This window comes from Actinotalea sp. JY-7876 (genome assembly GCF_014042015.1).
In the GTDB taxonomy this organism is placed as follows: domain Bacteria; phylum Actinomycetota; class Actinomycetes; order Actinomycetales; family Cellulomonadaceae; genus Actinotalea.
Genome location: NZ_CP059493.1, coordinates 3,431,409 through 3,487,533, shown reverse-complemented (window position 1 = coordinate 3,487,533; position 56,125 = coordinate 3,431,409). Strand labels below are relative to the sequence as shown.

The window sequence follows — 56,125 nt, the reverse complement described above, 5'->3', positions numbered from 1 at the left end:
GACGCCGAGCCCGAGCCACAGGAAGTTCCACGACCAGCCGACCGTCTTGCGCCGCCCGCGGGCGCCCGCGACCGTGAGCAGCGCGGCCACGCCGGACAGCGTCCCGGGGATGACCACCGAGCGCTCGCCGCCGGACCACACGCTGAAGCTGGACCGCAGCTCGGGCAGCCCGAAGGTGGTGATGAGCCAGGCGGCGCCCAGCGCCGCGAGCGCCGCGAGCACGGCGGCGACGATTGCCTCGATCGAGTAGCGGACCAGGCGCCGCCAGATGAGCTCGGCCAGCACGGCGAGGGGCACGAGCGTGGTGACGAGACCCTCGAGGACGGCGACGGGGACGACGAGGATCCGCTGCACGAGCGACTCGAAGTCCTGCACGTCCTCGGTCACGCCGCTGGTGGTGCCGCGGGCGTAGACCGCGATGACGACGACGAGCGCGATGCCGAGCGCGCACAGCACGACGCCGACCAGGTCGGCGGGGTGGTGGACGCGTGCGGCGGGCGCGTCGAGGATCTCGACGCCCGCTCCGGCGCCCGCGTCCGGGGCGCGCCCGAGGCGGCCACCGACCCGCTGGGGCCGGGTGGCGCGCGGCGTCCCCCCTCCACCGGGGGCCGTCAGGCCCTCGGGTGGCGCACTCGACATGGTGGTGAGTCTAGGTCCGGGTGTCGCCGGGGCAGCGGCGCCACGTCGCGGGCGGTCGACGTCGTGAACGGCGTGTCATCCAGGGTTGACACTCCACCCAGTGTCAACGACGATTGACACGAGGCCGAGGGGAAGGACCTGGACCGTGACGGAGGAGCAGACCATGCGGACCCTCGTGGGACAGGCGGAGGGGGACGACCCCGTCTCCGCGCTCGCGGCGTTGCGCGCGCTGCGCGCCGAGATCGAGCGCCAGGAGGCGGTCCAGGTGCGCCGGGCGCGCCTGCGCGGCGTCTCCTGGGCCGGCATCGCCACGCTGCTGGGGGTGAGCCGCCAGGCGGTCCACAAGAAGCACGGCGGGAGCCGCCTCGGTCGCTCCTGACCGCGTCCCGGCGGACGAGGGAGCACGGACGGGATCGAGGCGCTCGTCGCGCGGGTGCCGGCGGTCAGCTGACGCCGAGGGCCTCGAGCCACTCGTCGGGCAGCACGGCGAAGCCGACGAACGAGACGACGTCGAGCGCGGTGTGTGCGACGACCAGCGGCATCACGCGGCGGGTCCGCAGGTAGTAGGCGGCGAAGAGGACGCCCATGACGACGTTGCCCGCGGCCATGCCCGGCCCCTGGTACAGGTGGTAGCTGCCGCGCAGCAGCGAGCTCGCGACGATCATCGCCGGCACGCTCCAGCGCAGCGCCCGCAGGCGCTCGATCAGGTACGCGACCGCGACGACCTCCTCGAGCAGGGCGTTCTGGAGCGCCGAGAGCACCAGCACCGGCACGGCCCACCAGTGCGGTTCGAGGCCCGAGGCGTTGATCTGGACCGTCAGCCCCAGCGCGCGGCTCACCAGGTACAGCCCCAGCCCGGGCAGGCCGACGACGGCCGCCAGGCCGAGGCCCACGCCCAGGTCCCGCCACGGCCGGGAGCGGTCCAGGCCGATCCGGTGCAGCACCCCGCGACCGGAGGCGGAGAGGAGGTACAGCGCGAGCGCGACCGGCACGAGGGCGAACGCGATGTTCGCGAGCTGGTACGCGAGGTCCAGCCAGGGTCGGTCGGACTGCGTCGCGTTCAGCGTCGTCGACTGCTGCGCGAGGGGCACCTCGCGCGTGTACCGGTCCCACAGCCGCAGCAGCGCGTAGACGCCGGACTGGCCGAGCGAGAGGCCGAGGACGATCCAGATCTCGGCGGTGAGCCGCCGGCGCGACGGCTCGGCGTCCGGGCCCTGGGTGCGCGCGCCGCTGCCGTCTCCGGACGCGGCGGGCGTGGGCATCTCGTCAACCTACGACAGCGGGGCCGGCAGAGCCTCCCTCCGGCGCGCTGCTCCGCCGCCGGTGGACGGGCTGTTGACGTCGGCACCCCGATGGGAGATGCTCGGCAAACGAGTTTGCACCGCAAAGTACTCGGCACCCCCGACGGTGCCGACCGGCGAGGGAGTGGCGATGACCCAGGCAGGTCCCGGCATGGCGGACGACGACGATGCGGCGCCGCTCGACCCGGCCGCCGTCGCCCGCATCGTGGCCGAGCAGCGCGAGCGGGTGCGCTCGGCCACGGACGTCGACGCCCGCGTCCTGTTCGGCGCGTGGGGCGCGGCGTGGCTGCTCGGCTTCGGGCTGCTGTGGCTCGCCGAGTCCGGCATCGCCTCGATCGGTGTGGGAGTCGCGCTCGCGGGCTTCGTCGGCCTGCTGGTCGCGGCCGGTGGCGTCACGACGTGGCACCTCGTGGCGCGCACCCGCGGCATCGAGGGCACCTCGGCGGTGCAGGGAGCGATGTACGGCATGACGTGGTTCGTCGCCTTCGCGGCCGTGTTCGCCCTCTCGGCGGCGCTCCAGCGGGCCGGGGCCGACGGCGTGATCGTCACGATCGTCATGACGCTCGTGCCCTGCCTCGTGGTGGCCGCCCTGTACATGGCGGGCGGCGCCCTGTGGGGCGACCGCACCCAGTTCGCGCTCGGCGCGGTGATCGGCGCGGTGACGGTGGTCGCGGCGTTCGTGGGCCACCCCCACATGCTCGGGGTCATGGCCGTCGCGGGCGGCGGCGGGATGCTCGTCGCCGCGGGGACCGATGCCGTGCGGCGGGCCCGTAGGACCCGGCTGCAGCCGGGGGTGCCGGAGGTCCGGGCATGACGCCGGACCTCGACCCCGTCATCCACAGCCAGGCCCGGCTGCGGATCATGACGACCCTGACGGCGCTGCCGCCGGGCGACCGCCTCACCTTCCCGCGCCTGCAGGGCCTGCTCGACATCACGGCCGGCAACCTCTCGACGCACCTGCGGCGGCTCGAGGACGCCGGTTACGTGACCGTCACCAAGGGCCACCAGGGGCGCGTCCCCTCGACCCAGGTCGAGGCGACCGCCGCGGGCCGGCGCGCGTTCGACGAGTACGTCGCCGGGCTCCAGGCCCTGCTCACCCCGCCGGCCGCGGCCGCCGGCACGCCCACGACCACGGAGGACCGATGACCACCGACCGCCGCGGCGCCCCCGGGCACGCCGCACCTGCACCCGCGCACGCCGCACCCGGCGAGCCCGTGCCCCCCGTCGAGGTCCGCGGCGTCACCCGGCGGTTCGCCAGCACCGTCGCGCTCGACGACGTGTCCGTCACCGTGCGCGCCGGCGAGCTCGTGGGCCTGCTCGGGCCCAACGGCGCCGGCAAGACCACGCTGCTCAGCCTCGTCACCGGTCTGCGCCGCCCGGACGCGGGGACCGTGCGGCTCTTCGGGGGCGACCCGCGCGACCCGGCGAACCGCGTCGGCCTCGGCACCACACCGCAGGAGACGGGCCTGCCGCCGACGCTCACGGTCGGCGAGGTCACCGACTTCGTCGCGGGCCACTACCCCGACCCGATGCCGCGCGGCGAGGTGCTCGAGCGCTTCGGCCTCACCGACCTCGTGCGCCGGCAGACCGGCGGCCTCTCCGGCGGCCAGAAGCGCCGCCTCGCCGTCGCCCTCGCGCTGGTCGGGCGCCCGCGCCTGGTGCTGCTCGACGAGCCCACCACCGGGCTCGACGTCGAGGCCCGACACCTGCTGTGGCAGGCCCTGCGCGACTACCACGCGGACGGCGCGACGGTCGTGGTGACGAGCCACTACCTCGAGGAGATCGAGGCCCTGGCCCAGCGCGTCGTCGTCATCGGGCAGGGCCGCGTGCTCGTCGACGACACGCTCGCGGCGGTGCTCGACCGCGTGTCCCTGCGCCGGGTCACCGTGAGCCTGCCGGGCGCCGACGAGGCGGCGGTGCGGGCGCTCCCCGGGGTGCACGACGTCGTGCGCGACGGCGACCGCTTCGAGGTGCTCGCCGCCGACGCGGACGCGCTCGTCCGCGCCCTCGCCCGCCTGCCGTTCCACGGGCTCGAGGTGCGCGGGGCCTCGCTCGAGGAGGCGTTCCTCGCGCTCACCGCCGCCGGCCCGGCTGCGCCCACCACCATCCCGGAGGTCCTCGCATGAGCACGCCGCTGGCCACGACCCTGCGCCTGGCGGGTCTGCACACGCGCTACCAGGTGCTCGAGACGCTGCGGATCCCGGTCGCCGTCATCGGCAACATGCTGTTCCCCGCGCTCGCGATGTTCTTCTTCGTCGTGCCGCAGGAGGCCATCGCGAGCAACCCCGTGGCCGCGACCGCGGCCGTCGGGCAGCTCGCGATGTTCGCCGTGATGTCGACGTGCCTGTTCACGTTCGGCGCGGGCGCCGCGGAGGACCGCGCGCAGCCCTTCGACCCGTACGTGCGGACCCTGCCGGCCGGCCCCGCGCCGCGCATGCTCGGCCGGATGCTCACCGGCGGGTTCTTCGCGCTCCTGGGCCTGGTGCCGCTCGTCCTCATCGCGTGGCTCTTCACCGAGGCCAGCGTCACACCGGGGCGCTTCGCCCTCGCGGTGCTCGTCATCGTCGGCGTGGCGCTGCCGTTCCTCGGCCTGGGCCTGGGCATCGGCTACTCGACGAGCGCGAAGGCCGCGCTCGCCGTCGTCCAGGTCGTGCTGTTCCCGATCGCCTTCGCCGGCGGGCTCTTCATGCCGCCAGAGATCTTCCCCGGCTGGCTGGACTCGATCTCCCAGGCCCTGCCGAGCCGCGCGGGCCGCGACCTGCTGGTGCAGACCCTCACGGGTGCCGAGGCGTACCCCGCCGCGCTGCCGGTGCTCGTGGGCTGGGGCGTGCTGTTCACGGCCTTCGCGCTGTGGGCGTACCGCCGCGACGAGGGCCGCCGCTTCCGCTGACGGGGCCCCGCCTCACGGCGCCCGGCGCAGGCGCAGCGAGTTGGTCACCACCAGCACGGAGCTGAAGGCCATCGTCGCGCCCGCGATCATCGGGTTGAGCAGGCCCAGCGCCGCCAGCGGGATGGCCGCGACGTTGTAGGCGAAGGCCCAGAACAGGTTCTGCTTGATGATCCGCAGGGTCCGCCGGGACAGGCGTACGGCGTCGCCGGCGGCGCGCAGGTCACCGCGCACGAGCGTGATGTCGGCGGCCTGGATCGCGACGTCGGTGCCCGTGCCCATCGCCAGGCCCAGGTCGGCCTGCGCGAGGGCCGCGGCGTCGTTGACGCCGTCGCCGACCATCGCGACGACGCGGCCCTCGGCCTGCAGCCGGCGGACGACCTCGACCTTGTCCGCCGGCAGGACCTCGGCGACGACCTCGTCGATGCCCACCTCGGCCGCGACGGTCCGCGCCGCGCCCGCGTTGTCGCCGGTGAGGAGCACGGGCCGCAGGCCCAGGTCGCGCAGCTCGGCGATCGCCCGGGCCGACGTCGGCTTCACCGGGTCGCGCAGCACCAGCACGCCGCGCGCGACGCCGTTCCACGCCGCCATGACGGCCGTGGCGCCGCCCGTCTCGGCGGCCGTGAAGCGCTCGTCGAGGCCGCTCGTGTCGACGCCGTTCTCGCGCAGCCACCCGGGTCGGCCGACGAGGACGCGCCGCGCCAGGTCGAGCCCGCTGTGGGCCGTGCGCACGACGCCGACGACACCGCGTCCGGGGACGTTGGCGAACTCGGTCACCTCGTCGGAGCCGATGACCACGCCGTCCGCGCCGCGGGCGTCGTCCGCCGCGGGCACCGCTGCGGCGGCCGCGATCGCGCGGGCGACCGGGTGCTCCGAGCGGGACTCGACGGCGCCGGCGACCCGCAGCACCTCGCCCGGGTCCTCGTCCGTGACCACGTCGACCAGCTCCATCCGGCCCGCCGTCACCGTGCCCGTCTTGTCGAGCACGACGGTGTCGACGCGACGGGTCTGCTCGAGGATCTCCGGGCCCTTGATGAGCACGCCGAGCTGGGCGCCGCGGCCGGTGCCGACGAGCAGCGCGGTCGGCGTCGCGAGGCCCAGGGCGCACGGGCACGCGATGATCAGGACCGCGACCGCGGCGGTGAAGGCGGCTTGCGCTCCGGCGCCCGACAGCAGCCAGGCGGCGAGCACGCCGATCGCGATGACGATCACGACGGGCACGAAGACCGCCGAGATGCGGTCGGCGAGGCGCTGCACGCGCGCCTTGCCGGTCTGCGCCTGCGTGACGAGCCGTCCGATCTGGGCGAGCACCGTCTCCTCGCCCACGCGCGTCGCTCGGACCTCGAGGTAGCCCTCGGCGTTGACGGTCGCGCCGGTCACCGGGTCCCCGGGGCCGACGTCGACGGGGACGGGCTCGCCCGTGAGGAGCGACGCGTCCACGGCGCTGGTCCCGCTCACCACGACGCCGTCGGTGGCGACCTTCTCGCCCGGGCGGACCGCGAAGACGTCCCCCACGCGCAGGTCGGCGACGGGGATGCGGCGGGAGGTCGCGTCGTCGCCACGGCGCACGAGCTCGACGTCCGCGACGCCCATGGAGAGCAGGGTGCGCAGCGCGTCACCGGCGCGGCGGCGCGAGCGGTGCTCGGCGTAGCGCCCGGCGAGCAGGAAGGTCGTCACCACCGCGGCGACCTCGAAGTACAGCTCGGGGGTGCCGGCGTGCCCGGCGGACGCGCGCGGCGGGAACGTCGGCTCCATGTGCATGCCGATCTCGCCCGCGCCGCCCAGCGTCACGGCCCACAGCGACCACCCGGTCGCGGCGATCACCCCGAGGGACACGAGCGTGTCCATCGTGGACGCGCCGTGGCGGGCGGCCCGCGCGGCGGCGCGGTGGAACGGCCAGGCCGCCCACGTCACCACCGGCAGGGCGAGGGCTGTGACGACCCACTGCCAGGCGGGGAACTGCAGGGAGGGCACCATCGACAGCAGCACGACCGGCGTCGTGAGCAGGGCGGCCACGACGAGCCGCCGTCGCAGGTCGGCGCCTCGGTCCGGCGTCGGCGCGGACATGTCGGCGTCCTCGCCCATCGCGTGGCCCTCGCCCATGGCGTGGCCCGACAGCGCGTGCTCGACCCCGTGCCCAGCCCCGTCGTGCGACGGAGGGTTGTGACCGTCATGTGGTCCCAACCCTCCGCCCGGGGCCTGGCGGGCGGGGGCGCTGCGGCGCAGTACGCGGGCCGTGTAGCCCGCGCTCTCGACGGCCTTGACCAGGGTCGCGCTGTCGACGTCGTCGGTGAGCTCGACGTGGGCGGTCTCCGTGGCGAGGTTGACGGTCGCCGTCGCGCCCTCGACCCGGTTGATCTTCTTCTCGACGCGGGCCACGCAGGACGCGCACGTCATCCCCTCGACCGCGAGGTCGACCGTGGCGATGGGTGTCGCCGTCTGCTCGAGCGGGGTGGTCATGCCATCACGTCCTGACGAGGGGTGGGTGGAGATCGGGTGCCGCGTGCTCAGAGCAGCGAGCGCGGCGGTGCGACGGCGTAGCCGGCCTCGGCCACGGCGGCCGCGACGGCGTCGTCCGACGGGGCGGCGTCGGAGGTGATCGTCACCTGCGACGTGCCACCGGAGACCAGCTCGACCGCGACGTCGGTCACGCCCGGGAGGGTCCGCAGCTCCTCGTCGACCGCGCTGACGCAGTGGCCGCAGGTCATGCCCTGGACGCCGATCGTGGTGGTGGTGCTCATGGGGTGCTCCTTCGTGGGTTCTTCCTGCCCGGCGGTGCCGCCGGTGCGGGGGTCGTCAGCTGCGGACGAGGCGGGCGATCGCGTCGGCCGCCTCGCGGACCTTGGCCTCGCCGGCCTCGTCCGACTCGCGCGCCGCGTGGACCACGCAGTGCCCGAGGTGGTCCTCGACCAGGCCCAGGCTCACGGCCTGGAGGGCCTTGGTGACGGCCGAGACCTGGGTGAGGATGTCGATGCAGTACTCGTCCTCGTCGACCATGCGCGCGATGCCGCGCACCTGGCCCTCGATGCGGCGCAGCCGCTTGAGGTACTCGTCCTTGCTGCCGCTGTAGCCGGCCATGGCGTCCTCCCGGGTCTCGTCCGCTCCAACACGGTACCCCCCTGGGGTATTCCGGCGGCGCTGCCGTCGCGACCGGGCACGGGTACGGTCGTCATGATGACCACGCGAACCGGCCCCGCATGGGTCGACCACGCCCTGTGGTGGCACGTCTACCCGCTGGGCTTCGTCGGCGCCGAGCCCACGGCGCTGCCCGACGACGCCCCGCCCGTCCCGCGCCTGGGCCGCATCGCCGCGTGGCTGGACCACGTCGTCGAGCTCGGCCTCTCGGGGATCGCCCTGGGACCGGTGTTCGCGTCGCAGACGCACGGCTACGACACCGTCGACCACTTCCGGGTCGACCCGCGGCTCGGCACGGAGGCCGACCTGGTGGCGCTCGTCGACGCCGCCCGGGCCCGCGGCCTGCGCGTGACGCTCGACGGCGTCTTCAACCACGTGGGCCGCGGCTTCCCGGCGTTCCAGGACGTGCTGCGCGACGGACCGGGCGGGCCGTCGGACGCCTGGTTCCGCCTGCACTGGCCCGACGGCGCCGGCCCGGGCACGGAGCCGCAGTACGTCGACTTCGAGGGCCACCACGCGCTGGTCGCGCTCGACCACGACGCCGACGTCGTCGTCGACCATGTGGTCGCGGTGATGGATCACTGGCTCTCACGGGGGGTCGACGGGTGGCGGCTCGACGCGGCCTACGCCGTGCCGGCGTCGTTCTGGGCCAGGGTGCTGCCGCGGGTGCGCGAGCGGCACCCGGACGCCTACGTCTTCGGGGAGGTGCTGCACGGCGACTACGTCGAGGCGGTCGAGCGCGCCGGGTTCGACGCCGTGACGCAGTACGAGCTGTGGAAGGCGATCTGGAGCTCGCTCAACGACACGAACTTCCACGAGCTCGCGTGGTCCCTGCAGCGGCACAACGGGTTCCTCGAGCACTTCGTCCCCCTGACCTTCGTCGGCAACCACGACGTCACGCGCATCGCCAGCCGGCTCACGGACGAGCGGCACCTGGCCCACGCCGTCGTGCTGCTGTTCACGCTCGGCGGCACGCCCACCGTCTACGCGGGCGACGAGCTGGGGATGCGCGGCGTCAAGGAGGACCGCGCGGGCGGCGACGACGCCGTGCGCCCGGAGTTCCCCGACCGCCCCGGGCCCGTGGAGGGGGAGGCGGCGCACGTCCTCGCGCTGCACCGCGAGCTCATCGCGCTGCGGCGCCGGCACCCGTGGCTGCACACCGCTCCCGCGACGCTCCTGACGACGACGAACGAGCACCTGGTCTACCGGGTGGCCGCCGGCGGGGAGGCGCTGGTGGTCGCGCTCAACCTCGCCGACGACGCCGCCACGCTCGACGTCCCCGGAGCCACGTCCGTCGAGGCCGGCAGCGGGAACCTGACCGGCGACGCGCGCGTCACGGTCCCGCCCCACGGCTGGTCGGTCCTCACGGAGCGCTGACGGCCCCCTCTCGCCCAGGCACCCCGGCCCCCGCGCCCGGCACCACCGGGCCCGCGCCCGGCGCCACCGGGCCCGCGCCCACCCCCTGGCACCACCACCCCACCACCCACCACCCCGGCGCCCCGGCGTGCGGATGCTCGAACGCGCGCATCCGTGCACCTGGCCGCGTAAGGAACCCCTCCATCCGCGCAGATGCACGGATCCGCGCGAGTGAGCCGCGGGGGTGGCGTGCCTGCCGGTACGGGCGAGGGCGCCGGCTGCCGGGCGGGGCAGAGGGGCGGCGCGGGCCCACCGGCGCGCCGATGATCACGTGGCTCGCCGGGGACGGGAGAATCGCGGCGGCCGCGTGCCGCGCGCGGCCGTCGAGAGGTGGAGTAGCCATGCGCCTGCGCGCCCGGGCAGTGATGCTGTGGAACCACCTGGTCCGGGCGGCGGCGCGCCGCGCGTGGGTCATCGTGGTCGTCTGCTTCGCGATCTACGTGGCCCTGGACGCCCGCGGCGACTGGCCCCAGCTGCAGGAGTTCGTCCTCATCGTCGCCGGTGTCGCCGCGGGCGCGATCTTCCTGCCCGAGCTCAGTGCCTCGCTGTGGGACCTCGACCCCGACCGCATCCGTGGCCTCGTCCCGCTGCCCAAGGTCCGCGGGCTGCACCGGGCCGTGCTCGACGCGTCACTGGACGGCGACGAGGGCTCACGCAAGTGGTCGCAGGTGGTCTGGTCGGAGGCGGTCGAACCGTTGCTGGCCGCCGGCCACGAGCGCCGCTCGGTCGTGTGGGACCTCGCGTACGACATCGGCGTCCATCCCGGGCGCGAGGTCACCGTGGGCGCCCTCGCGGTGCCCACGACCTTCGTGACCACGCGGCTGCGCTCCCGGCGGGTGCTGCCGGTCGGCGCCGACGGCGTGGTCTGGGTGAGCGCCGCCCGGACGTCGTCGGCCCTGCACAACGAGTTCCAGCTCGCCGGCTGCATCCTGCGCGAGCTCGTGCCGCTGCCCGGCGTGGACCGGGACACCTGGCGCGAGGCGGTGCTCGAGCACTGCCGCGTCACCCTCAACGTCGGCGGCCGGTCCGTGCCGCTCGTGGTGGCCCACGGGGAGCCGATCCCCGACCTGGTGCGCTGGGAGGCCACGCTCGCCCCCGAGGACCGGCGCGACGAGCACGTCATGGTCGAGATCTCGTTCGACTTCCCGCTCGACCCCGCGACGACGACGTTCCCCGTGCTCTTCCCGCGCTACTTCTGCGCCGGCGCGACGCGCGTGGCGTTCACCCTCTACACGCAGGACCCGTCGCTGCAGCTCGAGGCCCAGCCGTTCCTCGCGCACGCACCCGGACGAAGCCTCGGCGACACCGCGAAGGAGTCGACGAAGATCCTGCAGCGGTACGTCTTCCAGGCGCCGCCCGAGTCGCTGGTGTGGCCGGGTTCGGGGGTGCACTTCGAGTGGACCACGCGGGTGACGACGTGAGCTGGCTCGCCCCCGTCCCGCCCGACGCGGTGGTCCCCACCGGGCTGCCGGCCGTCGCCGCGCCCGTGCCGGTGCTGGGCGCCGACGACGTCGTGGTCGCCGACGACCGCACGCCGCTCGTGCCGGTGCGCCCCGCGCTCGCGACCTTCGGCGTGTACGCCCACCTCCACCTGCCGTCCGTGCCCGCCGAGCCGCGGCTGCGGGCCGACGTCGTCGCGCGGCTGCGGGCCGCCGACCGGTCGCTGCCTCCCGGCTGGTCCCTGTGCGTCCTGGACGCCTGGCGGCCCCAGGCGCTGCAGCGGGAGCTCGTCGCCTTCTACGAGCGGGCGCACGGGGGGCCCGTGACCGGCTTCGTGGCCGACCCGGACGGACCGGTTGCGCCGCCCCACACGACCGGCGGCACGGTGGACCTCACGCTCGCCTGGCGCGGGCTGCCGCTCGCGCTCGGCACCGACTTCGACGCCTTCACGCCCGACGCGGCCCCGACGGCGCTCGAGGTCCCCGGCGCGGACCCCGCCACCCGCGACGCGCGGCGCCTCCTCGCCCACGTCATGGTGACGGCGGGCTTCGTCGTCAACGAGCAGGAGTGGTGGCACTGGGAGCACGGCACCCACCAGTGGGGCCGGGTCACCGGCACCCGCACGGTCCCCTACGGCCTCACGACCGCCTGACCCGGGCCCGCCGCTGCGCCCCCGGGCCCCGCTCACCCGCCGCCCCCGCGCCAGGTGCGGCGGCGGTGCGGATGCGCGAACGCGCGCATCCGTGCGGGTGGCCGCGTAAGGAACCACTCCAGGGGTGCAGGTGCTCGCATCCGAACATCTGTGCGGCGGGTGGAGCGGCCGGGTGCGGCGGCGCTGGGCCTGCCGCCGTGGGTGGGCTGGTGGTGCGTGGGCGGGTTGGGGTGGGCGGCTGGGCCTAGGCCGGCTCGGGGGTGGCCGCCGCCGCGGCGCGGGCGGCGGCGGGGAGCGCGTCGAGGATGCGGTTGACCGCCGCGTCGTCGTGGGCGGCCGAGACGAACCACGCCTCGAACACGCTCGGCGGCGCGTGCACCCCCGCCTCCAGGAGCGCGTGGAACAGGGCCGGGTAGCGGAACGCCTCCTGCTGCTGCGCCCGCGCGTAGTCGGTCACGGGCCCGTCGGCGGGGTCCACGAACGCCGCGCTGAACAGCGTGCCGGCCCGCTGGATCGAGTGCGCCACCCCCTGCGCGGCGAGCGCCGCGGAGAGGCCGTGGGACACGGCGTCGGCCGCTCGGGCGATCCGGACGTACGTCTCGGCGTCGGCCGCGCGCAGCGTCGCGAGCCCCGCCGCGGTCGCGACGGGGTTCCCGGACAAGGTGCCCGCCTGGTAGACCGGGCCCAGCGGAGCCAGCTGCTCCATGACGTCGCGCCGCCCGCCGACGGCGGCGACGGGGAGCCCGCCGCCGATGACCTTGCCGAAGGTCAGCAGGTCGGGGGCCCAGCCCTCGACGGCGCCCTCGAGGCCCCACCAGCCGGACGGCCCGGCACGGAACCCGGTGAGCACCTCGTCGAGCACGAGCAGCGCCCCGTGCCGGGCGGTGATCTCCCGAAGCGCGCGGTTGAACCCCGGCAACGGCGGCACGACGCCCATGTTCGCGGGCGCCGCCTCGGTGATCACGACGGCGATCCGGTCGCCGTGGGCGGCGAACGCGGCCTCGACCGCGGCGACGTCGTTGTACGGCAGGACGAGCGTCTCGGCCGCCGTCGCCGGCGTGACGCCCGCCGAGCCGGGCATCGCGAGCGTCGCCACGCCGGACCCGGCGGCGGCCAGCAGCGAGTCCAGGTGCCCGTGGTAGCACCCCGAGAACTTCACGACGAGCGGCCGCCCGGTCACGCCGCGCGCGAGGCGCACGGCCGTCATGGTCGCCTCGGTGCCGGTCGAGACGAAGCGGAGCCGCTCGACGGCCGGGACGCGCCGCCGGATCTCCTCGGCCAGGTCCGTCTCGCGCGCGGTCGGCGCCCCGAAGGACAGGCCGAGCGCGGCGGCGTCCTGCACGGCCGAGACCACGCCGGGGTGGGCGTGACCCAGCAGCGCGGGGCCCCACGACCCGACGAGGTCCACGTACTCGTGGCCGTCGGCGTCGGTGAGGTACGCGCCGCTCGCCGAGACCATGAACCGCGGCGTCCCGCCGACCGACCGGAACGCGCGCACGGGCGAGCTCACGCCGCCGGGCAGCACGGCCTGGGCCTCGGCGAAGAGCGCCTCGGACACGGGCACCTCGGTCCGGTCCGGCACCGCGCCGCCGCCGAGGGCGCGCTCCGCCGGCGCGACCTCGCTCGGCCCGTGGTCACCGGACGTCGAGCCGGCCTCCGGCACGCCGCCGACGGCGTCCACCGACGCCGTGCCGGTCACGCCACGACCGCCGGGGTCGCTGCTGATCGCACCGTCCGCCGTACCGCTGCCCGCGGGCTCGCTCACTGCTCCTCCTTCAGCCAGGACGCCAGCTCCAGCGCCCAGTAGGTCAGCACGGCGTCGGCCCCCGCGCGCCGGATGCTCACGACGGACTCGGTCACGGCCCGCCGGCGGTCGATCCAGCCGCGCTCCGCGGCCGCCTCGACCATCGCGTACTCGCCCGAGACCTGGTACGCCCACACGGGCACCGGGCTCGCGGCGGCCACGTCCGCCAGCACGTCCAGGTAGGACATCGCGGGCTTGACCATGACGACGTCGGCGCCCTCGTCGACGTCGAGCAGCGCCTCGCGCACGCCCTCGCGGCGGTTCGCCGGGTCCAGCTGGTACGTGCGCCGGTCGCCCTCGAGGGTGGACTCGACGGCCTCGCGGAACGGCCCGTAGAACGCCGACGCGTACTTGGCCGCGTAGCCCAGCAGCGCGACGTCGGACCGGCCGGCGCCGTCGAGCGCGTCGCGCACCGCGGCCACCTGGCCGTCCATCATGCCGCTGAGCCCCAGCAGGTGGGCGCCGGCCTCGGCCTGCGCGAGCGCCATCGCCCGGTACTGCTCGAGCGTCGCGTCGTTGTCCACCCGCCCGTGCGCGTCCAGGACGCCGCAGTGGCCGTGGTCGGTGAACTCGTCGAGGCACAGGTCCGCCTGCACGACGACGGCGTCGCCCACCTCCGCGACGACGTCGGCGATCGCGCGGTTGAGCACGCCCGCGGGGTCGCAGGCGGCGCTGCCGGTGGCGTCGCGCGTGGTGGGGACGCCGAAGAGCATGACGCCGCCGAGGCCGGCGGTCGCCGCGCGCGCGGCCACGGCACGCAGGCTGTCCCGGCTGTGCTGCACGACGCCGGGCATGGAGCCGATCGGCACGGGCTCGCTCGCCCCCTCGCGCACGAACAGGGGCAGCACCAGCTGCGCCGGCGTGACGTGGGCCTGCGCGACCAGGCGGCGCATCGCGGGGGTGGTGCGCAGGCGGCGCGGACGGACCGCGGGGAACGGCATCAGGACTCCTCGGGGGGACGGGGTGACGGCGGGGCCGCGGTCGAGACCCCCGGCGGGGCCGACGGCGCCCGCCCCGCCGCGTAGGCGGCGAGCGCGTCGACGAGCTCCTCGCCCGACGCCTGGGCGGGGACGACGTGCACGGGCAGCCCGTGCTCCCGGGCCGCCTGCTCGGTGCGCGGGCCGATGCAGCACACGACCGTGGTGGGCGGCGGGGTGCCGACGAGCTCGAGCAGGTTGGCGACCGTGCTCGCGGAGCTGAGCAGGACGGCGTCGAACTCGCCGGTCCGCACCTGCGTGCGCAGGCCCTCGCCGGGCACCGGTCCGGACAGCGTCCGGTAGGCCACGACGACGTCGACCTCCCAGCCGAGCCCACGCAGCCCGTCGGCGAGCGTCGGCTCGGCGAGGTCGGACTGCGGGAGCAGGACCCGCCCGGGCCGGCCGGGCAGGCGGACGACGTCCTCGGGGCGCGGGAACTCCGCGAGCAGGCCGCGGGCGGACCGCTCGCCGGTGGGCACGAGGGACGGCGTCACCGCGGCGCGCTCGAGCGCCCGCGCGGTGCCGGGGCCGACGGCGGCCACGCTCGTGTCGCCCACGAACGTGGCCAGCGCCGTCGCGGGCGTCTCGCGGCCCCGGTTGACCAGCGTCACCACGCGACCCGAGAGCGACTGCACCGTGGTGGCGCTGGTGACGACCAGCCAGTCGTAGTCGCCGCGCGCGAGGCGGTTGAGGACGGAGTCGAACGGCGTGAGGTCCTGCGGCGGTGCGAACTCGATGAGGGGTACGACGACGCTCTCGGCACCGTGCTGGTGCAGCATCCCGGCCACCCGCTCGCCCCACTCGCCACCGCGGGGGACGAGCACACGCCAGCCGGCGAGATCGGGCGTCACGCGTCGTCCTCGCCCGGGCGTCCCGCGCGTGCCCCGACCGAGGGCGCCCCGCCGTCGACGGGGCCCAGCGTCCCGGGCAGGTCCGCGAGCTCGGCGGCGCCGGCGAGGAGCAGGTGCCGCGCGACCTCCTCCCCGAGGCGGCGTGCCGCCGCGACCTGCGCCTCGCGCTGGGCGGGCAGCGGCACCGACGCCGACGAGCGCACCTGGCCGGCGCCGTCGGGCGCGCACACCACGGCGTCGAGGCGCAGCCGCTGACCGGCGCCGTGCCGCGCGGCGCCGGTGGCCCTCTCCACGGACCCGAGCGCGCCGATGGGGGCCGCGCACCCGGCCTCGAGCACCGTCAGCAGCGTCCGCTCGGCGGTCACGGCCAGCCGTGTGGGCAGGTGGTCGAGCGCGCGCAGCGCCTCCGCGACGGGCCCGGCGCCCTCGAGCAGCTCCGGCCGGCACTCGACGGCGAGCGCGCCCTGACCGGGCGCGGGCGCCATGTGCTCGGGGTCCAGCAGGTCGGTGACGGCGGAAAGGCGGCCGAGGCGCGCCAGACCGGCGGCCGCGAGCACGACCGCGTCGAGGTCACCGCCGGCGCCCGGCCCGCCCGCGGCGCCTCCGGCCACGCGGCCCAGGCGCGTGTCGACGTTGCCGCGGATGTCCTCGACCACCAGGTCGGGGCGCAGCGCGCGCAGCTGGGCGGCGCGCCGCGGCGACCCGGTCCCGACGCGGGCACCCGGGGGCAGCGTCGCGAGCGTGAGGCCGTCGCGCGCGCACAGCGCGTCGCGCGGGTCGACGCGCTCGGGGACAGCGGCCACGACCAGACCGGGTGCGGGCGCCGTCGGCAGGTCCTTGAGGGAGTGGACGGCGAGGTCGCACCGGTCGTCGAGCACGGCCTCACGCAGCGCGGCGACGAAGACGCCGGTGCCGCCGAGGGACGCGAGGGACCCGGTGAGGCGGTCGCCGTCGGTCCGCACCCGCACCTGCACGAGGTCGTCCGCGGCCAGGCCGGCGAGGCGGCGCAGCGCGTCCGCGACCATCCCGGTCTGGGTCGTCGCCAGGGCGCTGCCGCGCGTACCGAGCCGCAGCGCCGACCGGTCCGCGGGCCGCCCCTCGGCCGTCACGGTGCCAGGCCCGCCACCGCCGGCCGTGGCTCCGGCTCGCGCGCCGCGGGGTTGAGGCAGCAGCCCGGCCGGCACACGTCGTACCAGGGCCCGAGCGGTGTGAGCGCGGGACGCGGGCGCGGTGCCGAGGTCATGGCCTCAGTCTGCCCGGCGAGGCGCTCCTGGACGAGGTCCACCAGGCCGGCGACGAACGCCGGGTGCACCCCGGGCGTCGGGGCGCGCTCGGCCAGCAGGCCCGCGTCGCGCGCGGTCTCGAGCGCCTCCTCGTCCAGGTCCCACAGGACCTCCATGTGGTCGGACACGAAGCCGATGGGCGCGATGACGACGGCCTTGACGCCCTGGCCGGCGAGCTCGGTGATCGCGTCGTTGATGTCCGGCTCGAGCCACGGCGTCGTGGGGGCGCCGCTGCGGGACTGGTAGACGAGCGACCACGGGACGCCCGCGAGCGAGGCGCCGCGCGCCCCGGCGGTCGAGCCCGCGACGGGACCGTCGCTGCTGCCCAGGCTCGCCATGACGACGTCGGCCACCGCGCGGTGCTGGGCGCCGTAGGCGCCGTCCTCGCCCAGCTCGGCGCCGCGCGGGCCGGACGCGACGGCGGTCGACGTCGGGATCGAGTGCGTCACGAACAGGACGTGCGCGTCGCGCGAGAGGTCGGCGTCGCCGTCCCGCTCCACGAGGGCCACGTGGGCGCGCGTGAGCGCGTCGCGGACGCCGTCCACGAACGGCGTGACGAAGCCGGGGTGGTCGAAGTACTGGCGCACCTTGTCGATGACCATCTCGCCCGCCAGGCCGGTCTCGGCGAGCGCCGCCGCGAGGTCCTCGCGGTACTGGCGGCACGAGGAGTACGAGCTGTACGCGCTGGTCACGACGGCGAGCAGGCGGCGGTGGCCGGCCGCGTGCGCCTCGCGCAGCGCGTCGGCGAGGTAGGGGTCCCAGTTGCGGTTGCCCCACAGCACGGGCAGGTCGAGCCCGCGCGCGTCGAGCTCGGCGCGCAGCGCGGCCTGGAGCTCACGGTTCTGGGCGTTGATCGGGCTCACGCCGCCGAAGTGGCGGTAGTGGTGCGCGACCTCCTCGAGGCGCTCGTCCGGGATGCCGCGGCCCGCGGTGACGTTGCGCAGGAAGGGCAGCACGTCGTCCTGGCCCTCGGGCCCACCGAACGAGACCAGGAGGACGGCGTCGTACGGCGCCGGCGGCTGCGGGTCGCGGTCGGGCAGGGTGGTGGGATCGCAGACGCTCATCGGATGACCTCCGTGATCTCGTCGAGCTCGATGCGGCGGCCCGTGAAGAACGGGACCTCCTCGCGCACGTGGCGGCGCGCCTCGGTCTCGCGCAGGTGGCGCATGAGGTCCACGAGCTCCGTCAGCTCGTCGGCCTCGAACGCCAGCAGCCACTCGTAGTCGCCCAGGGCGAACGACGCGACCGTGTTGGACAGGACCTGCGGGTAGTCGCGGCCCTTGACGCCGTGCTCGATGAGCATCGCGCGCCGCTCGTCCGCCGGCAGCAGGTACCACTCGTAGGACCGCACGAAGGGGTAGAGCGTGAACCACGGCTTCGGCTCGGTGTCGCGCATGTACGCGGGCTGGTGGTCGCGCGCGAACTCGGCCGGCCGGTGCACGCCCATGCCGGACCACACCGGCACGAGGGGGGCGAGCTCCTGCGAGCGCCGCAGGGTGCGCGCGGCCCGCTGGAGGTCCTCGGGGGCGTCGCCGTGCAGCCACACGAGGAGGTCGGCGCCGGCGCGCAGCCCGGACACGTCGTAGGCGCCGCGGAGCACGACGCCGTCGGGCAGGTTGCCCGCGGCCTCGGTGACGGGCGGCGCCGTCGGGCCCGGTCGGGGTTCGCCGGTCGGTCGGCCCAGCACGGTCCACAGGGTCCAGGCGCCGGGGGTCGACCCGTGCTGCTGCGGCTGCGGAGGTGTGGCGGGGGAGGTCATGCTCAAAGTCTGCGCGACGTCCCGGAAATGCGGAAATCGCTGCCGCGCCGGGCCCCGCGGAGAAATGACATGACAATGCGTCAGAACGTTCTGACGAGCGGTCAGAACATTGTCATGCGTGATCGACGACGCGCGCGGCGGTCCTTCTCGCGTCGGCGACCACGGCGGCCAGCCCCGTGCCGGCCAGCCACGCACCGCAGGCCTCGAGGCCCGGTCGGTCGGCCAGGGCGGAGCGCACCCGCGCGACGCGCTCCCGGTGCCCGGGGCGGGCGTGCGGCAGTCCGGCCGGCCACGCCGTGCGCGCGAAGCCGACGACGTCGTCGGGCCCGAGGTCGACACCCAGGAGGCGGGCCGCGTCACGCGTGGCGACGGCGCGCAGGGCCTCCTCGGTCATCGACCGGGGGTCCTGCGCCTCGGCGGGCGTGCCGGCCGGCTCGGTGCCGGCCGGCTCCGCGCCGGCCGCGATCCCGTAGGAGAGGCGCACCACCTCCAGCCCTTGCGCGCGGGCGGCGAGCCACGGCCACTTCGCCGTCGCGTGCGTGAGCGCCTTCGCGCGGATGCCGGTCGCGGCACGCGCGCCGGCCGCCACGAGGAGACCGGTGCCCCGGGGGGCGTCGGCCAGCGCGGGGGCCCGGAGGACGAGGGTCGCGAGCACGACGCCGGTCTCGGCGGCGGCTCCGAGCCCTGCCGTCGGCGCGAGGTCGCGCAGGAGCCCGAGCGCCGCGGGCCCGGGCGCGGCGACGACCACGTCCCGGGCGCGCACGGCCGTCCCGTCGGCGAGGCCGACCTCCCAGCGGGCGTCCGGGGCGGCGTCGGGCGCCAGCCCTCGCAGCGAGGTGACGCGGGCGGCGAGGCGCACCTCGCCGCCACGGGCGCGCAGGTCGCGCTCCAGCGCCGTGACCAACCGGTGCATCCCGCCGTCGAGGCCCGCGACCGCCGACCCGGCCGGTGCCGCCGCCCGCACCGCCGCGACGGCCGCGGCGAGCGAGCCGTGGCGCGCGAGGCGGTCGCGGATCCCCGGCAGGACCGCGTCGAGGTCGACGTCGTCGGGGTGCGCCGAGTGCACGCCGCCGACCACGGGGGCGACGAGCCGCTCGAGGACGCGCGACCCCATGCGGGTGCGGACGAGGTGACCGACGCTCGCGCCGCCCGCGTCACCCCCGCCGACGCGCGCCGGGAGCACCCGGTCCAGGGACGCGCGCAGCGCCCCGACCAGCCCGATCGCCCGCCGGACGTCCGCCGCCCACGGGTCCCCGGGGATGCCCATCACGCCCGTGCGCGGCAGGGGCAGCGCGCGCCGGGGCAGCTGGAGCCACGCGCTGCGGGCCGCGGGGACGACGACGTCGTCGGCCAGGCCGAGGTCGGCCAGCAGGTCCGGCACCGCGCTCGACCGGGTCGCGAACGACTCGGCGCCGGCGTCCAGCGTCAGCCCGGCCACCTCGACGCCCGCGACGCAGCCGCCGAGGCGGTCGCCGGCCTCGAGCAGCAGGACGCGGCGCCCGGCGCGCACGCACTCCCGCGCCACGACGAGCCCGGCGACCCCGCCCCCCACGACGACGACGTCAGCGTCCCCGGGCACGGCCGTCACTCCTCGCCGTGGGCGAGCCGCACGATGCGCGTGAGCACGTCGGGGTCGGTCTGGGGCGGGACGCCGTGGCCCAGGTTGAGCACGTGCCCGGGCGCGGTGGCGCCGCGGCGCAGCACGTCGCGCACGTGCGCCTCGAGCACCGGCCACGGTGCGCCGAGGTAGGCCGGGTCGATGTTGCCCTGCAGCGGTGTGGTGCCGCCGAGGCGGCGGTTCGCCTCGTCGAGCGGGATGCGGTGGTCCACGCCGACGACGTCGGCGCCCACGTCGCGCATCGCCCGCAGCAGCTCGCCCGTCCCGGTGCCGAAGTGCACGATCGGGACGCCGAGGTCGACCACGTGCGACAACGCGCGGCTCGACGCGGGCGCGACGTGCTCCTCGTAGTCCGCCAGCGACAGGGAGCCGGCCCACGAGTCGAAGAGCTGGGCCGCGCTCGCCCCGGCCAGCACCTGGGCCCGCAGGAACACGCCCGTGACGTCGGCCGCCCAGTCCATGAGCGCGCGCCAGGTCTGCGGCTCCGCGTGCATGAGCGTGCGGGCACGCAGCTGGTCCTTGGAGGGCCCGCCCTCGACGAGGTAGCTCGCGAGGGTGAACGGTGCGCCGCCGAAGCCGATCAGCGGCGTGCCGCCCAGCGCCGCGACGGTGCGGGCGACGGCCTCCGTGACCGGGGCGAGCGCGTCCGGGTCGAGCGGCGCGAGCCGCGCGACGTCCGCGGCCGTGCGGACCGGCTCGGCGAAGACGGGGCCCGTGCCGGGGACGATGTCGACGTCCACGCCCGCCAGCAGCAGGGGCACCACGATGTCGCTGAAGAAGATCGCGGCGTCGACGCCGTGGCGGCGGACGGGCTGCAGCGTGATCTCGCTCGCGAGCTCCGGCTCGAGGCACGACGCCAGCATCGTCACGCCCTGGCGCACCTCGCGGTACTCGGGCAGCGACCGCCCGGCCTGGCGCATGAACCACACCGGCGCAGGAATGTGTTCCGCGTCACTCGAAATGCGTCCGGCCTCGCCGCGAAAAGCGCGGACCAGCGCGGAATGCGTCGTGCGGCCGTCGATCATGGGGTGTTCCTGAGGCAGCGTCACCCCGCGATTGTGCCAACCATTCTCGCGAATGATTGAATCGCGACGTTGTGGTGCTCCTGACCCTCACGGCGAGTCACCGCGACCTCGACCTCGACGTGCTGGAGCAGCTGAGCTCCGGGGGGCACTCGGTGGGGGCGATGGTCGTCGCTGACAGCCCAGACGTCACCGGTTGCGTGGTGCTCGCCACCTGCAACCGGTTCGAGGTGTACCTGGACGTCGCCGCCGCGCCCGACGACGACGCGGCCCTCGCGGACGTGGCGCGGGACGCCGTCGATGCGGTCGCCGCCGCGAGCGGCCTGGCGCACGAGGACGTCGCCGCCTCGCTCCAGCTGCGCTCGGGGCCGGCCGTGCCGCGACACCTGTTCACCGTCGCCTCCGGGCTCGACTCGATGGTGGTGGGGGAGCGCGAGGTCGCCGGCCAGGTGCGCCGCGCGCTCGGCACGGCCCGCCGCGACGGCACGACGTCGCCCACCCTGGAGCGCCTCTTCCAGGTCGCCTCGCGCACGTCGCGGGCCGTGGGGTCGCAGACGGGCCTCGGCAGCGCGGGGCGCTCGGTCGTGGGCGTCGCGCTGGACCTCGCGGGCCAGGCGGTGGACCTCTCCCGCGCCCGCGTGCTCCTCATCGGCACGGGCTCGTACGCCGGCGCGAGCCTCACGGCGCTGCGCGCGCGCGGTGTGACCGACGTGGCCGTGTACTCGCCGTCGGGCCGGGCGCAGGCGTTCGCGGCGGACCGCGGGCTGCGCGCGGTCGAGGCCGGCGGGCTCGGCGAGACGCTCGCGGAGGTCGACGTCGTCGTCTCGTGCAGCGGCGCGCTCGGTCCGGTGGTCGACGCCGCCATGGTCGCCGCGGCGCGCGAGCGCTCGGCAACGGTGGGCGCGCCGCGTCCCACGGTCCTCGTCGACCTCGCGCTCCACCACGACATCGACCCGGATGTCGCGCACGTGCCCGGGGTCGTGCTGATCGACCTCGCCGCCGTGCAACGTCACTCACCGACGACCGTCACCCCCGAGGTCGAGGCCGGGCTCGCGATCGTCGAGGAGCGCGTCGCGGAGCTCGAGGCGACGCTCGCCGAGCAGAGCGCCGTCCCCGCGGTCGTCGCGCTGCGCAGCCACGTGGAGCAGGTGCTCGACACCGAGGTCCAGCGGGCGCGGGCCGCGGCGCGGGCGCGGGGCGACGAGGCGGGCGCGGACCTCGCCGAGCGCGCGCTGCGCCGCTTCGCGGCCGCGATGCTCCACACCCCCGCGGTCCGCGCCCGCGAGCACGCGCGGCGCGGTCGGCACGCGGAGTACCGTGACGCGGTCGAGGTGGTCTTCGGCGTCGACGTGCCGCGCGACGGCGCACCGGCCGTGCGGGCTGACCGGTCCGCCCCTCGGCACCGTGCTGACTGAGGCCTGACGGGTCTGCGGCTGCCGGACCACCCCCACCCGCCGGACGAGCCCTCGGAGCAGCCATGACCTCATCGGGTGTCGGACGCGTCTCGGCGTGGCGCTGGGCGGTGCCCGGTGCGGTGATCGTGACGGTGGGCGCAGCCGTCGGCCTGGCGGGCCTGATGGGGCTCGTCGGCGTGCTGGGAGCCACGGCAGGCGGCGCGGACGGCGCCGGGCGCGTCCTCGCGGGCGCGTTCGTGGGCCTCTTCGGGGTCGCGATGCTCCGCGGTGGCCTGCGTTCTGCCGACCGGTTCCACGCCGTCGGGGTCGAGCGTCCCCTGCACGACCTGGCTCAGGTCGCGCTCGGCGACGGGTACCACGACGGCCTCGAGGCGCTCGGCGTGGACCCTTTCTACGTCGCGACCGGCCTGCTGCCGCAGGCCACCCTCGCGGTCGACGGGTCCGGCCTCGAGCTGTGGTTCGGGGGCCGCCGTCCTCAGCTCCGCGCGAGCGTGCCGTGGCACCGCGTCGAGGCGGTGATGCCCGCCGCGTCGCACACCGCGGGCAGCGCGACGGCGCCGGCCGCGGCGCTCGAGGCGGGCGGCGAGCGGCTGCTGCTCGTGCCGCGCCGGGGGACGGTCGCGCACGGGTGGGCGACGCTCGACGAGGTGCTCGCCCTCATCGACCACCTCGAGCGGCTCCGCACCGGCGAGGAGCCGGAGGGCGAGCTGTTCGATCCCGAGGTGCCGGTGACCGACGCCCCCTATGACGACGAGCCGCGGCCCGCTGCGCCACCGACCCCGACCTCGACCCCGACCCCGACCGCAGCGACCAGCATCGAGGAGCGGATCCGGCGGCTCTCGCGGCGCGACGGGCCCGGGGCCGGCGCCCCGCAGGGGTGACTCCGGCCGGACGCCGTCAGGCGTCGAGGAACCGCACCAGGTCCGCGGCCGCGCCCGTGTAGGTGGCCGGCGTCATCGCGGCGAGGCGTGCGGCGACGTCGTCGGGCAGGCCGAGGCCCAGGACGAAGGTGCGCAGGTCGTCGCCCGTGATGCGGCGGCCCCGCGTGAGCTCCTTGAGGCGCTCGTACGGCTCGTCCATGCCCGGCACGCCCGCGACGCCGGCGGCGCGCATGGCCGACTGGACGGCCTCGCCGAGCACCTCCCAGTTGGCGTCGAGGTCGCGCGCCATCGCGGCGGCGTCGACGTCGAGACCGGCGAGGCCCCGGCGCACGTTGTCGATCGCGAGCAGGGAGTGGCCGAACGCGGGTCCGATGTTGCGCTGCGTCGTCGAGTCCGTCAGGTCCCGCTGGAGCCGGGACGTCACGAGTGTGGCCCCGAGGCTGTCGAGCAGGGCGCACGAGATCTCGAGGTTGGCCTCGGCGTTCTCGAAGCGGATCGGGTTGACCTTGTGCGGCATGGTCGACGAGCCGACGGTGCCCTGCCCGCGGACCTGCGCGAAGTAGCCGAGGGAGATGTACGTCCACACGTCCGTCGCGAGGTTGTGCAGCACGCGGTTGAAGCGCGCGACGTCGGCGTAGAGCTCGGCCTGCCAGTCGTGGGACTCGATCTGCGTCGTCAGCGGGTTCCAGGTGAGGCCCAGGTGCTCGACGAACGTGCGCGAGACCTCGACCCAGTCGGCGTCGGGGACCGCGGCGAGGTGGGCGCCGTAGGTGCCCGTCGCACCGTTGAGCTTGCCCAGGTACTCGGCGCCCTCGATGCGGCGCAGCTGGCGGCGCAGGCGGTGCGCGAGCACGGCGAGCTCCTTGCCGAGCGTCGTCGGCGTCGCCGGCTGACCGTGGGTGCGGGCCAGCATCGGCACCGCGGCGTGCTCCCGGGCCATGGCGGCGACCTCGTCGACGAGCGCGCGCGCCGCGGGCAGCCAGACGTCGCGCACCGCGCCCTGGACCATGAGGGCGTAGGACAGGTTGTTGACGTCCTCGCTCGTGCACCCGAAATGGACGAGCTCGGTGACCTGCGGCAGCACCGTGCCCTCGCCGAGGACCGCGGGCGCGGCGGCGATGCGCTCCTTGAGCAGGTACTCGACGGCCTTGACGTCGTGCACCGTGACCCGCTCGGTGGCCGCGAGCTCGGCGACGGTGCTCGCGTCGAAGTCCAGGACGACGTCGCGCAGGTACGCCACGTCCGCGTCCGCGAGGGCCGGGGCTCCCGGCAGCACGCGCTGCGCCGCGAGGTGGATGAGCCACTCGACCTCGACGTGCAGCCGCTCGCGGTTCAGCGCGGCCTCCGAGAGGTGGTCGACGAGCGGCGCCACGGTGCCGCGGTAGCGGCCGTCGAGCGGGCCGAGCGCGATCGCGGGCGTCTGCTCCGCGAGGCTGCGCCGTGCGCGGAGCGGGGCGGCGGCCCCAGCGGGCTGCGCGGCGTGGTCGGTCCGGTGGGGATCGGTCGCAGACATGACGCGATCCTCCCAGACGGACGTCGGCGCCCGCGGCCCGCGTCCACGACGCTCGATCGGGTGATCACGGCCCCGTCGTGCTGCGCTCCCTTCCCTTCGGGGCCATGCTCTGCTGTGATCCGTGCCACGCGCGACCGCGCGGAGGGCGAGGACAAGGGGGCAGACGGGTGGACCAGATCGAGGCGTTCGCGGACCGCCGCGACGAGATCGACCGCATGCAGCAGCGCTTCGAGCGCGCGAGCGGCGCGGCGGAGGGCACCTTCACGGGCACCGACGCGACGGGCACGGTGACGGTCGTCGTCACGCCGACGGGCCACTTCGTCGAGGTCCGTGTGCCCGTGACGTGGCGCGACGAGCTCGCGCCCGAGGGCCTGGCCCCAGCCGTCATGGACGCACGCACCGAAGCCGCCATGGCGCGCATGGCGCAGTGGGGCGAGGCGGTCGCCGACGAGCTCGACGCGCCGGCGCCCGCGACGCGCCCGCTGCCCCCGGCCTACGAGTCCCTGGCCGGCCGGATCGATGAGTACGTGACGCGTCACGCCTCCCCGGAGGAGGCGCAGGCCACGACCGACGCGTTCGCGGAGTTCCTGCGCGAGGTGCTCGCGAGCATCGACGAGGCGAAGGCGGAGGTTGCGCGTGCGCAGAGCGCCGAGATCGTCGGCACGAGCGAGGCCGGGCACGTGCGCGTCGTCGTCAACGGCACGGGCGACGTCGTCGGCGTGCGCTACGACGAGGGCTGGCTCGAGCGCGCGCACCCGGCCAACATCGGACGCGAGACGGTCCAGGCGCAGGCCGCCGCGCTGCGGGCGGCGGGCGGCCGCACGCCGGCCTCGGTGGTCGCGGGCACGCGGCTGGGCGAGCTCGAGCGGCTCGCGAACGACCCGGAGGCGCTCGCGCGCCGACTTCGCATGACCCGGTGACACGAGCCGCCGGCTCGGCCAAGGTGTAGTCCGACCGGGGCACGCGCCCCGGTCACCGTCGAGGAGGGGGAGCAGCATGTCGTTGGATGTCGCGCTCGAGGCGCTGAGCAAGGACGCGGGCATGTGGGGAGGGGTCTCCGACGTGCTCTCCACGGCGAGCTCCACCACGGTCGGGATGACCCTCGTCACGAGCGAGCTCTCGTGGGCCGCGGAGGTCGTTGGCCTGGTCCCCGTGTACGAGGCCGCCCGCGCGCGGCTGCAGACGCTGCTCAGCGAGGGCGCGACGGAGACCGAGACGATCTCCACGACGCTCAAGCAGGTCAAGGCGGCCTACGAGTCGAACGACGCGGCGCAGCGCGCCGCCTTCGCGGGCCTCTGGCAGCCGAAGTAGCGCCGGCTCGCCCGCCGTACCCCCGACACCCCGAACGACAGCGGAAGGCACCACGATGCAGCAGATCCTCGACCTGCTCGACGAGGTCGACCAGGCGGTCCACGACCTGGCCGACAACGTCAACCACTGGCTCGGCAAGATCCCCAGCTGGGCCTCCTGGGTGGGCGACAAGATCATGGACGCGTGGAACTGGCTGATGGAGAAGGCCCAGGAGTTCTGGGACAACGTCTCGTTCATCGCCCAGAACCTGGGAGAACCAGGCCTGATCTCGTCCACCGCGAGCTCGTGGAACACGAGCGTCGGCGGCACCGTGAGTGCCCAGGTCCAGGTCGCCGAGGCGGGCAACCTCGAGGTCGACGACACGTGGACGGGCTCCGCGGCGCAGACGTACGCGCAGCGCATCAGCCTCCACAAGACGGCGCTCGACAAGATCAAGTCGAGCATGACCGACGGCATCACCACCGCCCTCGACGCCGTGAAGACCGGCATCTACGTCTTCTGGGCGGCGATGGTTGGCGCGCTCCTCGCGCTGATCGCGGGCATCGTGGGGGCCCTCGCCTCCTCGGCGACGATCTTCGGCATCCCCGCGGGCATCTTCATCGCGGCCGGCGCGTACGGCATCGCCCTCGGGGCGATCTGGGGCGGCGGGACGAAGCTCAAGTCGGACTGCACGTCCGCCCGCAACACGCTCGAGCAGAAGGTCATCAACGAGAACACGGGGTTCCTCAACGGGCACTGGCCCGCGGGCGCCGTGTCGTGACGCACGCGGACGCCGCGCGGCGCCGGGTGCTGGCCGCGCGCGTCGCGTATGCCGTGCTGGCCGTGGTGCTCTCGGTGGCCATGGCGGTCCTGCTCTGGCGCGCCGTCCCGACCGAGGGCGACCGCGCTGCGGTGCTGGCCGGCGTCGCGGGCCTCGCGGTCGTGCTGGGCGCCGTCCTGCTCGCGGTCGCCGTCGCGGCGCGGCGCGCGGCACGCGCGGGAGCGGCGCCCAGCGCGGCAGCCCGTGCCGCCGCCGCGGCCACGTCGGTGGCCGCTCTCGTCCTGCTGGCGGTCGTCGTGGCGGTGGCCGTCGACGGGGCCGACGAGCCGGTGACGGCACCCCTGGCCTTCTTCGCCGGCGTGCCCCTGCTGCTGGAGCTCGTCCTCGGGTTCGCCTCCGCGTCCCTGCCCCGCTCGACGGCGGGCGTGGACCGCTGAGGCGCGGAGGCGACGCGCCGCGCGACCGCGGGTGAGAACGCCGGGTCGCGTTCCGCGGCGCCGCTTCGTCGTCGATGATGTGCCGATGGACCCGACGGCGAGGACCGGTGACGCGTCGCGCGCCCCGGGCGCCCGCCGCGCGTCCGGCGGCGCGGGCGAGCCGCCACCGGCGCTCGGGCGCGGGGCGCTCGTCGTCGTGCTCCTGGTCACCGCCGTCCTCGCCGCGTCGCTCGCCGGGCCGTGGGACCCGCCCCTGCGCGGGGCGGACCTGCCCCTGCCGGCCGTGACGCAGGCGCCCGCGGCGACCCCCGAGCCGGACCCGATCCGGGAGGCCCTCGAGCAGGTCGACAGCGAGCCGTGGGACCTGACGTGGCTGGGCGTCGTCCTCGCCGTCGCGGCGCTCGCCGGTCTGGCCTACCTGGCCTACCGGGTCGTCCGCGCCCTGCCGCCCCGCCGCGGCGAGGACGCGCCCGACGACGCCGGTGTCGAGGGCGCGGGCACGGTGTCCGTGCGCGCGGCCGAGCCCGACCTGCAGACCCTGCGCGATGCCGTCCGGGGCGCCGACACGCACCTCGCCGCGCGCGTCCCGCCCGCGGACGCCGTGATCGCCGCCTGGGTCGCGCTCGAGGAGGCCGCCCAGCGCTCGGGCGTCCCGCGCGACCCCGCCGCCACGCCCACGGAGTTCACGCTCGACGTCCTGGACCGCACGCCCGTCGACCCGGCCGCCGGCCGCGTGCTCCTGGCGCTCTACCTGCGCGCCCGCTTCAGCACGGAGCCGCTCGGTGCGGACGACGTCGCGGCGGCCACGACCGCGGTGCGCACCCTCGCCGCCGGCCTCGCCGAGCGAGGTGACGCCCCGTGAGGCTGCTGGCGCCGGCCCTGCCCCGGTGGGCCCTGCCCCGGTGGGCCTGGCCCTTCGTGGCCGCGGTCGTCGCGGGCCTGGTCGGGGCCGGGGTCGGCCTGCGCCCCGTCGACGCGCTCCTCGTCGGGCTCGTCACCCTGGTGCTGGCCACGGTGTGGCTCGCGCTCCCGGGCGGCCAGGAGGACCCGTGGCGACCGGGCCGTCCGGACGACGCGGCCGGCACCCGCAGCGAGCTGTCCGTCCTGACCTGGGCCTTCGTCGGCCGGGACGGGCGCGTGAGCGAGGCCGCCGTGCGACACCTTCGCGGGCTCGCGGGCCGGCGCCTCGCGCGCCTGGACCTCGCCGACGTCGACGACCTCACGCCGCTGCCCGCCGGAGCGCTTCCGGACGAGGCGCGTGACCGCGCCCGCGCCCGTGCGCGCGCCGCGCTGGGGGACCGCGCCTGGGCGGCCCTGACCGCGTCCGGCGGCTGGATGCCGTCGCTCGCCGACGTCGCGCACTGCGTCGACGTCATCGAACGCCTCGGCGCCCCCGCGCCCGCCGAACCGCCAGCACGTCCGACCGAAGGGCCCACCTCGTGACCGCACCCACCCCGCCGCCCACCCCGCCGGCCGCCCCGACGGGCGCCGACGCCGTCGGGCCGGCCGAGGCCGCGCCGCTGTCCCCGTCCGAGGTCGCCGTCCGGGCCGACGCCGTGCTGCGCGAGGTCGGCACCGCCGTCGTCGGCATGGCCGAGCCGCTGCGCATCGCGCTCGCCGCGGTCCTCGCGGGCGGGCACGTGCTCTTCGAGGACGTCCCCGGGCTCGGCAAGACGCTGGCGGCCCGCAGCCTCGCGACGGCGCTGGGGCTCGACTTCCGGCGGATCCAGTGCACGCCCGACCTGCTGCCGTCCGACATCACCGGCTCGGCGGTCTACGACCCGCAGAGCACGTCCTTCCGCTTCCGGCCGGGGCCCGTGTTCACGGGCCTGCTGCTCGCGGACGAGATCAACCGCACCGCGCCCAAGACGCAGTCCGCGCTGCTCGAGGCGATGGCCGAGCGCCAGGTCACCGTCGACGGCGAGACGTACCCGATGGCGCGGCCGTTCCACGTCATGGCCACCTCGAACCCGGTCGAGTACGAGGGCACCTACCCCCTGCCCGAGGCGCAGCTCGACCGCTTCATGGTGCGGCTGGCCGTCGGCTACCCCGGCCGCGAGGCGGAGGCGGACGTCCTGGGCCGGCGCCTGGGCCGGCGTCAGGAGGCCGCGCCCGTGCAGCGCGTGGTGGACCCCGCCACCCTGCTCGCGATGCAGGCGGGCGTCGAGGCGGTCGAGGTGGACGACGACGTCGTCCTGTACTGCGTCGACCTGGCCGCCGCGACCCGCGCGCACGACGCGGTCGACGTCGGCGCGTCGCCGCGCGGGTCCCAGGCGCTGCTGCTCGTCGCCCGCGCGCTCGCCGTGCTGTCGGGCCGCGCGTTCGTGGCGCCCGAGGACGTCAAGGCCGTCGCGGTGCCCGCCCTCGCGCACCGGCTCACCCTGACGCCCGCGACGTGGGCGGCCGGCGTTGCGGCGCAGGACGTCGTGGCCGAGGTCGTGGCGCGCGTGCCCGGGCCGGCGACGGTGCCGCAGCGGTGAGCGGGACGCCGTGAGGGCGGGCGGGCGGGACGCCGCGCAGCCCGGGCCGGGCGCGCCAGCGCCGTGGGCGCCGACGCCGGGCCTCGTGTGGGCGGTGGGCGTGGGCCTCGTGCTGCTCGTCCTGGGGGTCCTGGGGGGCCGTCCCGACGTGGCCCTCGTCGGGACGCCCGCGGTGCTCGGCGCCCTCGGCGCGGTGATCGCCCGACCGCGCGGCGCGGTGTGGGCCGACGTCGTGCCCACCGCCGGGGAGGCGGCCGCGATCACGGGCGACCTCCACCTCGCCGCGCCGCCCGGCACGGAGGCGGTCCGTCTGCGGCTGACCCGCAGCGGGCACGGCGCGACCGAGGCGCTCGTCCGGGTCCCGGGCCGTCGCACCGTCGGGCTGCGGGCGCGGTCCGTGCGCACGGGGCCGCAGGAGGTCGTGCGCGTCGAGCACCAGGGCGTCGGGCCGGGCGGGTTCCTCGTCGGCCCCGTGGCGGCGGAGGCGGCGCCGACGGTGCTCGTGCTGCCGCGTCCCCGTGCCGTCGCCGCGCTCCCGCTCCCGGCCCGCCTGCGCGGCCAGGGCGGCCAGCACGAGGCACGGCGCGCCGGCGAGGGCGGCGGCCTGCGCGACATCCACCCGTTCCAGCCGGGGGACACGCCGCGACGCATCGACTGGCGCGCGACCGCCCGCCGCTCGCCGCACCTGGAGCAGCTCTACGTGCGCCGGACCCTCGCGATGTCCGAGGCCGTCGTCACCCTGGTGGTCGACTCGCGCGACGACGTGGGGCCGGACCCTCGCACGTGGAGCGGCATCCGTCCGATCCGGCCCGACGACGCGACGTCCCTGGACCTCGCGCGCCAGGCGGCGGCCACCGTCGCCCAGGGCTACCTCGCGTCCGGCGACCGGGTGGGCGTCGAGGACCTCGGCGTGCGGCGGCGCGCGCTGCGCCCGGGTGCCGGGCGGCGCCAGCTCGAGCGCGTCGTGCACCAGCTCGCGCTCCTGCGGCCCGAGGGCGCGCCGTCGCGTCGCGTGCGCGCACCGCACGTCACCGCCGGCAGCCTGGTGCTGCTGTTCAGCACGTTCCTCGACCCGGAGGCGGCCGAGCTCGCGCGCGGATGGCGCCGCGCGGGTCACCGCGTCGTCGCGGTCGACGTGCTCCCGCGCCCGCACGTGCGCGGCCTCGACCGGCGCGAGCGCCTGGCCCTGCGGATCGTGACGATCGAGCGCTCCGACCGCCTGGCCGACGTCGTCGCCGCGGGCGCCGAGCTCGTGCGGTGGTCCGACGACGCCGCCCCGGCACGCCTCGCGGCGCTCGCCCGGCTCTCGCACCGGCGGCCCGGGCGGGGGGTCGGCTGATGCCGGGGCGCGGCGCGGGCGACCGCGTGCGGCGCGCGCTCGGGCTGCCCGCGCGCCGCGGGGTGCCCTCGCCGCCGCGGGTCGAGGTGCTCCTCGACGGCGCCGTCCCGGGATCCGTCGTGCGGATCGCCGCGGCCCTCGTCGTCGTGGGCGTGGTGGTGCTCGTCACCGGTGGCCGGACCGTCGGGGTGGTCCTGGGCGCCGTCGCCGCGGCCGGCGTGCTGTGGCGCCCGGCCTGGCCGGTCGTCCCCGTCGTGGTGCTGCTCGCCGGGTTCGTGGTGCTGGCCGGGCCGGACCTGCTCGCGGCGCCCCGTCCGGGCGAGACGCCGGGGCTCTGGCGCGCCGCCGCGCTCGTCCTGGGCTGCCACGTCGCGCTGCGGCTCACCGAGCTCGCGAGCCGCATCGCGTGGCGGGGCGTGGTGGACCTGGCGCTGCTCGCCGCCGTCGGCCGCTCGGTGCTGGGCGTCCAGCTCGTGGTTCAGGGCGCCCTGCTCGCGGTCGTGTGGCTGCGCTCCGGGCCCGTGGGCGCGCAGGCCGGCCAGGGCTGGCTGCGCGTGCTCGCCGTCGTCGCGGTGGTCGGCGTGACGCTGCTGGTCGTGCCGCGCGGGTGGCTGCGCGACGGCTGGCGCCGGGGCGAGGACTGACGGCCGGCCTCGCCCGCCCCGCGCTCGGTCGTGAGCAGTACCCGTGGTCCCTCGTGAGAGGTACGCGCCGTCCCGCGCTACCTCCGCAGGTGGTACCGCCAGCGGCGCGACGCGTGGGAGGTTCGAGCGAGATCGATCATCGTCGTCACGCTCGCCGCCCGGAAGGACCCCCGCATGCCCCTCAGCCCCGGCCACTGTCCGAACGCCCGACCAGGTGCACGCCCGGGCCGGACGGCGCCGGTCGCTGCCGGGCTGGCCCTGGCGCTCGGTTCCGTGCTGCTGGTCGGCTGCTCCCCCGCGGAGCTCACCGCGGAGGAGCGGTCGACCACCGCCCTGCACCCGGCGTCCGACGAGATCGGCGCGATCGTCGCCGGATTCGCCCCCGAGGGCTGCACGGACGCCTCGCTGCCCGTCACGGTCGAGGAGGAGCGCCTCGCCGCCGTCCTGCCGGACCAGGCCGACCCGTCCCGGCCGGCCGACCGGACGTTCGCACGCGCGATGGTGGAGGGCGCCGGGTTCGGTGAGTTCACCGCCGCCTTCGCGGACGAGGTCTGCGGCCAGCAGTCGCTCGCCGGTGCGACGACCGTCGTCGAGCGCCTGGGCACCGCGCTGTGGCGGGACGCCGTGGCCCGGGCCCAGTCCACCGACGGCGTCACCGGGGAGCTGCCGGCGAGCGACGACCGCCCGCTGTACTGGACGCGGCTGGAGGCCATGGCCGTGCTCCACCAGTGGAGCCCCGACGTCGCGCTCGCCACCGGGGAGAGGGCGTCGCTGGTCGAGGCCTTCGACCGGGCGTCCCGCGGCATGGGCGACATCGACCTGCCGGCGGGCGACCAGGTGACGCGGGTGCTGGTGAGCGGGTTCGACCCCTTCAGCCTCGACGGCGGCACCACGGGCCGCGCCCGGGGAACGGTCGGCAACCAGATCCGCCACGGCAACCCGTCCGGCGCGACCGCCCTGGCGATCGACGGGACGACGACGACGGCGCCCGACGGCACCACCGTGCACTACGAGGCAGTCACGTTGCCGGTGAACTACGCCGAGTTCGAGCGCGGGTACCTGGAGGACGCGGTGGGCCCGCTGCTGGAGCCCGGTGACGCGCGCGTGGATGCGTCGATCACCATGAGCCAGGGGGGCGGTTCGGCGTTCGCCCTGGAGCAGTGGAACGGCCGCTACCACGGCGACATCGCCGGCAACGACGACGTCGCGCCGTGCCCGCCGACCGGTCTGACGGGCGCCCCGCAGCTGGCGAAGGACAACCCCGGCTGCAACATCCAGGTGCCGGAGCGCTGGGGTGGCGGGGAGTCGCTGACGGACCCGCCCCAGTGGACCGCGTCGACGCTGCCGATCGAGCAGATGATCGCGGCGCGCACGGGCGCGGACGTCCCCCGCCCGCCGGGCGACACGTGGGAGGACGAGTCGGTGGCGTTCGGCGTGCTGTGGAACACGAGCTTCACGTACTTCCCCCGCTGCGACTCCCGCGACCTGGAGGACGTCTTCCAGCGGGAGGACGCCTACCCGCCCGCCGTCGAGCCGACGCCCCCGCCCGAGGACTCCTGCGCGCGCAGCGGCGGCGGGGGTGCCTACCTCTCGAACGAGTCGGGCTACCGCAACACGCTGCTGCGCGACCGGGCGGGGCTCGACATCCCGGCGGGGCACATCCACACCCCCGACATGCAGCACTTCGACACCGAGTTCGCCGTGACGGACGCGACGTTCGAGGCGTGGCGCGACGCCGTCGTCGCCCAGGCGCGCGAGCTCGTCGCGGTGGTGGGTGCCCACAGCTGACCTCGTCAGTGCGCCGCGACGGCGTCGGGCGCCGGGGTCGCCCGCGGCCGCCGGCGGGCCGTCTCGGCGAGCGCGACGCCCGCGAGCACCACGGCCCCGCCGACCAGCTGCACCCACGTCATGGCCTCGGAGAGCACGAGCCACGCCGCGGCGGCCGCGCCGACCGGCTCGATCATGCCGATGATCCCGGTCCGCGCCGCGCCGAGGCGCACGACCCCCACGAGGATCAGCACGTACGGCACCACGGTCCCGAGCACCACGACGTACGCGAGCAGCACCCACAGCGGCAGCTCGGCGCCCGCGAGGGCTCCGGGCAGCGCGACGTCGTCGGCCAGGACGCGCGCGTCGAACGTCCACAGCGGTTGGACCGCGACCCAGAACAGCGCCGCGAACACCATCGACCACGTCTGGGTCGACAGCGGGTCCCGGTGGCGGACGAGGCGGTCGCCGAGCAGGTAGTACGTGGCGAGGGAGACGGCGGCCCCGGCGGCCGCCACGAGACCGAGCACGTCCAGCCGCACGCCCTCGCCCACCTGGGCGACGAGCGTGAGCCCGGCCAGGCACGCCGCGAGCGCCCACCACACGCGCGCCCGCACCTCCTCGCGGAGCACGAACCTCGCCCACAGCGCCACCAGCAGGGGCGCCGTGTACTCGACGAGCAGCGCGAGCCCCACCGGCAGGCGCGAGATCGCGACGAAGTACAGCCACTGGACCATCGCCATCCCGACCGTGCCGAGCACGGCGAGGGCCGCGAGCTCCCGCCCGCGCGGCAGGCGCGTGCGCGGGGCCAGGGCGAGCAGCACGACGACGAGCACGACCGCCGAGCCCAGCGAGCGCAGTTCCACGAGGCGCGTCGGGCTCAGGCCGGCCTGCATCGCGAGCTTGGACACGGTCCCGTTCACGGCGAACAGCAGCGACGCGACGACGACGGCCGCGACGCCCGCGGCGGTGCGGCGCGCGGAGGTGGTCACGCGCGGAGCCTAGGCCGGGCCGGGGCGCGCCGGGCCCACCGGGGACGGCGGCGTCGTCATCCACAGGCCCGAGGGTCCCGGTCGGGGCCTGGTCCGGTGCCCGCCTAGCGTCGCGGGCGAGGGAAGGGGGCGTGATGTCCGACGAGCCGGGGCTCTCCGCCGGCGCGGTGCTGCGGGCGACCGCCAGTGCGCGCGACGCCGTCGGGCGGGCGCGCGCGGCGCTGCTCGCCGCGGGCGCGGTGGGGTGGGTGTCCGCCGCCGCCGACGCCTACCAGGCGGTGCTCGACGACGCGCTCGCCGACGCGGCGCGGGTGGCCGGCGCCGTCGACGCCGCCGAGGTGGTGGTGCTGCGCCACGTGCGGGCGGCGGAGGTGGCGCGCGCCGCCGCGGCCGCGGAGGAGGCGCGCCGGGCCGCGACCCTCGCCGCGTGGGTCGACGACGCGCTGGCGATCGGGACCGGACGCCGCCGGGCAGGCGTGCCGGCGGGGCCACCGGGAGCCGGCGGATGACCGCCCTGCGCGGTGCGCCACCGCTCCCGGCGCCCGACGACGTCGTGCTGCCGGGGGGCGTCCGCGTGGCCGGCGGCGCCGGGGGCACCCTCGCCCACCTCGAGGACCTGGCGGCGGCCGCCGCCGCGCTCGACCGCGCGGCCGACGCGCTCGCGGACGCCGCGATCGAGGTCCTGCGCCTGCAGGGCGTCGTCGAGGCCGCCTCGCCGTGGTCGCCGGCCACGGCGCCGGCGGCCTGGTCGGTGCTCGGCCCGCTGCGCTCGTCGTGGTCGGCGCCCGGGCCGGCGGCGGCGCGGCTGCGGGACCGGGCCGCCGCGGTCCGCGGGGCCGCGCAGCTCTACCGGGAGACGGACGCGCACGTCGCGCGCGTCGTCGGCCAGGCGGTGAGCGCCGCGGGGACCTGGGTGGGTGGCCTCCTGGGGGAGGCCGGCCCGCCGGGCTGGGTCGCGGCGGGCGCGCTCGCGGTCGCCGCGGCGCCGCCGCTGCTCGTGCTCTCGGCGCTCGGTGGGGGCGGCCACCGCCTGCCCTCGTCCGGCACGGTGCAGCTGCTGATGCCGGGCCTGGCGGCGTTCCTGCGGCACGCCGCCCCCGGGCGGCAGGCCGTCACGTCCGCGCCCGTGCCCGGCGCCGCGCGCGCTCTCGGCGTCGCGTCGGCCCTGGTGACCACCCACGCCGGGACGCCGCGGCCCGGCCTCGTCGTCGCGCCGGTGGTCCGGCCGGGTGCCGCCCGCGGCCCGTCGCGCGACGCCCCGCGGCCGACGTCGGCCGCCGACGTGCTCCGGCACGTCCACGCGCTCTACCCGCACCCCGACGACGCGCCGGGCGCCGGGACCGGCGGCATCCCCGGGACGGTCGGCGTCCAGCGGCTCGACCACGACGACGGCCGACGCACGTGGGTCGTGGCGATCCCGGGGACGCAGGACTGGTCGCCCGTCGCGGGGCCGAACCCGATGAGCCTGTCGTCGAACTTCGCGATCATCGGCGGCGCGCCGGACGACGCGACCCGCACGGTCGTGGAGGCCATGACGCAGGCGGGGGTCGCCCCGGGCGAGCCGGTGCTCCTGGCGGGCCACAGCCAGGGCGGCATGGTGGCGACCGCGATCGCCGCGGACCCGGCACTGGCCGAGCGCTTCGCCGTCGCGGCGGTCCTCACGGCCGGCTCGCCGGTCGCGGCCGTGGACCTGCCGGCCGGCGTCGCCGCGCTGCACCTGCAGCACGACGGCGACTACGTGTGGACCCTGGACGGCGCGGCGAACCCCGCGACGCCGGGCCGGACGACCGTGTCGGCGGACCTGGCGGTCGCGCCCGATCCCGTCGACCGGGCGGCCGCCGGGTCGCCGGTGACGGCGCACGGCATCGACGTCTACGCGCGCACGGCCGAGCGGCTGGCCACCACGGACCACCCGTCCCTGCGCGCGTTCGACGCCGCCGTGGCCGCCCTGGTGGGCGACGGGCGCACGCGCGTGACCACCCAGCGCTACGTCGGGGTCCGCGTGCCCGGGTCCTGACCGGGCGTCGCCTACCGGTCGTCGCCGCGCGCCCCGGGGATGACGAGGCTGAGCAGGAAGCTGACGACCGAGATGAGCAGCGCGCCCAGGATCGCCTGGCCGAAGTCCTCGATCCGCAGGCCGTACTCCCAGAAGCCCGTGAGCCAGCTGGTCAGCATGAGCATGAGCGCGTTGACGATCAGCGTGAACAGGCCGAGCGTGAGGATGTACAGCGGCAGCGAGAGCAGCGCGACGACCGGCTTGACCACCGCGTTGACCAGACCGAAGACCAGCGCGACGGCGAGCAGGGTGAGGATCCGCGAGGTCGTGCCGCCCCCGCTCACGACCTCGATCCCGCCGAGGACCTGGGTCGCGAACCAGATCGCGGCGGCGTTGATGAGGACCCTCACGAGGAAGCTCATACGTCATGCTCCCACCGCGGGACCCGCCACGGGAACGCCTGTGGCGCGGTGGCATGCTGGAGCGGTGACCTCCCCCCTCGTCCCCCGCGCGGTCGTCCGGAGCCTGCCGGCGTACGTCCCCGGTGCCCGGGCCGCGGTCGAGCGCGGCGCGCACAAGCTGTCGTCGAACGAGAACCCCTTCCCGCCGCTGCCGGCCGTGCGCGAGGCGGTCGCCGAGGCGGCGAGCGGGCTCAACCGCTACCCGGACATGTTCGCCACGGAGCTCGGTGAGGCCCTCGCCGCGCGGCACGGCGTCGAGCCCGCCGCGGTCGTCGCCGGGTGCGGCTCGGTCGCGGTGCTCGGTCACGCGCTCCAGGCCTTCTGCGACGCCGGGGACGAGGTGGTCCACGCGTGGCGGTCCTTCGAGGCCTACCCGATCCTCATCGGCCTCCAGGGCGCCGTCGGCGTGCCGGTGCCGCTCACCGCGGACGGTCGTCACGACCTCGCCGCGATGGCGGCCGCGGTCACCGAGCGCACGCGCGCGGTGCTGGTGTGCTCGCCGAACAACCCCACGGGCCCGGCGCTGCGCCACGCGGAGGTCGCGGCGTTCCTCGCCGCGGTGCCCCCGCGCGTGCTGGTGGTGCTCGACGAGGCGTACGTGGAGTTCGTCCGGCAGGACGACGCCGTCGACTCCGGCGCGCTGCTCGCGGCGCACCCGAACGTCGTGGTGCTGCGCACGTTCTCCAAGGCCTACGGGCTGGCGGCGCTGCGGGTCGGGTACGCCGTCGCGCGGCCCGAGGTCGCGAGCGCGATCCGCACGGCCTCCACGCCCTTCGGCGTCAACCACCTCGCCCAGGTCGCCGCGCTCGCCTCGCTGCGGGCGCAGGACGAGCTCCGGGCCCGCGTGGACGCCGTCGTCGCGGCGCGCGGCGGCCTGCTCGCCGGGCTCCGCGCGCAGGGCTGGGCCGTGCCCGACGCCCAGGGCAACTTCGTGTGGCTCCCGCTCGGGGCGCGCACCCTCGACGTCGCGGCCGACGCCGCCGCGCACGGCGTGCTGGTGCGCCCGTTCGCCGGCGAGGGTGTGCGCATCACGGTCGGCGACGCCGCCGCGAACGACGCCGTCCTGGCCCTCGCGCAGCGGTGGGTCGCCGAGGCCTGACGGCCCGCGCCGCGGCAGGCCGGTCGGGCGCCGGTCTCGGTGGGCGAGAACCCGCGGCCCAGGGCTGCCCCACGCGGCGCCGCGCGGGTAGGTTCGCCCGCGTGAGCACCTCGCGAGGGACCCGGCCGGGGACGACGTCGTCGTCGCGGTCGTGTCGCGCCCTCCCGGCGGCCGACCGCCGGTGCTCCGCCTGCGCCGTGCGCAGCTGTCGAATGCCCGGCTGAGTCCTGCGAGGACTCGGCGCCCTCCCCGACGGGGACCCGGCGCCCCCGCCGCCGCGCGGCCGCTCGATCCCGACCCGAGCCCGCCCGCGCGCATCCCGCCCGCCGCAGCCGACCGCCGCGCGCGGGCACCCGGCCGCGTTGCCGCGCCGCCGGACCGGTCCACCACCGCTCGGACCGTCCCCGCCCAGCTCAGCTCGACCCGACCCAGCGCCGCCCTCACGCGCCGCCGAGGAGACACCATGACCGCTCTCGACACCCGCCGCACCACGCCGCTGGCGCCCGTGCCGCTCGACCCGGCCGACTTCCCCGGGACCAACGTCGACCAGATCCCGCCGCTGCCCGCGCACTGGGCCGGGCTGGACCTGCGCGAGATCCTCAGCCGACCCGCCGCCTTCCTGTCCGTGAGCCAGTCCAACTCGCTCTACGAGCCCGGGGGCGTCCAGTACGCCGAGGGGCACGCCTTCCGCGGCAGCCTGCCCGCGACGGTTCGCGCCGTGCGGGCCGCGCGCCGCGCGCCCAACTTCGTCTCGTTCAACTGGATCGGCTACTCGGTCTTCCGGGACGGCTACCCGCAGTCCGACTTCGACCGCGCCCAGTACGCGTCCTGGACGGGTGCGATCGACGCGACGCCCGAGCAGGTCGCGTGGGACGACGAGCTCGTCGGGGACCTGCGCGCGCTCGTCGAGCCCGGCGACAACGAGCTCTCCGAGAAGGCGTTGCAGACCGCGTTCGTCGGCACCGACCTGCCGCTCGAGCTGGCGCGCAAGCGGGTCGAGGTCGTCGTCATCACCGGCATCCACCTCGACTGGTGCATCGAGGGCAACGCGCGGGCCGCGCGGGACCACGGCCTGCTCCCGATCGTCATCGGCGACGCCACCGGTGCCCAGCGCCCGGACCAGGAGGCGGCGGCGTTCGAGCGCATCACGAGCTTCTTCGCGCCGGTGATCTCCTCGGAGACCTTCGCCGGGCTGGTGGCGCGCTGATGGGCGACGTCGGCCTGCTCCTCGTCGGCGTCGTGCTCTTCGTCAACGGGCTGTCGACCCTCGGGGTCGTGCCCGCACGCAGCGCCGCGCCGCTGAACTTCTTCGTCGGGACCGCGCAGGTCCTGCTCCCGACGATCGTGCTGGTCCAGCACGGCACCGAGCCGGGGGTGCTGCAGGCCACGTGGCCCAGCTACCTGTTCGGCATCACGTACCTGTGGTTCGGGCTGCTGACCGTCTTCAGGATCGAGCCGCAGGGCTTCGGCTGGTACAGCATCTTCGTGGCGGGGATCGCGACGTACTACGCCGTGACGACCGTCGCGACGGATCCGGCGTTCGCCGTGATCTGGGCGACGTGGGCGGTGATGTGGACCCTGTTCTTCCTCCTGCTCGGCCTGGGCCGCACGCACGTGGGCACGCTGGACCTCGGCCGGTTCGCCGGCTGGTTCCTCGTGCTGCTGGGGATCCCGACCTGCACCGTCCCGGCCCTGCTCATCATGGCGGGCAGGTGGAGCACGAGCCCCGCGGCGGGCGTCGCGGCGCTCGCGGCCCTGGCGCTCGCGACGGCGGCCTCCGTCGCCCTGGCGCGGCGGCCGGCACCGGCGACGTCGGCACCGACGTCCTCCGCACCGACGTCTTCCGCGCCGACGACCGCGGCGCCGACGCCGGAGCGGCAGGAGGCGCTCGACCCCTCGCCGACCCCCGCCTGAGCAGGGGCGCCGCCGCGTGTCGGGGTGCGCGGCGGCGCCCGGAGTTGGAGAGTCGTCACAACGGCGGGCCCGCCGACGTTGTCGGCGGCCGACAGGCCAAACCTACGGTTCCGTAGCCTACGCTGACGTAAGTTAGCCCAGGCCGTCACCGGAAGGACCCTGCGTGAACGAGCCCGACATGATCCAGCTGCTCACCCCGACCGGGGAGCGGGTCGCCCACCCCGAGTACGACCGCCGCATCGAGCACCTGGACGCCGAGGCGCTGCGCGGGCTGTACCGGGACATGGTCCTCGTGCGCCGGTTCGACACCGAGTCCACGGCGCTCCAGCGCCAGGGCGAGCTGGGCCTCTTCCCGCAGGCGCTCGGCCAGGAGGCCGCGCAGGTCGGCTCGGGCCGCGCGCTGGCCCCGCAGGACTACGTGTTCCCGTCCTACCGCGAGCACGGCGTCGCCCACACGCGCGGCCTCGACCTGGTCGACATCCTGCGGCAGTTCCGCGGCGTCGACCACGGCGGCTGGGACACCCGCGCGCACAACTTCCACCTCTACACGCTGGTCATCGGCTCGCACACGCTGCACGCCACCGGGTACGCGATGGCCCTGCAGCGCGACGGCGCCGTCGGCACGGGCGACCCCGCGCGCGACGCCGCCGTCGTGACGTACTTCGGTGACGGCGCCACGAGCCAGGGCGACACCAACGAGGCGTTCGTCTTCGCGGCCGTGAACAACGCGCCGCTGGTCCTGTTCTGCCAGAACAACCAGTGGGCGATCTCGGAGCCCACCGAGAACCAGTCGCGCGTGCCGCTGGTCGAGCGCGGCAAGGGCTTCGGCGTGCCGAGCGTGCGGGTCGACGGCAACGACGTCCTGGCCTGCTACGCCGTCACCGCCGAGGCGCTCGAGCGCGCGCACTCGGGCAACGGGCCGACCTTCATCGAGGCCTACACCTACCGAATGGGCGCGCACACGACGTCGGACGACCCGACGCGCTACCGCTCCGCCGCCGAGGAGGAGGCGTGGCGCCGGCGCGACCCGATCGACCGCCTGCGGCTGCACCTCGAGGCGCTCGGCGAGCTCGACGCCGCGTTCGTCGCCGCGCTGGACGCGGAGGGCGAGGCGCTCGGCGAGCACTTGCGCGCGGCGGTCCGCGCGATGGACCGGCCGCCGACGTCGACCCTCTTCGAGCACGTCTACGCGGGTCCCCACGCCGTCGTCGACGCCGAGCGTGCCTGGTTCGAGCAGTACGAGGCCTCGTTCGAGGCCGCTCCCGGAGCGGAGGCACGCCGATGAGCGCCGTCCCCGAGGTCGAGCGGGTCACGCTCGCCAAGGCGATCAACCTCGGCCTGCGCGCCGCGCTCGAGGAGGACCCGAAGGTCCTGCTCATGGGCGAGGACATCGGCCGGCTCGGCGGCGTCTTCCGCGTCACCGACGGCCTGCAGAAGGACTTCGGCCCGGACCGGGTGGTGGACACGCCGCTCGCCGAGTCCGGCATCGTCGGCACCGCGATCGGCCTCGCGCTGGGCGGGTACCGGCCCGTGTGCGAGATCCAGTTCGACGGCTTCATCTTCCCGGCGTTCGACCAGATCACCACGCAGCTCGCCAAGATGCGCTACCGCTCGCGGGGCCGGCTCGCCCTGCCCGTGGTCATCCGCGTGCCGTACGGCGGCGGCATCGGCGCGGTCGAGCACCACAGCGAGTCGCCCGAGGTGCTCTTCGCGCACACCGCCGGCCTGCGCGTGGTGACGCCCGCGAGCCCTGCGGACGCGTTCACCATGATCCAGGAGGCCATCGCCTCGCCGGACCCCGTGCTCTTCTTCGAGCCGAAGGGCCGGTACTGGGACAAGGGCGACGTCGACCGCGGCTTCTCCTACGGCACGGCGACGAGCGACGGCCTGGACCGTGCGCGCATCGCCCGGCCGGGCACCGACCTCACGCTCGTCGCGCACGGTCCCACCGTCGCCACCGCGCTGCGGGCCGCCCAGGCGGCCGCCGCCGACGGCACCAGCATCGAGGTCGTCGACCTGCGCACCATCTCCCCGCTGGACACCGCGACGATCGCCGCCTCGGTGCGCCGGACCGGCCGCTGCGTCGTCGTCCACGAGGCGCCCGTCCTGTACGGCACCGGCGGCGAGGTCGCGGCGCGCATCACCGAGGAGTGCTTCTTCCACCTCGAGGCGCCGGTGCTGCGGGTGGGCGGGTTCCACGCGCCGTACCCGGTCGCGCGGCTCGAGCACGAGTACCTGCCGAGCCTCGACCGCGTCCTCGACGCCGTCGACCGCGCGCTGGCGTTCTGACCCGACCGAGGAGAGGGCCCCCGTGCCGACGTACGAGCAGTTCCGCCTTCCCGACGCCGGCGAGGGCCTGACCGAGGCCGAGATCGTGGCCTGGCACGTCGCCGTCGGCGACACCGTCGTCGTGAACCAGCCGATCGTGGAGATCGAGACCGCGAAGTCGCTGGTCGAGCTGCCGTGTCCGTGGGCCGGCGTCGTGACCGCGCTGCTGGCCGAGCCCGGCACGACGGTCGAGGTCGGGACGGCGATCATCACCGTCGACACCGACCCGCACGGGGCGCCCGACCCCGGAGCGTCCGAGGGTGGCGCGGCCGCCGGCGGCGCGGTGGACGCCGCGCCCGAGCCGCCCGCCGCCGACGACGGCGCGAGCGGGGCGGTCCTCGTCGGCTACGGCGTCAGCGGGCAGAGCGCGACCCGGCGTGCGCGCCGGACCGCGCCGGAGCCGGCGTCGGCGCCCGTGCCGCCGTCGGCCGCCGAGCGCACGGAGCAGTCGCGCCAGATCCTGGCCAAGCCGCCCGTCCGCAAACTCGCGCGCGACCTGAACGTGGACCTCGCGACGGTGCGCCCGACCGGTCCGGGCGGGATCGTCACGCGCGAGGACGTGATCGCGCGCTCGCAGGCCAACCAGGTGCAGCCGCTGGTGACGTACCCGGCGGACGACCAGCCGTGGCTCGCGTCGGGCACGGTGACCCCGGACGGACGGGCCACGCGCGTCCCGGTGCGCTCGGTGCGCAAGCGCACGGCCGAGGTGATGGTCGCGAGCGCGTTCACCGCCCCGCACGTGTCGGTGTTCCACACGGTCGACGTCACCAAGACGATGCGCCTGGTCGCCCGCCTGCGCGACGACCGCGAGTTCGCGGACGTGCGGGTGACGCCGCTGCTCGTGGCCATGAAGGCGGTGCTGCTCGCGGTGCGGCGCCACCCGGAGATCAACGCGTCCTGGGACGACGAGGCGCAGGAGATCGTCTACAAGCACTACGTCAACCTGGGGATCGCGGCCCAGACGCCCCGCGGGCTGATCGTGCCCAACATCAAGGACGCGCACCGGCTGGACCTGCACGGGCTGGCGGTCGCGCTCGCGGACCTGACGTCGACCGCGCGCGCCGGCCGGACGCAGCCCGCCGACATGGCCGACGGCACCATCACGATCACCAACGTCGGCGTCTTCGGCATCGACTCCGGCACGCCCATCCTCAACCCCGGCGAGTCCGCGATCCTCGCGTTCGGCGCGATCCGCGAGCAGCCGTGGGTGCACAAGGGCAAGATCCGCAAGCGCCACGTGACGCAGCTCGCGCTGTCGTTCGACCACCGCCTGGTCGACGGCGCGCTCGGCTCGCGCTTCCTTGCCGACGTCGCCGCCGTCCTCCAGGAGCCGGGCCAGGGCCTGGTCTGGGGCTGACGCCCCCCGCCCGCCCGACCCCTGGGCGAGCACGTCCGTTCCACGCCACCACGTCGGCTGCGCAGGACGCAGTGGCGTGGAACGGACGTGCTCAGCGGGCGGAGGTCGGTCGTGGCCGGCGGGGCTCAGGCCTGGGTTCGGTCGCGGTGGTTGCGGAGGGCCAGGCCCGTGACGATCCCGAGGACGCCGGCCGCGGCCGCCGGCACGAACGCGTACGCGGGCGTGGCGGCGAGCACGCCGCTGAGTGCCGCACCGGCCGAGACCCCGAGCACGAGCGCTGTCGCGAGCAGGGTCATGGTCGAGGCGACGAGGCGCGGCGGCGCGACGGCCTCGCCGCGTGAGTAGCTGCTGACCAGGAGCGTCCCCGCGCCGAGCCCGAGCAGGGTGGCGTAGGCGGCGGCGCCGAGGGCGCCCGGCAGCGTCCCGAGACCGAGCGCACCGAGCAGCACCGCGGCCCCGCCGACGACGACGCGCGCGCCGAGCCCGAACCGACGGGCGAAGCGCGTCACCGCCAGGCTCGCGATCCCGCTGCCGAGGCCCGCGCAGCCGTAGATGACGCCGGTCAGTGCCTCCGTGCCGCGCAGCTCGTTGACGGCGGTCAGCCCGGTCTGGGTCGACCCGAACGCCATGCCGACCGCGAGGCACGCGAGCAGGGGCGCGACGAGCGGGGCGAGGCGCAGGCGCTGGCCGGCGCCGGGCAGGAGGCCCGCCGACGTCGTCGCGCGCGAGACCCAGGAGGCGCGGTCGCCGCGCAGGTGGACGGCGAACGCCCCCTGGCCCAGGAGCGCGAAGCCGATCAGCACCCACAGCGCCGGCACCGGTCCGAGGAACGCGACGAGCAGGCTCGCGGCGACGGGGCCGACGACGAACCCGACCTCGTCCGCGGCCACCTCGTAGCCGAGTGCCCGGTGCACGAGGTCCGGGCGCCCGGTGCGGCGCGCGAGGTGCGACCAGCGCGACCGCGCGATCGAGCCGACCTGGGGGTTCGCGGCGCCGACCAGTCCGGCGCTCACGATGAGCAGCCACGTCGGGGCGTGGGTCGAGGTCGCGGCCAGCACCCCGAGCAGCGCGCTGACCTGCACGGCCGTCGCCGCGACGACGACGGGGAACGGTCCCCAGCGGTCGACCGAGCGGCCGACGAGCGGTGCCCCGATCGCGGTGCCGACGCCGACCGCGGCCACCGTGAGCCCGCCGAGGCCGACCCCGAGGCCGGACGCGGCCACGAACATCAGCAGCCCGAGCTGGATCGTCGACGACGGGAGGCGTCCGAGGAGCGCCGTCGTGAGGAAGGGGAGGCCACCCGCCCGGACGAGCGAGGGGCGGTCCGAGGCGGCGCGCGTGGCGCGCGGGGGTGAGGTCTGAAGGTCCTGCGTCATGTGGGGTGTCTCCGGGTACGTCGAGTACCCGTGCGCCCGACCCCACACACGGAACTGCCCACTTAGCGCTGCCAGTCTAGGCGGTCCCGCCGCGAAGCGGTCAGCCCGGCGTGGTGGTGACGGTCACGTCGCCGCTCGTCAGTGCGTCGTCGACGCACGTCAGGACGCGCTCGACGTCGGCCTGTGTCGCCTCGGCGACGAGCACCATCGAGATGTGCGAGGCCGGCTCGTCCGTCGTCATGAGGGCCTGTGCGACGGCCGCGTCCTGCGCGCAGTCGCCCAGGTCGCCGCGGGGGTCGGAGATCGCGACGACCCAGACCTGGTCGGGCCCGAGCGAGGGGATCTCGTGCTCCGGCGGTGGACCGGACGGTGGGTCGGACGCCGCGCAGCCCGCCGCGAGGGCGAGCAGCGTCACCGCGAGCGGCGCGAGCACCGGGCCCCGACGACGTCGTCGGGCTCGCGTCCGGCCCGGCAGGGGCACCCTCGATCCGTGTCGCACGCCCCGTAGGCTCCCACACCGCCGCCGCGGACCTCCGGGGGCTCGCCGAGCTCGCCGTCGGGCCGGGCGGCGGGGCACGGCGGCGCCGGCCTCGACTACCGTCGCGGGATGCCCTCCCGCGTCGCACCCGTGCGGACACCCCGGTGACCGCGGCCGACGTCGTCCGGGGCAGGACCGCGACCGTCGTCGGCGGGGGGCCGGCCGGGCTGATCGCCGCCGAGCGCCTCGCGGAGGCGGGGGTGGCCGTCACGGTGTACGACGCGATGCCGTCGGTGGCGCGCAAGTTCATGCTGGCCGGTCACGGCGGGCTCAACCTCACCCACACCGAGCCCGCCGAGCGGTTCGTGGCCCGCTACGGCGCGGCCGCGGACCGCCTGCGCCCGATGCTCGAGGCGTTCGGTCCCCAGGACCTGCGCGCGTGGTGCGCCGGGCTCGGCGAGGAGACCTTCGTCGGGTCGAGCGGGCGCGTGTTCCCGCGCTCCTTTCGTGCGACGCCGCTGGTCCGGGCCTGGCTGGCGCGGCTGGCCGACCTCGGGGTGCGCATCGAGCGGCGCCGGCGCTGGACCGGGTGGACCGACGGGGACGGGCTCCGGCTCGTCGCCCCCGACGGCACGGTGACCGAGGTGGCCGCCGCCGACGTCACGCTCTTCGCCCTGGGCGGGGCGTCCTGGCCGCGACTCGGTGCGGACGGCGGCTGGGTCGGCCCCTTCGCCGAGCGGGGCGTCGCGGTGACGCCGCTGCGCGCGGCCAACGTCGGGCTGTGCGTGGTCTGGTCGCCCGGCTTCGCCGACCGGTGCGCCGGGTCGCCGGTGAAGAACGTGCAGGTGTCGGTGCGGGGGCGGTCCGGCGCGACGGCGCGCGGTGACGCGATGCTGACCCGCAGCGGGATCGAGGGTGGCCCGGTGTACGCGATCGGCGCCGCCGTGCGCGACGCGCTCGACGCCGACGGGCGCTGCGTGCTCGAGGTCGACCTCCGCCCCGACCGCAGCGCCACCCAGCTGGCGGAGCGCTGGGGTCGGCGTCGGCCCAAGGACTCCACGGCCACGGCGCTGCGGCGCGCGCTCGGGCTGGACCCGGTGGCGGCGGCCCTGCTCCGCGAGTCCGTGGGCGGCGCCCTGCCCAGTGACCCGGCGGCCGTGGCAGCGCTGGTCAAGGCCGTGCCCGTCGCGGTCACGGGGACGATGCCCATCGACCGTGCCATCTCGTCGGCCGGTGGGGTCGCGTGGTCGGAGGTCGACGAGTCGCTGATGCTGCGGCGGCTGCCGGGCACGTTCGTCGCCGGCGAGATGCTCGACTGGGAGGCCCCGACCGGCGGCTACCTGCTCCAGGCGTCGTTCAGCACGGGCGTCGCGGCGGCCCACGGCGCGCTCGCGTGGCTGGCCCGCCCGGCGGATCCGGGCGACCCCGGGCCCCCCTGACGCCCACCCATCACCAACACCGGCACCAACACCGGCACCGGCACCGCAGCGCGGAGCGTGGTGCCCGGACACGCCGGTGTGTCTCGCCACGACGCTCCGCACTGATGGGCTGGTGCGGTGGTGCGGTGGTGGGGTGCGCCCGTGTGGAGCGTGGTGCCCGGACACGCCGGTGTGTCTCGCCACGACGCTCCGCGCTGATGGGGTGGTGCGGTGGTGGCGTGGTGGGTGCGCCCGTGTGGAGCGTGGTGCCCGGACACGCCGGTGTGTCTCGCCACGACGCTCCGCGCTCGGGGCGTCAGGCGGTGCGCTCCTCCGGGGTGGCCCTGCGGATGACGATGCGGGTCCACGCCCCGACGTAGACGCGGTCGTCCTCGGCGAGCTCGCGCCGCTGACCCGGCACCAGGGCCTGCGTCGGGAGCGGGCCGCCCGCCGAGCCGACGTACGTGCCGTTGGAGGACTGGAGGTCCTCCACGAACCAGCGCGACCCGTCGGTGGTGAGCTGCGCCTGGCGGCGGCTCACGGCCGCGTCGGTGCCGCAGTCGATCTCCGGGTGGATGTTCCGGCTGCGCGAGACGCGACCCACGAGGAGCGACCGGACCGTCAGCGGCACCGTCGTCGGCAGGCCCGGCGACGGGCACGGCTGGTCGGCCTGGTCCTGCTCCGCGTACCAGTCCGGGTCCACCCACACCTCGGCGACCCACTCGAGCGGGACGGCGGGCGCGACAGGCCCGGGGCCCGACGACGCCGCCGCGCCGGCCGCCCCTGCGCCCGCGGAGCCGCCACCGGCCGGAGCACCCGTCGACGCCGCACCCGGAGCCGGCTCACCAGCCGGACCACCGGCCGCGGCACCGCCCTCCGCACCGCCGAGCGCACCGCCACCCGCCGGCGCACCCGCCGGACCAGCGACCGAACCGCCCGCCGGACTGCCCGCCGGCGCGCTGCCGCGCGGGAGCGCCCCGGTCGTGAAGTCGTACCCGCACGCCTCGCAGAACAGGGCGCCGTCGACGTTGTTCGTCTGGCAGTTGGGGCACGCGACCCCGCCCGACAGCACCGACGGCGCGGGAGCCGCCGGGCGCGCCGGGGCCGCGCCTCCCGCACCCGCACCACCGCCCGCCGCGCCCGCGGCGATCGGCGCGCCGCAGGTGTCGCAGTAGTCCGTCGACGCGCTCGTGTGCCCCTGGGGGCAGACCGCGCTCACTTGCGCACCCGCGTCGTCTTGGTCGAGGCCGTGTCGAGCGCCATCTCGTCGAGCTTGGCGACGTCCTTCTTGAGCCGTACCTTGCCGGTCGCCGGCTCGTCGATCTCGACCACGCGACGCAGCTTCGACGTCGCCTCCTCGTTGCCCGTCTGCGCCGCGAGCTGTGCGGCGCGCCCGAGCTTCGCCGTCGCGGTCCGCTCGTCGCCCATCGCGCGCGCCGCGAGGCCGTCCTGGATGACCTGGGCGAGCTCGGCCTGGCCCGTGTAGTGCGCGACCTCGGGGTTGATCTGCGCCGTCAGCTCGCTGTTGTCCGACCACTGCGCCTTGACCAGGCCCTGGGCGGTGACCTCGTCGCCGACGACGAGCTGCACGCGCGCCGCGAGCTGCTCCTGGCCGACGGCGCGCGACGCGGGCAGCCGGACCGCGACGTGGAAGTCGCGCGACTCGTCGCCCCAGCTGCCGGTCGGGTACGCGCCCGTGAGCGGGTTGACCTCGCGCCGGCGCGGCGTCAGGTCCTCCACCGACGGCGAGACCTGCCGGACGAAGAGCACCTGCGCGCCCTGCGGCGCCCACACCCGCAGGTCCGCCGCAGCGACGCCCCGGCTCATCGCCGCCCGCATGAGCGACGCGAACTCCGCGGCCATCTGGTCCGGCCGCGGGATGAGGTCGACCGTGCCCATGAGCGCCTGCGCGATGCGGCGCACCTCGCCGACCTCCCACGCCGCGCCGACCCCGCGGCAGTCGCACTGGAAGACGCCGATCGCGGAGCGCAGGCGCGCGTCCAGCTCCTGCGGCGACTCGTGCTGGTTCTTGCCGTCGGTGAGCAGGATCGCGTGGCGCTGCGTCACGCCCGGCACCGACGTCGCCACGCGCGCCGCCAGCTCGAGCCACGTCCCCATGGCCGTGCCGCCGTCGGGCGCGAGCGTCGCGATGGCGCGCCGCGCCTCCTCGCGCGTGCGCCGGTCCATGCGCGTCATCGCGCCCTCGCGCACGTCCGTCGGGTACACGAGGCGCGCGACGTGGCTGCCCGCGATGACCGCGAACCACGTGCCCTCGACCACCTGGTCGAGCGCGGCGTTCGCGGCCTCCTGCGCGGCCCGCACGCCCTCGTGGCCCATCGAGCCGGAGGTGTCGATGAGGACCAGCTCGGCCGCGCCCCCGCCGCCGCTCTGCCCGGCCTGGCCGGCCCCGCTGCACTCGACCGTGACGATCGCGTGCACGTCCGTGCTGCCGTCCGCCAGGAACTCGTTCTGGTACACCGCCGCGGTGAAGCTCGTCATGCCGGGTCTCCTTCGTGGGTCCGTGCTGTCGCAACCGTAGGGGTGTCGAGCCTCGCCAGCGCGACGGTGATGTTGTCCTTGCCGCCCTGCGCGTTCGCCCACCGCACCAGGGCCTGCGCGGTCGCGAGCGGTTCGCCGCCCGCTCCCGCCGCGGCCCGAGCGACCACGCCCGCCGCCGCCGTCGGCTCCGAGCAGTAGTTCCACAGGCCGTCCGAGCACAGCAGCAGCCAGCCCGGGCCGTCGAGCGTCAGGTGGGTGACGCGGGGGACCTGGTCGTGCGCGTCGACGCCGAGCCAGCGCGTGATGGCGTGGGCCTGCGGGCCCGCCTCGGCGTCCGCCTGCGGGACGCCGTCGGCGATCTGCTCGGCGGCCCACGAGTCGTCGGTGGTGAGCACGGCCGGCTCGCCCGCGTCGGGCAGCCAGTACGCCCGGCTGTCGCCGACGTTGCCGACCGTGAGCCGCTCGCCGTCCAGCACGGCGGCCACGAAGGTGCACGACGGCGGGCTGTCGCCGTGCTCGTCGTGCGTCACCTCCTCGACCGCCTTGGCGGCGGCCGCGCCGGCCGCGGCCAGCCGCTTGGCGGCGAGCGCGGCGAGCGCTGAGCCCTGCGCCAGACCGGCGCCGCGCTCGCGCACGAGCACGTCGCACGCCGCGCGCGCCGCCGCGAGCGAGGCCACGTCCGAGGCCTCGGAGCTCGAGACGCCGTCGCACACGACGAGGGCGGCCCACGTCCCGGGCACGGGCGCGGCGTCGACCGCCGCGGCGTCCTCGTTGCGGTGGTGGCGGCGGCCCCTGTCGCTCACCGACGCGACCCACGGCTGGGGCTGCTCGATCATGTGGTCGCGCGGCAGCGGCGCCTTGGTCCCGCACTGGGTGCAGTAGCCGTCGGCGTCGACGTCGCCTCCGCACTCGGCGCACGCGCGCGTCACCGGCGGTGCGACCGCCGCCGCCCGGCGCCCGCCGCGGGCGGAGGAGCGGAGCGCGACTGTCGGCACCGTGGGCGCCGACTCCCGCCGGACGTCCGGCTGCGGCGGCGGGGCGGCCACCAGGGGCAGGTCGGCCCCGCACTCCTCGCAGAAGCGGGCCCCGAGGGGCGCGACCGTGCCGCAGCCGGCGCAGACCACGGGACCGTCCGTCGTCGGCGCGCTCACCGCAGCGTCCAGCGCCGCACGCCGTTGGCGGCGTCGACCAGCGCGATGCGCTCGGCCGGCGTGGCCGCCGCCGCCGCGAGCTCGCGGTAGGTGCGCTCGAGCCCGTCGCGCAGCGACTTCTCCTCGGCGGGCCACGTCCCGATGGTCACCGCCTTCTGCGGACCGTGCTCGCGGACGTGCGCGAGCGCCGCCTCCAGGGCGCCGGCCGTGAGCCGCGTGCGCTCGGCGGGGTCGATGCCGACGTCGTGCAGCGACGTCATCGCCTCCGCGAGCGCCGGCAGCCCGCCGTCGGACGCGACGAGCAGGGCGGCGCGCTGGCGCCGCGCCTCGGTGTACGCGCGCGACGTCGCGGGGACCAGGTCGAGGGCGGCGACGGCCTCGCGGACCGTGCCGCGCGCGGCCCGGATGCGCGCCATCGCGAAGGCCGACGGCGGGACGTAGGCGGCGTCGGTCCGCGCGCACGTCGCGTAGAGGGACTCGGCGATCTCGGGCTCGCCGCTCGCCTCGCAGGCCAGCGCGAGCGCGAGCTTGGGCGCGAGCTCGCCCGGCACCTGCCCGTAGACGGCGTTGAAGGACGCCTGCGCCCCGTGGCCGTCGCCCGCGGCGAGCGCCGCGAGCCCCTGGAACCACACCGCCCGCCACTCCCACGGGTCCGCCGCGAGCAGCTCGTCGACCGCCTTGGAGACGAGGTCGCGGCGGCCGGCGTCGAGCGCGGCACGCGCGATGGCGAGCAGCACCTCGGCGGACCGCTCGGGAGCGCGCTCGAGCTGGACCAGGCGCGCCTGCGGGTCCCGGACGTCGACCGTCGCCAGCCAGCCCGTCTGGGGGTCGCCGGTGTCCACGCGCAGCGCCGGCAGGTCCTGCCAGCCCGCGACGGCGGTCGCCGAGTCCGGCCCGTGGAACAGCAGGGAGGGAGCCGCGTCGGTCGCGGCGGCGTCGGTGTCGCCCGCGGCGCGGTCGATCGCGACGACCTCGCGCAGGACGCCGTGGAGCTGGACGCGGAGCTCGGCCACGGTGGCGAACCGGTCCGCCGGGTCGGGCGCGCACGCCTTGGCCACGAGCCGGTAGAAGGAGTCGTACCGCTGGAACAGCGGCGTCTGGTCCACGGGCGGCAGGCTCGCCACGTACGTCGACTGGTACCCGCGGAACTCCATCGCGAGCACCAGCAGCGTGCGGCCGAGCGTGTAGATGTCGGAGGCGACCGACGTGCCGATCTCGGCGACCTCGGGCGCCTGGTACCCGACCGTGCCGTAGATCGCCGAGTCCTGGTCGTCGATCCGGCGCACGCCGCCGAGGTCGATGAGCTTGACGTCGTCGCCGATCTGGATGAGGTTGTCCGGCTTGAAGTCGCAGTACACGAGGCCGAGGTCGTGCAGGTACTCGAACGCGGGCAGGATCTCGAGCACGTACGCGATCGCCTGGTCGAGGGGGAACGGGTCGTACCGTCCGCCCGCCGCCTCCATGCGCTCCTTGAGCAGGCCCTTGAGGGAGTGCCCGCCGACGTACTCCATGACGGTGTAGCCGGCGCCCTCGTGCGTGACGAAGTTGTAGATCTCGACGATGCGCGGGTGCTCCACCTGGGCCAGGAACTGGCTCTCGGCGATCGCGGCGGCGAGCGCGTCGGCGTCACCGGTGTTGAGCAGGCCCTTGAGGACCACCCACCGGTCGGAGACGTTCTTGTCGCGCGCGAGGTAGATCCAGCCCAGCCCGCCGTGGGCCAGCGCGCCGGCGACCTCGTACTGCCCGCCGACGAGGTCGCCGGGCTTCAGCTTGGGCGTGAACGAGTAGGGCGAGCGGCACTGCGGGCAGAAGCCCTCCGTGCGCCCGGGCCGCCCGTCGACGGAGCGGCCGACCTCGGCGCCGCACGAGGGGCAGAACCGCTTGTGCTCGGCCACCTCGGGGTTCGCCATGATCGCCGTCGCGGCGTCGATCGGCGGTGCGGGCGCGATGGTCGTCAGGCCGGCGCCGAGGCGCGCGGCGCGCAGGCGCTTGGACGAGCCGCCGACGCGCCGGGTGACGCCGGTGGTCCGTCCCGTGCGCGCGGAGCCCATGGCGGTCGAGGCGAGGCGGCTGGACGTGCGGGTCGACGTCGCGCCGTCGGCCCCCGCGGGTCCGGCGTCCGGGGCGGCGCCGGCCGCCGCGCGGGCGGGCGTGGTGCCGGACCCGGCGGCCGCGGCGGGTGCGGCGTCGGGCGGGGAGCCGCAGACGTCGCAGTAGCCGTCGACGATCGTGCCGGTGCAACCGGGCTGGGTGCAGGTCATGAGCTCCGTCCAGGGGTGGCGTCGGGGGCCAGCGCCGGCGGCGGCGCGTCGATGAGGTTGCGGTAGGCGCCGACGACCGCGCGTGCGCGCGGCAGGTCGACGGGCGCGGCGGCCAGCACCGCGGCGGCGTGCCCGGCGAGCGCCGCCACCTCGGGGTAGCGGTCGCGCCCGCGCGCGGCGGCCTGCGCGCGCGACGCGTCGAGCAGCCCCCGCAGGTCCGTGAGCTCGGCGAGCGGGGCGGCGTACGCCTCCTGCGCCCGCGCCAGGGCGCGCTCGACGGCGTCGAGGCGCACGAGGTAGGCGTCGACCTCGCCCGCGTCGCTCGGCACGGGGCCGAGCGCGTCGACGCGCGGGATGCCGAGGACCGGCGCCGGGGCGACCTGCGCGACGCAGCGGTCGGCGAGCGCGGCCACCTCGTCGTCGCGGGCGTCGAGCTCGGTGCGCCAGGCGCGCGCGCGCTCGAGGTCGCGCTCGTCGTCCCGCCGCGTGGCGGCGCCCACGATGAGATCCCGCTCGGCGTGCGCGACGTCGGTCTCGAGCGGTCCGACCAGGCCGCCGACGTCGGCGCCCCGCCGGGCGCGCGCCGTGACGTCGTCGACCCGCTCCGAGAGCCGCCCGAGCACGGCGGTCGCCTCGGTGCGGGCGCGGCCCGCGGGTGCGGCCGCGACGAGGTCCCGGATCCGCTCGACGCTCGCGCGGAGCGCCGCGAGGTGCCCGGCGAGGTCGGCGGACACGGTCTCGAGCGCGAGCCGGCGGCGCAGCTGGGCGGTCACGGCGTCGGACAGGCGGCACGCCTCGGGCAGGGACACCCCCGTGGTCGCGGGCGCGGCGCCGCCCGTGGCGACCACGGCGGCGTCGGACCGGCCCCAGATCATCGCGCTGAGGCGGGCGAGCTCGACCCTGCCGACGCGCCCGCCGTCCCACACGCGCACGAGCTCGTCGTGGCGCGTGGCCACGGACTGCCACAGGGCCATCGCGAGCGTGACGTCACCCGTGAGGTCGTCGGTGGAGGCGAGCGCCGCCCGGTCCAGCGCGTCGAGCTCGGACCGGCGCGCGTCGCGCCACGCCGCGAGCCGCTCGAGGTAGCCCGCCATGGCGGTGGGCGCGACCGGGCGACCCCACGCGGCGGGCGCGTCGGGCGCGACGGGCGGCGCGCTCACGGTGTCACCGGCTCGCACGCGTCATCGTCCGTACACCGACGCCGGGGGCGCGGGGGCGGCGCCGAGGGCGTCGGCGAGCCACCGGTCGTACGACGCCGTCCAGGTGCCGTCGGCCTTCGCCTGGTCCAGCACGGCGTTGACGAAGCGCACGAGGTCGACGTCGTCCGCGTTCATGCCCAGGCCGTAGTGCTCGGCGGTGAACGCCTCGCCGACGACCTTGGCGTAGGGGTCCTGCGCGACGAGTCCGGCCAGGACGGTGTCGTCACCCGTGATGGCGTCGACCTCGCCCTGCTGGAAGCGCACCAGGCAGTCGGTGTGGGTGGCCGCCGGCACGGCCTCGACCTGCTCGAACTCCTCGAGCTTGGCGAGGCTCGTCGAGCCCGCGGGAGCGCACACGCGCTGGCCGGCCAGGTCGTCCAGCGACATCGCGGTCGACTCGAGCGGCACGAGGAGCTTCTGGCCCGAGCGGTAGTACTCGGCGGAGAACGCGATCTCCTCCCACCTGTCGCACGTGATGCTCAGGTTGCGCGCCACGAGGTGCACGGTGCCGTCCTGGAGCAGCGGCAGGCGCTGGGCGGCCGTGATGACCCGCAGCTCGAGGCGGTCGGCACTGCCCGTGACCGCCTCGGCGACCAGCCGGGCCATGTCGATGTCGAAGCCCTGGATCTGGCCCGAGATCGGGTCGCGCGCACCCAGCAGGAGCGAGTCGGCCGAGACCCCGACGACCAGGCGGCCGGAGTCACGGATCTCCGCCATCGTCGACCCGTCGGGCACCTGGCCGGGCGGGGGCGGGGGCCCCTGCGGGGCGTAGGACATGAGCGGGTCGGCGCACTGCGCGGGCTCGGCGGCGGCCGGGGGGTCGGCCGGCGCCGTCGGCTCGGGGGTCGGCACCGCCGTCTCCGGGTACGCCCCGGACGTGCAGCCCGTCAGCACGGTCGCGGCCGCCACCGCGAGCGCGGCGACGGCGCGGCGGATCGTGACGCCGCGGGTTCCTCGGGTGGTCGCGCTCACCGGTACTCCTCGATCCGTCGGGCGAAGCCGGTCCAGGACAGCCCGGCCACCGCGAGCCCGGCGAGGGCGGCGAGCCACACGGCGAGGCCGAGCCCGCTGCGCGCCTCCGCCAGGGTGTCCGACGTCCCCTGCGAGGCCTCCGCGAGCGCGTCGGCCGTCCGGGCGTCGAACGCGGCGAAGGTCGCGTTGACGGAGTCCTCGGCGTCGCTCGTCGCGTCCTCGACGGCGAGGTCCCACTCACCCGCGGCGTCGGCGTCGCGCACCAGGTAGTGGCTGGTGGCGTAGGTGTCCCACGCGGACCGGAGGTCCTCCGCGCCGGCGACGTGCGCGTCGCGCAGGGTGTCGAGCGTGATGGCGCTCGACGCCTCCCACGCCTCGTCGAACGCGGCGCCGGACCCGCGCGAGATGAGCGTGAGGCTCTCGTTCGCCTTGGCGTCGTAGGCCGCGAGGCGCGCGCGGGACAGGGCGCTGGCGGCCGCGAAGTCCCCGACGCGCGTGCGGTCGACGGCCGTGGACACCGAGCCCAGGGTCACGGTGGACCCGACGAGCAGCACGAGCAGCACCACGCCCGCCCCGACGAGCCGCAGGTTGAGGTAGCGGTGCGTGCGGCGCGCGAGCCACACCGAGGCGGCGACGACGGCGCCGAGGGCCAGCAGCGAGACCAGGACCACCGGGATCCAGGCCGCCCGGGCGGCACCGAACTCCGAGCTCACGCGGTCCTCGTTGGCCTCGATCAGCGCGGCGAGGACCGGCAGCGCGTCAGCGCGCAGCGTGGCGCTGGCGTTGCGCAGGTACTGCGCCCCCACCGGCAGGCCCTGGCGGTTCGCGGCCCGGGCCTGCTCGACGTCGGCGGCGTAGTCGAGCATCGCCACGTTCAGGGCCGCGAGGGCGGTGCCGTCGGCCGGCTGCGCGCGCGCGGCCTGCGCCACCAGCTCGGCGGCGGTCGTCATCGCGTCGTCGTAGACCGCGCGCCGGTCCGGCGGCTCGAGCCCGCCCACGAGGAAGGCGTTGGTCGCGCTCGCGTCGGCGCTGACGAGCCGGGTCTGCAGCTCCTGGAGGCGGACCAGCTGGGCCGCGTTGGCGTCGGCGCGCTCGAGCGCCGCGTCCGCGTTGCTGAACGACCAGGCGCCGACGAGCCCGACGAGCACTCCCACGGCGACCAGCCCGAGGGCGACGAGCCGCATCCGGCGGGGCGTCGGGCGGCCGGTGGGCAGGGGGACCGAGGTGCCCGGCACGGTGGCGACGGCCGTGCCGGTGCCGCCCGTGGTGCTCAGCGCGGCGCCGGTCGCGCGG

At 76.5% G+C, this 56,125-nt stretch carries 54 protein-coding genes (2 of these 54 only partly in view); 29 read left to right on the top strand and 25 right to left on the bottom strand.

Translation table 11 applies throughout. From position 1 onward, the window contains the following. Positions 1–639 carry the 5' end (the start) of a lysylphosphatidylglycerol synthase transmembrane domain-containing protein gene (locus tag H2O74_RS16165; RefSeq protein WP_182112509.1) on the bottom strand. The gene continues 1,977 nt to the left of window position 1, outside the view, so only the first 639 of its 2,616 coding nucleotides appear in the window; its start codon is at positions 637–639; its stop codon lies beyond the left edge, outside the window. Positions 640–784: 145 nt separating this feature from the next. Here H2O74_RS16165 and H2O74_RS16160 point away from each other — a divergent pair, with 145 nt between their 5' ends. Beyond that, positions 785–1,018: a hypothetical protein gene (locus H2O74_RS16160; RefSeq protein ID WP_309232689.1), complete on the top strand. Its 234-nt coding sequence runs from the start codon at positions 785–787 to the stop codon at positions 1,016–1,018. Positions 1,019–1,082: 64 nt separating this feature from the next. On the opposite strand, the gene H2O74_RS16155 is transcribed toward H2O74_RS16160, so the two are convergent. Further along, positions 1,083–1,901, bottom strand: a complete 819-nt coding sequence (locus H2O74_RS16155; RefSeq protein WP_182112508.1) for a CPBP family intramembrane glutamic endopeptidase — start codon at positions 1,899–1,901, stop codon at positions 1,083–1,085. 169 nt (positions 1,902–2,070) lie between these two features. Here H2O74_RS16155 and H2O74_RS16150 point away from each other — a divergent pair, with 169 nt between their 5' ends. Genes H2O74_RS16150 through H2O74_RS16135 form a run of 4 tightly spaced genes read left to right on the top strand, consistent with a single transcriptional unit; the run spans position 2,071 to position 4,830 of the window. Continuing rightward, on the top strand, positions 2,071–2,754 hold the full coding sequence (locus H2O74_RS16150) for a hypothetical protein (RefSeq protein WP_182112507.1): 684 nt from the start codon (positions 2,071–2,073) through the stop codon (positions 2,752–2,754). Beyond that, entirely contained in the window at positions 2,751–3,086 is a 336-nt protein-coding gene (locus H2O74_RS16145) for a transcriptional regulator (RefSeq protein WP_182112506.1), read from the top strand. The genes H2O74_RS16150 and H2O74_RS16145 overlap by 4 nt, the downstream gene beginning before the upstream one ends. Continuing rightward, positions 3,083–4,066, top strand: a complete 984-nt coding sequence (locus H2O74_RS16140; RefSeq protein WP_182112505.1) for an ABC transporter ATP-binding protein — start codon at positions 3,083–3,085, stop codon at positions 4,064–4,066. Before H2O74_RS16145 ends, H2O74_RS16140 begins: the two co-directional genes overlap by 4 nt. Further along, positions 4,063–4,830, top strand: a complete 768-nt coding sequence (locus tag H2O74_RS16135; protein ID WP_182112504.1) for an ABC transporter permease — start codon at positions 4,063–4,065, stop codon at positions 4,828–4,830. The genes H2O74_RS16140 and H2O74_RS16135 overlap by 4 nt, the downstream gene beginning before the upstream one ends. 12 nt (positions 4,831–4,842) lie before the next feature. Here H2O74_RS16135 and H2O74_RS16130 read toward each other — a convergent pair whose 3' ends face one another. The 3 genes from H2O74_RS16130 to H2O74_RS16120 are packed head-to-tail and all read right to left on the bottom strand — an operon-like array spanning position 4,843 to position 7,905. Then, positions 4,843–7,287: a cation-translocating P-type ATPase gene (locus tag H2O74_RS16130; RefSeq protein ID WP_182112503.1), complete on the bottom strand. Its 2,445-nt coding sequence runs from the start codon at positions 7,285–7,287 to the stop codon at positions 4,843–4,845. Positions 7,288–7,334: 47 nt separating this feature from the next. Further along, the gene (locus tag H2O74_RS16125; protein WP_182112502.1) at positions 7,335–7,568 is read right to left on the bottom strand and encodes a heavy-metal-associated domain-containing protein; all 234 of its coding nucleotides are present in this window, start codon (positions 7,566–7,568) and stop codon (positions 7,335–7,337) included. A gap of 55 nt (positions 7,569–7,623) precedes the next feature. Beyond that, positions 7,624–7,905: a metal-sensitive transcriptional regulator gene (locus H2O74_RS16120; protein ID WP_182112501.1), complete on the bottom strand. Its 282-nt coding sequence runs from the start codon at positions 7,903–7,905 to the stop codon at positions 7,624–7,626. Positions 7,906–8,001: 96 nt separating this feature from the next. Between H2O74_RS16120 and H2O74_RS16115 the strand changes: the two genes are divergently transcribed. The 3 genes from H2O74_RS16115 to H2O74_RS16105 all read left to right on the top strand — a co-directional run bounded on the left by H2O74_RS16115 (position 8,002) and on the right by H2O74_RS16105 (position 11,470). Continuing rightward, complete coding sequence (locus tag H2O74_RS16115; protein WP_182112500.1) at positions 8,002–9,339, top strand: alpha-amylase family glycosyl hydrolase; 1,338 nt, start codon at positions 8,002–8,004, stop codon at positions 9,337–9,339. Between the two features lie 380 nt (positions 9,340–9,719). After that, the gene (locus tag H2O74_RS16110) at positions 9,720–10,799 is read left to right on the top strand and encodes a hypothetical protein (RefSeq protein ID WP_182112499.1); all 1,080 of its coding nucleotides are present in this window, start codon (positions 9,720–9,722) and stop codon (positions 10,797–10,799) included. Continuing rightward, a complete protein-coding gene (locus tag H2O74_RS16105) occupies positions 10,796–11,470 on the top strand; it encodes a M15 family metallopeptidase (protein ID WP_182112498.1) in 675 nt (224 codons plus the stop codon). Before H2O74_RS16110 ends, H2O74_RS16105 begins: the two co-directional genes overlap by 4 nt. Positions 11,471–11,714: 244 nt before the next feature. Here H2O74_RS16105 and hemL read toward each other — a convergent pair whose 3' ends face one another. The 8 genes from hemL to hemE all read right to left on the bottom strand — a co-directional run bounded on the left by hemL (position 11,715) and on the right by hemE (position 20,787). Next, entirely contained in the window at positions 11,715–13,052 is a 1,338-nt protein-coding gene (hemL, locus tag H2O74_RS16100) for a glutamate-1-semialdehyde 2,1-aminomutase (RefSeq protein ID WP_370525905.1), read from the bottom strand. A 179-nt stretch (positions 13,053–13,231) separates the two neighbouring features. Beyond that, positions 13,232–14,215, bottom strand: a complete 984-nt coding sequence (hemB, locus tag H2O74_RS16095; protein ID WP_182112497.1) for a porphobilinogen synthase — start codon at positions 14,213–14,215, stop codon at positions 13,232–13,234. Beyond that, the gene (locus H2O74_RS16090; RefSeq protein WP_182112496.1) at positions 14,215–15,102 is read right to left on the bottom strand and encodes a uroporphyrinogen-III synthase; all 888 of its coding nucleotides are present in this window, start codon (positions 15,100–15,102) and stop codon (positions 14,215–14,217) included. Before H2O74_RS16090 ends, hemB begins: the two co-directional genes overlap by 1 nt. Continuing rightward, positions 15,099–16,211 (bottom strand): hydroxymethylbilane synthase, encoded by a 1,113-nt coding sequence (gene hemC, locus H2O74_RS16085; protein WP_182112495.1) that lies wholly within the window; start codon positions 16,209–16,211, stop codon positions 15,099–15,101. Before hemC ends, H2O74_RS16090 begins: the two co-directional genes overlap by 4 nt. Beyond that, positions 16,208–17,449: a ferrochelatase gene (locus H2O74_RS16080; protein WP_182112494.1), complete on the bottom strand. Its 1,242-nt coding sequence runs from the start codon at positions 17,447–17,449 to the stop codon at positions 16,208–16,210. Before H2O74_RS16080 ends, hemC begins: the two co-directional genes overlap by 4 nt. Next, on the bottom strand, positions 17,446–18,144 hold the full coding sequence (gene hemQ, locus H2O74_RS16075) for a hydrogen peroxide-dependent heme synthase (RefSeq protein WP_182112493.1): 699 nt from the start codon (positions 18,142–18,144) through the stop codon (positions 17,446–17,448). The genes H2O74_RS16080 and hemQ overlap by 4 nt, the downstream gene beginning before the upstream one ends. Before the next feature lie 112 nt (positions 18,145–18,256). After that, positions 18,257–19,723 (bottom strand): protoporphyrinogen oxidase, encoded by a 1,467-nt coding sequence (gene hemG, locus H2O74_RS16070; RefSeq protein ID WP_255491685.1) that lies wholly within the window; start codon positions 19,721–19,723, stop codon positions 18,257–18,259. A 5-nt stretch (positions 19,724–19,728) separates the two neighbouring features. Next, entirely contained in the window at positions 19,729–20,787 is a 1,059-nt protein-coding gene (gene hemE / locus H2O74_RS16065) for a uroporphyrinogen decarboxylase (protein WP_182114345.1), read from the bottom strand. A 74-nt stretch (positions 20,788–20,861) separates the two neighbouring features. Between hemE and H2O74_RS16060 the strand changes: the two genes are divergently transcribed. Both H2O74_RS16060 and H2O74_RS16055 read left to right on the top strand, forming a co-directional pair. Then, positions 20,862–22,199 carry a glutamyl-tRNA reductase gene (locus tag H2O74_RS16060; protein WP_255491684.1) on the top strand — a complete coding sequence of 446 codons (1,338 nt, stop codon included), beginning with the start codon at positions 20,862–20,864 and terminating at the stop codon, positions 22,197–22,199. A 62-nt stretch (positions 22,200–22,261) separates the two neighbouring features. After that, the gene (locus H2O74_RS16055) at positions 22,262–23,080 is read left to right on the top strand and encodes a hypothetical protein (protein WP_182112490.1); all 819 of its coding nucleotides are present in this window, start codon (positions 22,262–22,264) and stop codon (positions 23,078–23,080) included. 16 nt (positions 23,081–23,096) lie between these two features. On the opposite strand, the gene purB is transcribed toward H2O74_RS16055, so the two are convergent. Further along, positions 23,097–24,593 carry an adenylosuccinate lyase gene (gene purB, locus H2O74_RS16050; RefSeq protein WP_182112489.1) on the bottom strand — a complete coding sequence of 499 codons (1,497 nt, stop codon included), beginning with the start codon at positions 24,591–24,593 and terminating at the stop codon, positions 23,097–23,099. Positions 24,594–24,760: 167 nt separating this feature from the next. On the opposite strand from purB, the gene H2O74_RS16045 reads away from it, so the two are divergent. The 10 genes from H2O74_RS16045 (at position 24,761) to H2O74_RS16000 (ending at position 33,352) form a co-directional block, all read left to right on the top strand. Further along, complete coding sequence (locus H2O74_RS16045) at positions 24,761–25,513, top strand: YbaB/EbfC family nucleoid-associated protein (protein ID WP_182112488.1); 753 nt, start codon at positions 24,761–24,763, stop codon at positions 25,511–25,513. Positions 25,514–25,589: 76 nt separating this feature from the next. Further along, positions 25,590–25,904, top strand: coding sequence for a hypothetical protein (locus H2O74_RS16040; protein ID WP_182112487.1), 315 nt, complete (start codon positions 25,590–25,592; stop codon positions 25,902–25,904). A gap of 55 nt (positions 25,905–25,959) precedes the next feature. Then, the gene (locus H2O74_RS16035) at positions 25,960–26,664 is read left to right on the top strand and encodes a hypothetical protein (protein ID WP_182112486.1); all 705 of its coding nucleotides are present in this window, start codon (positions 25,960–25,962) and stop codon (positions 26,662–26,664) included. Continuing rightward, on the top strand, positions 26,661–27,101 hold the full coding sequence (locus H2O74_RS16030; protein ID WP_182112485.1) for a hypothetical protein: 441 nt from the start codon (positions 26,661–26,663) through the stop codon (positions 27,099–27,101). Before H2O74_RS16035 ends, H2O74_RS16030 begins: the two co-directional genes overlap by 4 nt. A gap of 85 nt (positions 27,102–27,186) precedes the next feature. Then, positions 27,187–27,963, top strand: coding sequence for a DUF4129 domain-containing protein (locus H2O74_RS16025; RefSeq protein ID WP_182112484.1), 777 nt, complete (start codon positions 27,187–27,189; stop codon positions 27,961–27,963). Then, positions 27,960–28,544: a hypothetical protein gene (locus H2O74_RS16020; RefSeq protein ID WP_182112483.1), complete on the top strand. Its 585-nt coding sequence runs from the start codon at positions 27,960–27,962 to the stop codon at positions 28,542–28,544. Before H2O74_RS16025 ends, H2O74_RS16020 begins: the two co-directional genes overlap by 4 nt. A gap of 77 nt (positions 28,545–28,621) precedes the next feature. Continuing rightward, entirely contained in the window at positions 28,622–29,581 is a 960-nt protein-coding gene (locus H2O74_RS16015) for a MoxR family ATPase (protein ID WP_255491915.1), read from the top strand. 10 nt (positions 29,582–29,591) lie between these two features. Continuing rightward, complete coding sequence (locus tag H2O74_RS16010) at positions 29,592–30,920, top strand: DUF58 domain-containing protein (RefSeq protein WP_255491683.1); 1,329 nt, start codon at positions 29,592–29,594, stop codon at positions 30,918–30,920. Next, a complete protein-coding gene (locus H2O74_RS16005) occupies positions 30,920–31,564 on the top strand; it encodes a hypothetical protein (RefSeq protein WP_182112482.1) in 645 nt (214 codons plus the stop codon). Before H2O74_RS16010 ends, H2O74_RS16005 begins: the two co-directional genes overlap by 1 nt. Positions 31,565–31,837: 273 nt before the next feature. Beyond that, positions 31,838–33,352 carry a hypothetical protein gene (locus tag H2O74_RS16000; RefSeq protein WP_255491682.1) on the top strand — a complete coding sequence of 505 codons (1,515 nt, stop codon included), beginning with the start codon at positions 31,838–31,840 and terminating at the stop codon, positions 33,350–33,352. Between the two features lie 5 nt (positions 33,353–33,357). Here the strand turns inward: H2O74_RS16000 and H2O74_RS15995 are convergent, their stop codons facing one another. Beyond that, positions 33,358–34,323 carry a DMT family transporter gene (locus H2O74_RS15995; protein ID WP_182112480.1) on the bottom strand — a complete coding sequence of 322 codons (966 nt, stop codon included), beginning with the start codon at positions 34,321–34,323 and terminating at the stop codon, positions 33,358–33,360. A 134-nt stretch (positions 34,324–34,457) separates the two neighbouring features. On the opposite strand from H2O74_RS15995, the gene H2O74_RS15990 reads away from it, so the two are divergent. Then, positions 34,458–34,832 carry a hypothetical protein gene (locus H2O74_RS15990; RefSeq protein ID WP_182112479.1) on the top strand — a complete coding sequence of 125 codons (375 nt, stop codon included), beginning with the start codon at positions 34,458–34,460 and terminating at the stop codon, positions 34,830–34,832. Further along, complete coding sequence (locus tag H2O74_RS15985; protein WP_182112478.1) at positions 34,829–36,340, top strand: hypothetical protein; 1,512 nt, start codon at positions 34,829–34,831, stop codon at positions 36,338–36,340. The genes H2O74_RS15990 and H2O74_RS15985 overlap by 4 nt, the downstream gene beginning before the upstream one ends. Positions 36,341–36,351: 11 nt before the next feature. On the opposite strand, the gene H2O74_RS15980 is transcribed toward H2O74_RS15985, so the two are convergent. After that, complete coding sequence (locus H2O74_RS15980) at positions 36,352–36,741, bottom strand: phage holin family protein (RefSeq protein ID WP_182112477.1); 390 nt, start codon at positions 36,739–36,741, stop codon at positions 36,352–36,354. A gap of 64 nt (positions 36,742–36,805) precedes the next feature. On the opposite strand from H2O74_RS15980, the gene hisC reads away from it, so the two are divergent. From hisC to H2O74_RS15950, 6 genes are all read left to right on the top strand, one after another. Then, positions 36,806–37,879 (top strand): histidinol-phosphate transaminase, encoded by a 1,074-nt coding sequence (hisC, locus tag H2O74_RS15975; protein ID WP_255491681.1) that lies wholly within the window; start codon positions 36,806–36,808, stop codon positions 37,877–37,879. Positions 37,880–38,342: 463 nt separating this feature from the next. Next, the gene (locus tag H2O74_RS15970; RefSeq protein ID WP_182112475.1) at positions 38,343–39,086 is read left to right on the top strand and encodes a cysteine hydrolase; all 744 of its coding nucleotides are present in this window, start codon (positions 38,343–38,345) and stop codon (positions 39,084–39,086) included. Continuing rightward, positions 39,086–39,793, top strand: coding sequence for an AmiS/UreI family transporter (locus H2O74_RS15965; RefSeq protein ID WP_182112474.1), 708 nt, complete (start codon positions 39,086–39,088; stop codon positions 39,791–39,793). Before H2O74_RS15970 ends, H2O74_RS15965 begins: the two co-directional genes overlap by 1 nt. Positions 39,794–39,971: 178 nt before the next feature. After that, entirely contained in the window at positions 39,972–41,078 is a 1,107-nt protein-coding gene (pdhA, locus tag H2O74_RS15960; RefSeq protein ID WP_182114342.1) for a pyruvate dehydrogenase (acetyl-transferring) E1 component subunit alpha, read from the top strand. Then, a complete protein-coding gene (locus H2O74_RS15955) occupies positions 41,075–42,082 on the top strand; it encodes an alpha-ketoacid dehydrogenase subunit beta (protein ID WP_182112473.1) in 1,008 nt (335 codons plus the stop codon). Before pdhA ends, H2O74_RS15955 begins: the two co-directional genes overlap by 4 nt. A 22-nt stretch (positions 42,083–42,104) precedes the next feature. Further along, positions 42,105–43,478, top strand: coding sequence for a dihydrolipoamide acetyltransferase family protein (locus H2O74_RS15950; RefSeq protein WP_182112472.1), 1,374 nt, complete (start codon positions 42,105–42,107; stop codon positions 43,476–43,478). Between the two features lie 125 nt (positions 43,479–43,603). Here H2O74_RS15950 and H2O74_RS15945 read toward each other — a convergent pair whose 3' ends face one another. Next, positions 43,604–44,854, bottom strand: a complete 1,251-nt coding sequence (locus tag H2O74_RS15945; RefSeq protein ID WP_182112471.1) for an MFS transporter — start codon at positions 44,852–44,854, stop codon at positions 43,604–43,606. A gap of 100 nt (positions 44,855–44,954) precedes the next feature. Continuing rightward, positions 44,955–45,287 (bottom strand): hypothetical protein, encoded by a 333-nt coding sequence (locus H2O74_RS15940; RefSeq protein WP_182112470.1) that lies wholly within the window; start codon positions 45,285–45,287, stop codon positions 44,955–44,957. 209 nt (positions 45,288–45,496) lie between these two features. Here H2O74_RS15940 and H2O74_RS15935 point away from each other — a divergent pair, with 209 nt between their 5' ends. Further along, positions 45,497–46,771, top strand: coding sequence for a TIGR03862 family flavoprotein (locus H2O74_RS15935; protein WP_182112469.1), 1,275 nt, complete (start codon positions 45,497–45,499; stop codon positions 46,769–46,771). Positions 46,772–47,066: 295 nt separating this feature from the next. Here the strand turns inward: H2O74_RS15935 and H2O74_RS15930 are convergent, their stop codons facing one another. The 7 genes in view from H2O74_RS15930 to H2O74_RS15900 are tightly spaced (at most 21 nt apart) and all read right to left on the bottom strand, a layout consistent with a single transcriptional unit that may run on beyond the window. Then, positions 47,067–47,969 carry an FHA domain-containing protein gene (locus H2O74_RS15930; RefSeq protein WP_182112468.1) on the bottom strand — a complete coding sequence of 301 codons (903 nt, stop codon included), beginning with the start codon at positions 47,967–47,969 and terminating at the stop codon, positions 47,067–47,069. Next, the gene (locus H2O74_RS15925) at positions 47,966–49,249 is read right to left on the bottom strand and encodes a VWA domain-containing protein (protein WP_182112467.1); all 1,284 of its coding nucleotides are present in this window, start codon (positions 49,247–49,249) and stop codon (positions 47,966–47,968) included. The genes H2O74_RS15930 and H2O74_RS15925 overlap by 4 nt, the downstream gene beginning before the upstream one ends. Continuing rightward, positions 49,246–50,400 (bottom strand): PP2C family serine/threonine-protein phosphatase, encoded by a 1,155-nt coding sequence (locus H2O74_RS15920; RefSeq protein WP_182112466.1) that lies wholly within the window; start codon positions 50,398–50,400, stop codon positions 49,246–49,248. Before H2O74_RS15920 ends, H2O74_RS15925 begins: the two co-directional genes overlap by 4 nt. Next, positions 50,397–52,661 (bottom strand): serine/threonine-protein kinase, encoded by a 2,265-nt coding sequence (locus H2O74_RS15915; RefSeq protein ID WP_182112465.1) that lies wholly within the window; start codon positions 52,659–52,661, stop codon positions 50,397–50,399. Before H2O74_RS15915 ends, H2O74_RS15920 begins: the two co-directional genes overlap by 4 nt. Further along, positions 52,658–53,821, bottom strand: coding sequence for a hypothetical protein (locus tag H2O74_RS15910; protein ID WP_182112464.1), 1,164 nt, complete (start codon positions 53,819–53,821; stop codon positions 52,658–52,660). The genes H2O74_RS15915 and H2O74_RS15910 overlap by 4 nt, the downstream gene beginning before the upstream one ends. A 21-nt stretch (positions 53,822–53,842) precedes the next feature. Beyond that, entirely contained in the window at positions 53,843–54,832 is a 990-nt protein-coding gene (locus H2O74_RS15905; protein WP_182112463.1) for a glutamate ABC transporter substrate-binding protein, read from the bottom strand. Further along, on the bottom strand, positions 54,829–56,125 hold the 3' portion of the coding sequence (locus H2O74_RS15900; protein WP_182112462.1) for a hypothetical protein. It continues 89 nt past the right edge of the window; 1,297 of the gene's 1,386 nt are visible here — the last part of the coding sequence; its start codon lies off the right edge, out of view — the gene reads right to left on this strand; its stop codon occupies positions 54,829–54,831. The genes H2O74_RS15905 and H2O74_RS15900 overlap by 4 nt, the downstream gene beginning before the upstream one ends.

Coding starts and splice junctions, on each gene's coding strand:
- H2O74_RS15965 (WP_182112474.1), top strand. CDS start 39,086: ATGGGCGACGTCGGCCTGCTCCTCGTCGGCGTCGTGCTCTTCGTCAAC.
- pdhA (WP_182114342.1), top strand. CDS start 39,972: ATGATCCAGCTGCTCACCCCGACCGGGGAGCGGGTCGCCCACCCCGAG.
- H2O74_RS16135 (WP_182112504.1), top strand. CDS start 4,063: ATGAGCACGCCGCTGGCCACGACCCTGCGCCTGGCGGGTCTGCACACG.
- H2O74_RS16110 (WP_182112499.1), top strand. CDS start 9,720: ATGCGCCTGCGCGCCCGGGCAGTGATGCTGTGGAACCACCTGGTCCGG.
- hemB (WP_182112497.1), bottom strand. CDS start 14,215: ATGCCGTTCCCCGCGGTCCGTCCGCGCCGCCTGCGCACCACCCCCGCG.
- H2O74_RS16145 (WP_182112506.1), top strand. CDS start 2,751: ATGACGCCGGACCTCGACCCCGTCATCCACAGCCAGGCCCGGCTGCGG.
- H2O74_RS15945 (WP_182112471.1), bottom strand. CDS start 44,854: ATGACGCAGGACCTTCAGACCTCACCCCCGCGCGCCACGCGCGCCGCC.
- purB (WP_182112489.1), bottom strand. CDS start 24,593: ATGTCTGCGACCGATCCCCACCGGACCGACCACGCCGCGCAGCCCGCT.
- H2O74_RS15990 (WP_182112479.1), top strand. CDS start 34,458: ATGTCCGACGAGCCGGGGCTCTCCGCCGGCGCGGTGCTGCGGGCGACC.
- H2O74_RS16055 (WP_182112490.1), top strand. CDS start 22,262: ATGACCTCATCGGGTGTCGGACGCGTCTCGGCGTGGCGCTGGGCGGTG.
- H2O74_RS16005 (WP_182112482.1), top strand. CDS start 30,920: ATGCCGGGGCGCGGCGCGGGCGACCGCGTGCGGCGCGCGCTCGGGCTG.
- hemE (WP_182114345.1), bottom strand. CDS start 20,787: ATGATCGACGGCCGCACGACGCATTCCGCGCTGGTCCGCGCTTTTCGC.
- H2O74_RS16080 (WP_182112494.1), bottom strand. CDS start 17,449: ATGAGCGTCTGCGATCCCACCACCCTGCCCGACCGCGACCCGCAGCCG.
- H2O74_RS15915 (WP_182112465.1), bottom strand. CDS start 52,661: ATGACCTGCACCCAGCCCGGTTGCACCGGCACGATCGTCGACGGCTAC.
- H2O74_RS16125 (WP_182112502.1), bottom strand. CDS start 7,568: ATGAGCACCACCACCACGATCGGCGTCCAGGGCATGACCTGCGGCCAC.
- H2O74_RS15925 (WP_182112467.1), bottom strand. CDS start 49,249: ATGACGAGCTTCACCGCGGCGGTGTACCAGAACGAGTTCCTGGCGGAC.
- H2O74_RS16035 (WP_182112486.1), top strand. CDS start 25,960: ATGCAGCAGATCCTCGACCTGCTCGACGAGGTCGACCAGGCGGTCCAC.
- H2O74_RS15955 (WP_182112473.1), top strand. CDS start 41,075: ATGAGCGCCGTCCCCGAGGTCGAGCGGGTCACGCTCGCCAAGGCGATC.
- H2O74_RS15970 (WP_182112475.1), top strand. CDS start 38,343: ATGACCGCTCTCGACACCCGCCGCACCACGCCGCTGGCGCCCGTGCCG.
- H2O74_RS16150 (WP_182112507.1), top strand. CDS start 2,071: ATGACCCAGGCAGGTCCCGGCATGGCGGACGACGACGATGCGGCGCCG.
- H2O74_RS16120 (WP_182112501.1), bottom strand. CDS start 7,905: ATGGCCGGCTACAGCGGCAGCAAGGACGAGTACCTCAAGCGGCTGCGC.
- H2O74_RS16025 (WP_182112484.1), top strand. CDS start 27,187: ATGGACCCGACGGCGAGGACCGGTGACGCGTCGCGCGCCCCGGGCGCC.
- hemQ (WP_182112493.1), bottom strand. CDS start 18,144: ATGACCTCCCCCGCCACACCTCCGCAGCCGCAGCAGCACGGGTCGACC.
- H2O74_RS15985 (WP_182112478.1), top strand. CDS start 34,829: ATGACCGCCCTGCGCGGTGCGCCACCGCTCCCGGCGCCCGACGACGTC.
- H2O74_RS16140 (WP_182112505.1), top strand. CDS start 3,083: ATGACCACCGACCGCCGCGGCGCCCCCGGGCACGCCGCACCTGCACCC.
- H2O74_RS16155 (WP_182112508.1), bottom strand. CDS start 1,901: ATGCCCACGCCCGCCGCGTCCGGAGACGGCAGCGGCGCGCGCACCCAG.
- H2O74_RS15980 (WP_182112477.1), bottom strand. CDS start 36,741: ATGAGCTTCCTCGTGAGGGTCCTCATCAACGCCGCCGCGATCTGGTTC.
- H2O74_RS16115 (WP_182112500.1), top strand. CDS start 8,002: ATGACCACGCGAACCGGCCCCGCATGGGTCGACCACGCCCTGTGGTGG.
- H2O74_RS16130 (WP_182112503.1), bottom strand. CDS start 7,287: ATGACCACCCCGCTCGAGCAGACGGCGACACCCATCGCCACGGTCGAC.
- H2O74_RS16040 (WP_182112487.1), top strand. CDS start 25,590: ATGTCGTTGGATGTCGCGCTCGAGGCGCTGAGCAAGGACGCGGGCATG.